The following is a 57,671-nucleotide window of genomic DNA, read 5'->3' on the forward strand; positions in this document are numbered from 1 at the left end:
GCGGCGGCGCTTCTGCGCGCGGCGCTCGGACACCTCGTCGACCAGCCGTTCCGCGAGACGCGGGCTGGGGCGGGCGGACAGGGAGTCGCCGATCGCCGGCGTTCCGGTGCCCGGCAGGTCCGCGAGGGCGGCCAGCATCGGTTCCATCCCGGCGAGCTCGTCGAGCTGCTGGGCGCACCACTCGCACCCGGCGAGGTGCATCTCGAAAGCGGTTGCCTCGGCGTCGTCGAGAATGCCGAGGGCGTAGGCGCCGACGGTCTCGTGTTCGCTCGGGCTCGGAGATCCCACTGACCCCTGCATGGGACCAGACATACCCGAACCACCTGCTCCGAATCCCCCGTAACTGCTCATCACGCCGTCACCCCCCGCTCTTCCAGAGCCAGCTTCATCGACCGCAGGGCGTAGAACACCCGTGAGCGCACGGTGCCACTCGGTATACCCAGCGTCTCGGCCGCCTCGTTGACGGTACGCCCCTTGAAGTACGTCTCGACGAGCACCTCCCGGTGGGCCGGGGTCAGGTCGTCGAGCGCGTCGGACAGCGTCATCAGCCACAGCGCCTTGTCGATCTCGTCCTCCGCAGGAATGACCTCCAGCGGCGACGGGTCGACCTCCTGCGGCCGGGCCTGCCGGCTGCGGTGGCCGTCGATGACGATGCGGCGTGCGACCGTCACCAGCCAGGGGCGTACAGATCCGGTCGCTCGATTGAGCTGGCCGGCGTTCTTCCAGGCACGGATGAGCGTCTCCTGCACGACGTCCTCGGCACGCTGCCGATCTCCGGCAACCAGGCGCAGGACATACGCAAGCAGGGGTCCGGCATGCTCCCGATACAGAGCACGCATCAGCTCCTCGTCAGGTTCCGAGGGCTGGGACATGCGATGTCGGGCCCTCGATCCACGTTCATTGGCCACGGCCGCATCCTTGCGCACGCCCACCTCCGGTGTCCGGGGGATCCCCCAGTCGGTCGCTCGACGACGGGTACGCAAGCGGAGTGTGGAGTGTTCAAAACAAGGGGACACTTTTCTTCCGGGTGTCATGACGAGGGGGACATGGGGGCACATTCCCCCCTCGTTTTCTTTGCATTTCCGCCACAGCGACAAGATCGCGGCGACTGCCCGTCGACCGACGCGGGTAAACGGCATGTAATCGAAATCACTTCGACAGTTACGCCCTCGCGCCGCACGAAAGCCGCATACCCGGCAGGGGGTTGTGCGCCCGGCGCACCGTCAACTGCGCGCGAGCGCCGCCCGCCTGCGGTGCCTCGCGACCCGCTCGCGGTTCCCGCAGACCTCGCTGGAACACCAGCGCCGGCGCCGCCCCCGGGACATGTCGACGTAGACGAGGGGGCAGTTGTCCCCCGCGCACTGCCGGAGCCCCGCCCGGGCCACCGGATCGGTGAGCAGCTCCACCGTGTCCCGGGCCACCGCGGCCAGCAGCGCGGCGCATCCCGGCGGCCCGTCCAACGCCCGCACGAGCGAACCGTCTTCGCCGCGCACGGCACGCGGGGTGGGGGGCGCGGACCGGGCCGTCTCGTTCACCCGGGCCAGCGCGCCGTCGTGGGCCGCGCCGCCGTCGTACGGCACGGAGCCGCCCTGGGCGAGCCGGCCGTGGACCAACTGCGCGACGTCGCGGCGCAGTTCCCGGAAGGCCACCGGCCAGGCGGCGTCCGCCCGGGTGAGCGGGGTGTCCGGCGGGACGAGCCCGCAGCCGTGGATCCACGCGCACAACGACCCGACCGAGTCGAGCCGTTCGAAGGGGTGCGCGGTCGCGAGCAGGTCGAGACAGATCCGTCCGGCATCGAACCGCAGCTCGTCCATGCGCGCGTCACCGCCAGCCGAGAAGCACTCCTGAGGAAACCGTTCCTCCCACAGTGCCCGGCCGCGGGCGCGACCGGAACCCCCCGGACTTCCCCGCACGGGCCCATACGGCACGGCCCGCCCCGGCCACCCGCCCCGGGCACCGGGCGTCGGGCGTCGGGCACTGGGCGTCGGGCGCGGGCGTCGGGCACCGGGCGTCGGGCGCGGGCACCGGGCGTCGGGCGCGGGCACCGGGCGTCGGGCACCGGGCGTCGGGCACCGGGCGTCGGGCACCGGGCACCGGGCACCGGGCACCGGGCACCGGGCATCGGGCATCGGGCACCGGGCATCGGGCACCGGGCACCGGGCATCGGGCACCGGGCGTCGGGCACCGGGCGTCGGGCACCGGGCGCGGGCACCGGGCATCGGGCACCGGGCGTCGGGCGTCGGGCGCGGGCATCGGGCGTCGGGCGCGGGCGTCGGGCGCGGGCGTCGGGCGTTGGGCGCGGGCACCGGGCATCGGGCACCGGGCGTCGGGCGTCGGGCGTCGGGCGCGGGCATCGGGCGTCGGGCGCGGGCGTCGGGCGCGGGCGTCGGGCGTTGGGCGTCGGGCGCGGGCGTCGGGCGCGGGCGTCGGGCGTTGGGCGCGGGCGTCGGGCGTTGGGCGCGGGCGTCGGGCGCGGGCGTCGGGCGTTGGGCCTACGCGCCTACGCGCCTACGCGCCTACGCGCCTACGCGTCGGCGTACTTCGCGTCCGAGGCCGGGTCCAGCGCCAGCCGGTAGCCCCGCTTGACCACCGTCTGGATCAGCTTCGGCGCGCCGAGGGCCGTCCGCAGCCGGGCCATCGCCGTCTCCACCGCGTGCTCGTCGCGGCCCGAACCCGGCAGCGCCCGCAGCAGATCCGACCGCGGCACCACCCAGCCCGGCCGCCGGGACAACGCCCGCAGCAACGACATCCCGGCCGGCGGCACCGGCCTCAGACACCCGTCCACCAGCACCGCGTGTCCCCGGATCTCCACCCGGTGCCCGGCCACCGGCAGCGTCCGGGCCCGCCCCGGCAGCTCCTGGCACAGCAGTTGCACGAGCGGTCCGAGCCGGAACCGCTCCGGCTGGACGGTTTCCACGCCCCGCGCCTGCAGCGGCAGCGCGGTGACCGGGCCGACGCAGGCCGGCAGCACGTCATGGTGCAGGGCGCGGACCAGCTCGGACAGCAGCCCGCGTTCCTCCGCCCGCGAGAGCAGGGAGACCGCGGCGGGCGCGCTGGTGAAGGTGATCGCGTCCAGTACGCGCGAGACCGCGGCGTCCAGGAGCCGGTCGAGCGGCGCGATGTCCTCCGGCGGCATCCACCGGTAGACGGGCACCCCCACGACCTCCGCGCCCGCGACCCGCAGCGACTCCACGAACCCGGGCAGCGGCTCGCCGTGCAGCTGGACGGCGACCCGGCGGCCCTCGACGCCCTCCTCCAGGAGCCGGTCGAGGACCTCGGCCATGGACTCGCTGGACGGCGACCACTCCTCCGTCAGCCCCGCGGCCCGCACCGCGCCCTTGACCTTGGGCCCGCGGGCCAGCAGCTCGACGCCGCCGAGCCGGGCGAGCAGCTGTTCGCCGAGCCCCCAGCCGTCGGCGGCCTCGATCCAGCCACGGAACCCGATGGCCGTGGTGGCGACCACGACGTCCGGCGGCTGGTCGATGAGGTCCTTGGTGGCGGCGAGGAGTTCGCCGTCGTCGGCGAGCGGCACGATCCGCAGGGCGGGCGCGTGCAGCACCGCCGCACCGCGCCGCTGGAGCAGCGCCCCGAGCTCCTCGGCCCGGCGTGCGGCCGTCACGCCCACGGTGAAGCCCGCGAGGGGTCCGTGTTCTACGGCGCTCCGGGGGCCGGTGGCCGGTTGCTGCTGTTCCTCGTACATGGCTCTCGTCCCGCTAGATTCGCGTTCCCACCTACATGCCGACGAGCCTGTCAACGGCGCGTGACAGGCTCGGTTCGGCTTCATGTCGCCAGTGTTACGTCACACCTCGGCGTAGCTGAGCTGCGGCTTCGCCTCGGACGCCGTGCTGGACGCGGTAACCCTGCCCGCCGGGCGGCGAAGGTATACGGCCCAGGTGACGACGAAGCAGGCCGCGTAGAAGGCGAGGAAGGCGACGAACGCGCCGGTGCCGGAGCCGTAGGAGAGGAACGACTGACGGAACGCCAGGTTGATGCCGACTCCGCCGAGCGCGCCGACCGCGCCGATCAGTCCCATGGAGGCGCCGGACAGCCGGCGTCCGTAGGCGGCGGCCTCGTCGCCCTCCAGGCCCCTGGCGACGGCCTTCGCCTGGAAGATGCCCGGGATCATCTTGTACGTCGACCCGTTGCCGAGTCCGCTGAGCACGAACAGCACCACGAAGGCGGCCACGAAGAGGGGCAGCGACTTCTGCATGCTGGCGAAGACCAGGACGGCGGTGGCCGCGGCCATGCCGACGTAGTTGTACAGGGTGATCTTCGCGCCGCCGTACCTGTCGGCCAGCCAGCCGCCCACCGGACGGATCAGCGAGCCGAGCAGCGGGCCGATGAAGGTGAGGTAGGCCGCCTGGAGGGGCGTCCGGCCGAACTGGTTGGTCAGGACCTGCCCGAAGGCGAAGCTGTAGCCGATGAACGAACCGAAGGTGCCGACGTAGAGGAAGGACATGATCCAGGTGTGCGCGTCCTTCGCAGAGTCGATCGCGGCGCCGGTGTCGTTCTTCAGGGTCGCCAGGTTGTCCATGTACAGCGCGGCGAGCGTCGCGGCGATGACGATCAGCGGGATGTAGATGCCGAGCAGCACCCGCGGTCCGCCGCTCGCGCCGATGACGGCGAGGGCGATCAGCTGGATGACCGGCACGCCGATGTTGCCGCCGCCCGCGTTGAGCCCCAGGGCCCACCCCTTCTTACGGAGGGGGAAGAAGGCGTTGATGTTGGTCATGGAGGAGGCGAAGTTGCCGCCGCCGATGCCCGCGACCAGGCCGACCAGCAGGAACGTGGTGAAGGAGGTTCCCGGCTTCATCACCGCGAACGCGGCGACGCTGGGGATCAGCAGCAGCCCGGCGGAGATGATCGTCCAGTTCCGCCCGCCGAAGAGCGCGACGGCGAAGGTGTACGGCACCCGCACGACCGCCCCGACCAGCGTCACCATGGACGTCAGCAGGAACTTGTCGGCGGGGGTGAGGCCGTACTCCGGGCCCATGAAGAGCACCAGCACCGACCACATGGTCCAGATCGAGAACCCGATGTGCTCGGAGAGGACCGAGAAGAGGAGGTTGCGGCGGGCGACCTTCTCGCCCTTCTCGTTCCAGAACGTCTCGTTCTCCGGGTCCCACTCCTCGATCCAGCGGCTCCCCTTCCTCGCGGGGGACGGGGGTGCGGGGGCTGTACTCGGGGCTGTCATGACGCCTCCACGTGCTCCGGGCTCGGGTGGTTCGGGGGGATGAGCGGTGATGAGTCCCGAAGGTAGGGAGGGCGCGTTTCCGTGCTGTGGCTGTGGGTGACCGGAAAGGAACGTTGCTCTCACCTTGCGCGTGGGCCCGGTGAGAGGTCACGGCGAGCACTCAGCCGCGGGGCGGCTGCCCGTAGGGGTGGGGAGGCTGCGGCGGGTACGGGGCCGGGGGCTGCTGGGGGTGGGCCTGGGGGTACGGCTGAGGCTGGGGCTGCGCGTGCTGCTGGGGATACGGCTGCTGCCCGTAGGGCGCGGGCTGTGCGTACGGCGCGGGCTGCTGCTGGGGGTACGGCTGAGGCTGCCCGTACGGCGCGGGCTGCGGCTGGGCGTACGGCGCGGGCTGCTGCTGGGGGTACGGCTGGGGCTGCCCGTAGCCGTCCGGGCCGGTGGGTGCGCCGCCGTACGGGCCGTGGGGGCCGTAGGGGCCGGGGGCCCGGGGCGGGAGACCGGCGCCGTACGGGTTCTGGCCCTGTCCGGCCGCCATGGCCGGCGTCAGATACCGCACCTGCCGGTTCGCGTCGGTCACCGGGACGAACCCGGCGGCCCGCAGCCGGGCGGCGGCCCTGGCGTTGCGGCGGCGGTTCACGGCGAAGCCGATGCCGCAGACGAGCATCAGGACGGCCCAGATGACGCCGGCGACGACGAAGTCGGTGTCCGCGGCGCCGAGCCGCACCCCGAGGATCGCGCAGCCCGCGGTGGCGCCCAGCGCGCCGTACCCCATGCGCCTCTCCGCGTTCTTGCCGGTGAGGTCGAAGGTGATGCGGGTCTTGAGGAGCTCGAAGGCGTCCGGGGCCGCCGGCGGCAGGGAGACGCCGTCATGGGCGTTCGGGTACCGCGCCCAGTTCTGGGCGGCCCGCGCCCGTGCCTGCGGGCCGGGATCGGGGACGATCAGCATCTTCAGCGTGCTGTTGCGCGACCCGCCGTGCCGGACGTCCACGTACTCGTAGCCGAACTCCTGGGCCACGCACGCGAGTCGGGCCAGCTTCCTCACCGAGGCCATCGGGCTGGTGAGCTCGACGGGCTGACCTCCCGCCATCGACCGCAGCATGTTCCGCACCTGCCGCTTGCTCACCGGCACTCATCTCCCCCACCGGGCGGACCCTCGGACCGCCGGACCGCTGTTCACTTGCGCAACGCCGGGCAGTCTTCCATACGCCCGCGGCCCGCACCGGAGGCGGCCGACCCCGTTCGACCTGGCCTGACGCCCGGAGAGCCCACGGGGGCGCGGCCGTTCGGCCGCGCCCCCGTGGGGCAGCCCGTCTCAGGCGCGGTGCGTGCCCGTCCGGCCGTCCGGCCACAGGCGGGGCCTGCGGCGGGCCGCAAGGTCCTCGACCCAGCCGAAGCAGACGACGCAGACCGCGGTCAGCAGCCAGACGGCCGGCAGTTGCGGCCACGGACTCTGCAGGATCCAGGGAGCGTCCGCTTCCAGCCACGGCACGTCCCACAGGCGGTCCCACAGCCCCTCCACGACCGTGATGCACACGTTGTGCCACAGATAGATCGTGACGGCACGGGAGTTGAGCAGCGTGATCAGCCGGTCCCATCGGCGCAGCCGGGCCGGCCACTCGCTCCAGGAGGGGCTGATGTGCAGAAGCAGCAGCACGGCCGCGAAGGACCACAGGGACTGGCCGAACGGCATGTCGTCGAGGTCGTGGCCCTCGTGCAGGTCGTGGCTCAGCGCGTACCAGAGGCCGAGGGCGGCCACCGCCGGGGCCAGCGAGGGAACGACGTAGCGGGGCAGTCTGCGCAGGACGCCTTCCTGACGCGCCATGCCCAGCAGCCAGCACGCGCCGAACGTCCCGAAGTCGCTGAGATTCGACTCCAGTCGCCAGCTGGGCACCGTCAGCGCGCCGAACTCCAGGGCCGCGCACAGCGCGATCGGCGCGAGGATCGTCGGCCAGGGCACCCGGCGCAGGGCGCGCAGGAGCAGCGGGGAGAGCAGGACGAACCAGAGGTAGGCACGGATGTACCAGAGGGGAACGCCCAGGTCGGAGGACCAGCCGTCGCCGATCAGCCCCTGGATCCCGGTCAGGCCGTCGGCGTACGGCGGGTCGCTCACCGGCAGGATCCAGAAGGTGAGGTGGAGCCACCACCAGCCGGGGTGCCCCTCGGCGTCCGGGCCCCAGCCTCCCGCCAGCATCCCCGTCACCCCGACCGCGCCCAGCAGCCACAGCGGAGGCAGCAGCCGGCGCAGCCGTCCCCGCGCGACCTCCAGCGCGGGCCGTCTGCCCAGCGAGCGGGCCATGAGGTCGCCGGCGAGCGCGAACATCACGCCCATGGACGGGAAGACGATGGGCAGCCAGGCCCAGCCCATCAGGTGGTAGAGGACGACGCGGAAGAGGGCGACGGCACGCAGGAGGTCGAAGTAGCGGTCGCGTCCGCCGCCCTTCTTCTTCCCGCCCGCCTCCCCCGCCGCGTCCTCGCGCGGAGCCGCGACGGTGTTCGGCGTCGGAGTCGGCGGTCCGGGCAGCTCGGGCAGTTCGGGCAGTTCGGCCGTGGTCTCGGTCGGGTGGGTCGGGTGGGTCGGGCGGGTGCTCACAGGGCCGTTCCTCCGTCCGGGCTCGCGGCCGGCGCGCCGGGCGGCGCGGCCACCTGTCCCTTGCGGCGCAGCTTCTGCCAGCGCAGCCGGCCGCCGGTGAGGGCGGTGATCCAGGACTGGAGCAGGACGATGTACATCAGCTGGCGGTACAGCATCTGCTGGAGCGGCAGGGAGATCAGCGGGGTGAGCCGCTCCTTGTCGAGCACGAAGGCGTAGGCGGCGCAGCCGGCCTGGACGGCGAGGACGCCGAACCAGGCGACGACGGTCCTGCCGGTCGGGCCGAAGAGCAGGCCGTAGACGAGGAACAGGTCGATGAGCGGGGCGAGCAGCGGGGCGACGACCATGAAGAGGGAGACGAGGGGCAGGCCGACCCGGCCGAAGCGGCCCGACGCGCCCCCTTCCACGAGGGCCCGGCGGTGCTTCCAGATGGCCTGCATGGTGCCGTAGCACCACCGGTAGCGCTGCGACCACAACTGCTGCACGGACTCGGGAGCTTCGGTCCAGGCGCGCGCCTTCTCCGCGTACACGACGTGCCAGCCGTCCCGGTGGACGGCCATGGTGATGTCGGTGTCCTCGGCGAGGGTGTCGTCGCTCATCCCGCCGACGCGGTCCAGCGCGCTGCGGCGGAACGCCCCGACGGCGCCCGGGATGGTGGGCATGCAGCGCAGGACGTCGTACATGCGGCGGTCGAGGTTGAAGCCCATCACGTACTCGATGTGCTGCCAGGCGCCGATGAGGGTGTCTTTGTTCCCGACCTTGGCGTTGCCGGCGACCGCGCCGACCTTGGGGTCGGCGAAGGGCTGCACGAGCTCGCGGACCGTGGCGGGCTCGAAGACGGTGTCGCCGTCCATCATGACGATGAGGTCGTGCCGGGCGTTGGCGATGCCCCGGTTGAGGGCGGCGGGCTTGCCCGCGTTGAGCTGGCGGACGACGCGGACGCCGGGGAGCTGCAGGTCCTCGACGATGCGGGCCGTGCCGTCGCTGGAGCCGTCGTCGATGACGAGGATCTCGATCGGGTGCTCGCTCCTCATCAGCGAACGCACCGTGTTCTCGATGCACTTGGCCTCGTTGTAGGCCGGGACGAGCACGGACGCCGGTTCGGTGACGGGCGCGTCGGGCCCCCAGACGAACCCCTTGCGCCGGGTCCGGCGGGTGTGGATCGCGGACAGCAGCAGCATCAGGCCGAAGCGGGCGAAGACGAGGACGCCGATGACGGCGAGGCCGACGACCAGGACGCCGGTGATGTCGTCGGAGGCCGCGACCAGGAAGACCCAGGCCTTGCCCTTCCACAGGTCGAGCCCGGTCACCGGGGTGTGCGCGCTGGGGGCGTGCAGGGCCTCGGTGAGGTTCTCGAACCGGTATCCCTTGCCCTGGAGTTCGGGCAGGTAGGTGTCGAGGGCCTGCACGGTCTGGTGGCGGTCGCCGCCGGAGTCGTGCATGAGGACGATGGCGCCCTTGCCGCCCCGCGGGGTGGCGTTGCGGATGATCTGGCGCACGCCGGGCCGCTGCCAGTCCTCGCTGTCGGCGGTGGTGAAGACGGTGAGGTAGCCGCGGGTGCCGACGTACTCGGTGACCGGCCAGGACGCGTTGTCGAGGGCGTCCGCGGTGGAGGAGTAGGGCGGCCGGAAGAGGGAGGACCGGATGCCCGCCGCGCCCGCCAGGGCCAGCTGGTTCTGGGTGAGCTCCCAGTCGATGCGCTGCTTCGACTGGTAGGAGAGGTCGGGGTGGTTGAAGGTGTGCAGGCCGATCTCGTGGCCCTCGTCGACCATCCGCCGGACCAGGTCGGGGTAGCGGGAGGCCATGGTGCCGGTGATGAAGAAGACGGCGTGGACGTGGTGCTTCTTCAGGACGTCGAGAACCTGGGGGGTCCACTTCGGGTCGGGGCCGTCGTCGAAGGTGAGCACGATCCGGTGGGCCGGGACGTCCAGGCCGGTCTGCCGTCCGCCGCGGGTGTCGACGACCGGGCCGCCGTCGAGGATCTTCTGCGGCACCTTGTCGGAGGCGGCCTCGGGGTGGATGCGGTAGTCGGCGAGGATCTCGCTGTGCACATAGCCGCGCAGCATCAGCATCGCCATCATCGCGAAGAGCACGAGCAGCGGCAGCAGATGGCGCAGCCGCAGGGGCACCAGCCGCCTGCGCGCGGCAGCCGGCTCGGAACCCTGGGGGACGCCGCCGGCTGCGTGTCCCGCGGCCCGTCCGCGCGTCTGTCGCGAGCCGGACCGCCGGCCGGCCCGCCGCCCGCCGGGCGGCTCACCCCCGGAGGGTCCCCCCGGCGGCGAGGAGGTGGGCGCGGCCTGGCCGCCGGTCGCGTGCGCGGGCTGCCCGACGGGGGATCGTCGGGCCGAACGCCGGCTGGTACGTGGTGCCATGAGAGGTGGTTCTCCGGGGACGAGAGGACGGACGGACGGACCGCACCGGGACTGTGCGGCGGGGTCGGGTGGTGAGGTCGGGTGGTGAGGTGCGGAAAGTGAGGGCCGGGGCCCGGGGGCCGGGCTCTGGGGCGGGCGCGCGGGCGCGGTCCGGGGGCGGCGCCCCGGCGGCCGCGCCGGCCCGGCGGAGCCCGGTGCCTGGACGGGGTGATGGAAGCCCGACGCGGGAGTCGGACACGGGGGTCGGACACGGGAGTCGGCCGACGCGGACCGGGTCACGGTCGGACGGCTGGGTTCCGGTCACCGGGGGCGAGCGGGGAGGCGGGCCGCGGGGTTCGGGCGGCCCGGCCGGCATCGAACCGCCGGTCGCGGCGGCGCTACCGGCTGGGCGCCGGGACTCGGGACCGTCGGCTCGCGCTCGTGCGCGCCGGACGGCCGCGTGCCCGGGACGCCGGTGCCTTGTCCCGGACGCCGGTGCGTTGTCCCGGACGCCGGTGCCGTGTCCCGGAGCGGCGCGCTGTTCGGCGGCCGTCAGACCGCCGGACGGACTCCGGGAGCGGCCGTGCCCCGGGCCTTGCGTCGGCTCGGGCACGCCCCCCTCGGTCCGCCGGCGGCCCGGCGGAGTGGACTCAGGCTGCCGGGCTGGAGGCCGCCGGGGCCGGTTCCGGCGGGCCGCCGGCGACGGTGGTGGAGGCCCCTCCGGCCGGGGACGGCGAGGAGCTCGCCGACGGCGACGCGGCCGGTGAGGACGCGGGCGGCGGCGTGGACGGCGTCGGCGCGAGCACCGGGCTGCTGGGCTTGGGGGCCGCGGAGGCCGAGGCCGTCGGGCCGGCGCTCGGGCGGGCGGACCCGCTCGCGGCCGGCCGCGTCGCGGCGGACGCACCGGACGACGGAACCGCGCTGCCCGAGACCGCCGGCGCCGCACTCGCCCCCGGCTTGCCGGAGGCCGCTCCCGGTGCGGAGGCGGTGGCCCCCGCGCCGTCCGGCAGGCCGGACCCGGGCCGTCCGGGTCGCGGAGTTCCGGAGCCGTCGGGCGCCGGCGTGCTGTCGACCTTGCCGGCCGCCGGCTTGTCGTCGCCCTGGCCCGGCACGGGGAGCGGCAGCCAGGGTGCGCCGGCGTTGCCCGACAGCAGGGCGGCCACGATGACCACGGCGTAGGCCCCGCACGCGGTGCCCACGAGGATGCCGATGCGGCGGAACGTGCGGCTGCGCCGTCCCGATTCGTCGACGAACACCGGGACGTCGGACGCGGCGTCCGCGCCGCCGGCCCGCCCCTGCAGAGGGTCGAGCTGGACCGTCACCTCGCCCGCGTCGCGGTCCTCGCCGTCCGTGCCGCCGGGAAGCTCTCCCCAGGGATCCCGGAGATCGCTCGACCGTTCGTTTTCGGAAAGGCTGTTCGAGGTTTCCGCGGTCGCCCGCGGGCCGCTTCCACGCGGTAAGTCCATCAAAGACCGGTATCTTCCACCCTCCCCGGGCGCGGACATCAGAGGTTGCCCTCCCACCCCGGAAAAGCTCTGGGATGCTGCCCCCACGACCGGCACGTCCCGGGTCGGCGGGGCCGCTTCGGGCCACTTCGGTTGGGCGTCTTCTCGCCAGTTCTTCACTTGCGCACTTCCCCCCACGGAACAGTTCCGGGTGCGCCACGACCCTGAGCAAAGCCGACGAAACCAGGCCCCCACCCGGCTCTCGCGCCCCATTTACCCCATTGCGCTCAGGTCGACGAATCTAGCGCAGGCATGGGCCCCGTGTGCGCGATGTGTCATTTATGGTCAGAAGTCATGTTCATGCTTATGTCTGAAAATCACTCCTTCCAGGGCCGCCGAACCCGGGCTTCAGAGCCCTCGGCCCGGCAGGCGAGCCCCCGCGGCACACGGCGAGCCGAGGGACCAGCCTCTTTCGGCGCGCGGGTGACACAGGGGACAAAGGGGCCGGATCGCCGGGACCGGAGGCCGTCGATCCAGGCTGGCCGGAAAGCTCCCTACCGCGAGAAGCAGAATGCCCGTTTCCTCCGGAATCAGAAGAACAGTTGCGCACGGGCGCCCTCCCCCGCCGGCCGGCGTCCGCGCCTCGGGAGACCGGCAACCCCTCAGGAGCCCAGGGCCGTGGGCTCAGGGCCGGGGGCTGGGCTCAGGGCCGGGGGCCACACAACACAGAAGACCCCGCCCCCTGAGGGGGCGAGGTCTTCATGTCACATGGGATGAGTGGAGATGGCGGGAATCGAACCCGCGTCCAACGGTGCAGAATCAGGGCTTCTCCGTGTGCAGTTCGCTGTGATTTTCTCGGCCCCGGCGATCACGCGAACAAGTCGCCGACGGGCCCAGCCACTGTTTGATTTCCCATCGAGCCCCGTGACCGGGCCCGATGGTTTAGTTCCCTAGATTATGCCAGGATCCGGGTCGGGAACACTCCCGGGCTGACACCCTTTTAGGGTCCTACATCACTGCTTATTAGGCAGCGAGGGCGTAGGACTGGGAATCGCTCTTGGTATTGGCGATTATTTTTTGCGACATATGGTTTACGAGATCATTGCCGCTTCCTCGACACGCTTCCCCTGCTTCGACAGCCGCTGTCGAAACCGATCATCCCCATGTTGTTTTTTCAATCCCTCCGAGGAGGGCCCGTGCCCACTGCGGGGCACACAGGCCATCGTACGTGACCGACGCCCGTCGATGCCACTGCATTCACGGCGGCCGCGTTCCCCGCGGCCGTGCCCGCCCGGCTACGCGTGCCGCTGCTTGCGCTTGGCCGCCGCGATCACCCGGTCCGTCTCCCGGCGGTCCTGCTTCTCGCGCAGGGTCTGCCGCTTGTCGTACTCCTTCTTGCCCCGGGCCAGCGCGATCTCGGCCTTGGCCCGGCCGTCCTTGAAGTAGAGGGCGAGCGGCACGATCGTGTGGCCCGTCTCCTCGGACTTCACCGCGAGCTTGTCGATCTCCTCGCGGTGCAGCAGCAGCTTGCGCTTGCGGCGCGCCGAATGGTTCGTCCAACTGCCCTGGCTGTACTCGGGGATGTGGGCGGCGTGCAGCCACGCCTCGTTCCCCTCGATCTGGACGAAGCCGTCGGTCAGCGAGGCGCGGCCCTGGCGCAGCGACTTCACCTCGGTGCCGGTGAGGACGAGGCCCGCCTCGTAGACGTCGATGATCGCGTAGTCGTGGCGGGCCTTCTTGTTCTGCGCGACGATCTTGCGCTTGCCGTCCTTGACCTTGCCGGTCGGGGCCGCCGCGCCCTGCTTCGGCTGGGATTCCTTCGGTACGTACATTCCCTTGCTCATAGTCCCGCCATTTTCGCATCCGGAGGCGGTCCGAGGGAAAGCCGATTACGCAGCCGTCCACGGGAACGCTCAGGACGCGCCGCCCAGTCCGCTCAGCACGGTCTCCGCCCGCTTCAGCGCACCGTCGTCCGCCTCCAGATCGGGCGTGATGCCCCGGCCGTCGACGGCGTGGCCGGAAGGGGTGCGGTAGTGCCCCACGGTCAGCTCGGCGACCGAGCCGTCGGGCAGCCGGCGCGGCATCTGCACCGAGCCCTTGCCGAGGGTGCGCGAGCCCACCACGACGGCGCGGCCCCGGTCCTGCAGCGCCCCGGTCAGCAGCTCGGCCGCGCTCATCGTGCCGCCGTCGACGAGCGCGACCAGCGGGCGGCCGGTGTCGCCGCCGGCCTCGGCGTGCAGGGCGCGCTGGTCGCCGTCGACGTCATAGGTGGCGACGAGGCCGCCGTCGAGGAAGGCGGACGCGGCCGCGACGGCCTCGGTGACCAGTCCGCCGGAGTTGCCGCGCAGGTCCAGCACGATCCCGGCGCCGGGCGGGGCGTGCTCGACGGCGCTGCGGACGCTGTCGCCGACGCCCCTGGTGAACGCGGCGACGGTGATGACGGTGATGCCGCCGGAGAGCTCGTGGACGGTGACGGAGTCCGTGGACAGCAGCGCCCGGCGCAGGGTCTCGGTCCACGCGCGCGTGCCGCGCTCCAGGCCGAGACGGACGGCGGTGCCGGCGGGCGCGTCCTTCATGTCACCGCGCAGTAAGGAGACGACGTCGGTGACCGGGAGGCCGTCCACGGGCCGTCCGTCGACGCTGCGCAGCCGGTCGCCCGCGTGGACCCCCGCGTCGGCCGCGGGCGACCCGGACTGCACCTTGGTCACCTCGATCCGGCCGTCCCGCTCGCGCCGCGCCTCCAGGCCGACGCCGGTGTACCGGCCGTCGAGGGAGTCCTGGAACTCCTGGTACTCGCCCTCGGAGTAGACCGCCGCCCAGCGGTCGCCGCTGCGGCTGACGGCGCGCTCGGCGGCCTCCATCGGGGACTTGCCGTCCGCTGCGGCCTCCTCGGCCGCCCGCGTCACGTCCTCGGCGTGTCCGGCGGAGGCGGTGGAGCGCGCCGGGCCCGGGGAGCCCGCGTGTCCCTCGCCCCACTGCTGCGGCAGCGACCCCGTCGCCGCCCCGGCGACCAGGACGCTCGCGAACACCAAGGTCAGGGCGGCCCCGCGGCCGAAACGGCGGGGCTGACAGAACAGGTCACGGCCTGACATGGCGGTGAGTCTAGGGGAACGCGAAGGGCCGTACGGTCGGTTGACCGTACGGCCCAGCGGGGCGTGCGTCACACTCCGGGGCGCGTGCGTCACACCTTCAGGTACTTGCGCAGCGCGAAGAACGCGGCAAGTGCGGGCATCAGCAGGCTGGTCGCGAGGATGAGCGGGAGCTTCGTCAACACGGCGTCCCAGCCGATGAAGTTGATCAAATTCAGCTTCTCGGACAGGGCCAGACCGTGGTCGATGATGAAGTACCGCGCGATCACCAGGAATCCGCAGGCGACCGTGCCGCCGATGAGCCCGGCCACCGCGGCCTCGGCGATGAACGGCGCCTGGATGTAGAACCCGGAGGCGCCGACGAGCCGCATGATGCCCGTCTCGCGCCGCCGGCTGAACGCCGAGACGCGCACGGTGTTGACGATCAGCATCAGGGCCACCACGAGCATCAGCGCCATGACCGCCCGCGCGGCCCAGTTCATGCCGTTGAGGAGCCCGAAGAGGTTGTCCAGGATGCCCTTCTGGTCCTGCACCGACTGCACGCCGTCGCGCCCGTCGAAGGCGGTCGCGATGACCTGGTACTTCTCCGGGTCCTTCAGCTTGATGCGGTACGACTCCTGCATCTGGTCCGGCGTGAGGGAGCTGGCCAGCGGGGAGTCGCCGAACTGCTCCTTGTAGTGCTTGTACGCGTCGTCCTGCGACTCGTACGTCACCTTCTCGACGACGCCCATCTTGTCGAGGTCGGACTTGATCTGCTTCTTCTGGTCCGCGGTGACCGCGCCCTTGGCGCAGTTGGCGTCCGACTCGGCGTCGCTCTTGTTGCAGAGGAAAATCGAGACGTTGACCTTGTCGTACCAGTAGCCCTTCATCGTGTTGACCTGATCGCTCATCAGGAGCGATCCGCCGAAGAGCGCCAGGGACAGGGCGACGGAGACGATGACGGCGAAGGTCATCGTCAGGTTGCGGCGGAGACCTACGCCGATCTCCGACAGTACGAACTGGGCGCGCATGGCGTGTTGTTCAGGCCTTTCCGGGGACGTCCGCCGGGGCGGGCGCGATGGCGGGAGCGGTCAGTGCTGGTAGCCGTAGACGCCGCGCGCCTGGTCACGGACGAGGCGGCCCTGCTCCAGCTCGATGACGCGCTTGCGCATCTGGTCCACGATGTTCTGGTCGTGCGTGGCCATCAGCACGGTCGTGCCCGTCCGGTTGATCCGGTCGAGCAGCTTCATGATGCCGACGGAGGTCTGCGGGTCGAGGTTGCCGGTGGGCTCGTCCGCGATCAGCAGCTTGGGCCGGTTCACGAAGGCGCGCGCGATGGCCACGCGCTGCTGCTCGCCGCCGGACAGCTCGCCCGGCATCCGGTCCTCCTTGCCGCCGAGTCCGACGAGATCGAGCACCTGCGGCACGGACTTGCGGATCTCGCCCTTGGACTTGCCGATGACCTCCTGCGCGAAGGCGACGTTCTCCGCCACCGTCTTGTTCGGCAGCAGCCGGAAGTCCTGGAAGACCGTTCCCAGCTGGCGGCGCATCTGCGGCACCTTCCAGTTGGAGAGACGGGCGAGGTCCTTGCCCAGGACGTGCACCTGGCCGTGGCTGGTCCGCTCCTCACGGAGGACCAGCCGCAGGAAAGTGGACTTTCCGGAGCCGGAGGACCCGACGAGGAAGACGAACTCGCCCTTCTCCACTTCGAGGGAGACATCCCTGAGTGCGGGGCGGGTCTGCTTGGGGTAGACCTTGGAGACGTTGTCGAATCGGATCACGGATGCACCACGGGTCGCCGGGGGTAGATGAGCGTGACCATACGCGAACCGGGGAGGGCGGCGCAGGCGTCGGGAGGGGTTGGGTGGGGCTTGTGCGTTTTTGTGCGGGACTTTGTACGCCCTCCGCTCTTCGGGTGAGCCGCGCGGCCCCCGGAGGAACCTGGCAGAGTGGAGGGGGAACGTTCCCGTACCCCGAAGCGTTGTCTCCATGGAACCGGTGCAAGGAGGGCGAGGCGCATGACGTACGACCGGCTGGTGTGCGCTAACTGCGCTGCGCCCGTGAGCGAGGGCCGGTGCCCCGTGTGCCGCGCGAACCGCGAGCGGCTGCAGCAACAGGAGAACTTCCTCGCGAATCTGAACCCCATGGCGCTGATCGCCCTGCTGGCGGTGCTGGTCGCGGCGGTGGCGCTGCTCGCCCACCAGACCGCCTAGTCCCGCACTGCATCGCGCGAAGGGCCCGGAGCTGATCGCTCCGGGCCCTTCGCGCGTACGTCACGTACGGGTACCGCTACCCAGCGTCAGGCAGCGGCCCCGCCGCGGCCTGCCGCGAGGCGCGGCAGCACGCGGAAGCCGACGCCGCCGGCGATCATGGTGGCGGCGCCGACGATCAGGAACGTGGTCTGGCCTGCGCCGGTCTCGGCGAGCTCCTTGCCGCCGCCCTGCGCGGTGTTGTCGGCGGCCACGGCCGAGGTGTCGGTCAGCGCGGAGCTGCCGACCTCCTGGGTCGAGGTGCCGTCGGCGCCGGTACCTCCGGTGGTGGAGCCGCCGATACCGCCCGTGGTGGAACCACCGGTGGAGCCCGACCCCGAACCGCCGGTGGAGTCGTCGCCGCCGGTGGAGCCCGAACCGCCGGTGGAGCCCGAACCGCCGGTCGTGGAACCGCCGGTCGTGGAACCGCCGGTGGTGGAGCCGCCCGTGGTGGAGCCGCCGCCCGTCGTGCTGGAACCGCCCGTGGTCGAGCCGCCCGTGGTGGAGCTGCCGCCCGTCGTGGTCGAACCGCCGGTGGTCGTGCTGCCGCCCGTCGTGCTGGAACCGCCCGTGGTCGAGCTGCCGCCGGTCGTGGTGGAGCCGCCCGTGCCGGAGTCGCCGCCGGTGCTGGACGTTCCGCCGATGGAGACCGACCCGCCGACGGATGCCGCGCCACCGGCGGAGGAGTCGCCGCCGGTGGAGGAGTCGCCGCCCGTGGACGAGCTGCCACCGGTCGAGGAGTCGCCGCCGGTGGAGGAGTCGCCGCCGGTCGAGGAGTCACCGCCCGAGGAGTTCGTGCCGCCGACGGTGCAGATCCCGATCGGGCAGGGGTCCTCGCCCGTCTGCGGAGTGACTTCGTCCCCGCCGGACGTCGACACAAGGCCGCTGAGACCGCCCTCGTCACCGGCGGCCGAGGCGACCCCGGCGACCGTCAGCGAGGCGCCCGCGGCGATCACGGCACCGGCGGCTATGCGCGCGACCCGGATCCGTGTCTTCTTCGTCATATGGTTGCTACCCCCAGTAGCTGAATCGTCGATGAGGCCGCGCTCGGGGCTGTGATCGACGGAGGTAGCTGAGATGTAGCTGAAGCCCCCCGGTTCACATGCGCCCCGAAGATACGCATGCCACACTGCACCTTCCCCATTTTTCAAAGCATCGTCAAGGTCGTTGCGCACGCAATGTCCAAGTCGGGGGGCTTTGCGCGATGTCGGTGCTGTGAATGTGACCTAAAAAGGCAACCGCCCCTACCTGAGGGGCGGTTGCCTTGTCGACAAACCTATTTCTCCTGCTGCTTGCGCCAGCGAATTCCCGCTTCCAGGAACCCGTCGATCTCACCGTTGAACACGGCTTCGGGGTTGCCGACCTCGAACTCGGTGCGCAGGTCCTTGACCATCTGGTACGGGTGCAGGACGTACGAACGCATCTGGTTGCCCCAGGAACTGCCGCCGTCCTTCAGGGCGTCCATCCTCGCCCGCTCCTCTTGGCGCTGACGCTCCAGCAGCTTGGCCTGGAGGACGTTCATCGCGGTCGCCTTGTTCTGGATCTGCGACCGCTCGTTCTGGCAGGAGACGACGATGCCGGTGGGGAGGTGGGTCAGACGCACCGCGGAGTCGGTGGTGTTGACGCCCTGGCCGCCGGGACCGGAGGAGCGGTACACGTCCACGCGCAGTTCGGACTCGTCGATCTCGATGTGGTCGGTCTGCTCGACCACCGGGAGGATCTCCACGCCCGCGAAGGAGGTCTGGCGACGGCCCTGGTTGTCGAACGGCGAGATCCGCACGAGACGGTGCGTGCCCTGCTCGACGGAGAGCGTGCCGTAGGCGTACGGGACCTGCACGGCGAAGGTGGTCGACTTGATGCCGGCCTCTTCGGCGTACGACGTCTCGTAGACCTCGGTCTTGTAGCCCTTCTGCTCCGCCCACCGCAGGTACATGCGCTGCAGCTTCTCGGCGAAGTCGGCCGCGTCGACGCCGCCGGCCTCGGCGCGGATGTTGACGAGCGCCTCACGGGCGTCGTACTCCCCGCTGAGCAGCGTGCGCACTTCCATCTCGTCGAGCGCCTTCTTGACGGAAATGAGCTCGGACTCGGCCTCCGCGAGGGTGTCCGGGTCGTCCTCCTCCTGGGCCATCTCGAACAGCACGGCGAGATCGTCGATCCGGCCGCGCAGCGTGTCCGCCTTCCTGACCTCGGCCTGCAGGTGGGACAGCTTGCTGGTGATCTTCTGCGCCTCGTCCGGGTTGTCCCACAGGGACGGCGCGGCCGCCTGCTCCTCGAGCACGGCGATGTCTGCCCTCAGCTTGTCGAGGTCCAGAACGGCCTCGATCGACTCCATGGTCGAGGAGAGGGACTTGAGCTCTTCGGATACATCGACGACTGCCACGCCTCCCAGCGTAACGGCTCCGCCAACCGGGGAGTGCCGGGAGCCTGCCCGCGGACCCGGACGGGCCGGGGCCGCGGGCAGGCGCCGGTCGTGGCCAGGGGGCCGGTCAGGGCGTCGTCGGCGCCGAGTTCTTCGTGTCCTGGGGGGTCGCGCCCGCGTCGTCGCCGGAGGTGGCCGCCCAGGTGCCGACCCCGACCGCCGCCGCCAGCGCCGCCGCCGCCACGCCGAGCGTGATCCGGCGCCGTCGTGTGGCGGAACGGTTCCGTGCCGACCCCGGCCGCGGCGCGCCCGCGGCCCTGGGCACCCGGGCCGTGCCGTGCGCCCCGCCGGCCAGCTCGTCCGGCGCGGGCACCCGCATCGACGTGTGGGTGTCCCGGTTGGAGTCGGGCTTCGCGTTCGGCACCAGCGGGACCGAGCCCCGCCGCGCCCGGCCGGTGGCCGCCTCGGCGGCCGGCACGGAGGGAGCGGCCTCGGCGGGCTCGCCCTCCTCCGGCTCGGTGTCGGGCTCGTCGACGTCCAGCGAGGGCATCCCGGCCAGCGTCGGCAGCTGCTCGCGCAGCCGCGCCGCCAGCTCGGAGGCCCGCAGCCGGGAGGCCGGCGCCTTGGCCAGGCACTGCACGATCAGCTGCCACAGCTCGTCCGGGATGCCGGGCAGGGGGGCGACGGACTCCGTGACGTGGCGGCGCAGCACCGCGCCCGGGTGGCCGCCGCCGAACGGGGTGAAGCCCGCGAGGAGCTCGTACAGGACGGTCGCCAGGGCGTAGATGTCCACCGAGGCGCGCGGCGGCAGGCCCTCGACGATCTCCGGGGCCAGGTAGTCCGGTGTGCCGATGATCTTCGTGGCGCGGGTCCGTTTGGGGGTGTCGATCAGTTTCGCGACGCCGAAGTCGGTCAGCAGCGCGCGGTGCGAGCCGCCCGGGCCGAGCGGTCCCTGCATGTCGAGCAGGATGTTCTCGGGCTTGACGTCGCGGTGCACGATCCCGGCCGCGTGTGCGGCGGCCAGTCCCTCGGCGACGTCCGCGACGATCGCCACGGCGGCCTCGGGCGCGAGGCGCCGGTCCCGTTCGAGGCGGGTGCGCAGGTCCGTGCCCCGGACCAGGTCCATGACCAGCGCCAGGTCGTTGCCGTCGACGACCAGATCCCGCACCGAGACGACGTGCGGGTGATCCAGGCCGAGCAGCGCCGTGCGCTCCTGCACGAAGCGGCCCACGAGCTCCTCGTCGGAGGCGAGGTCCTCGCGCAGCAGCTTGACGGCGACGGGCCCCTCCGGTCCCTCGCCCAGCCACACCGTGCCGGCGCTGCCCCGTCCCAGGATCTGGTGGGCGGTGTACCGGCTGCCGATCTTCCGTGCCAAGGCTGCTCCTACAGACGCGTGTTGCCCCTCAAAGTACGCGTCCTGGGAGCCAACCTTCACCGCGGAGACGGAAATCACCCGCCGGATGTCGACAAGTACACAAACTCGAGGTCAGCGGCGGAGTTCCCGGTCCGGCGCTCAGTTCTGGGAGCCGCCGGCCGAGTCCGCCAGATCGCTGATCCAGCCGGTGACGTCGCCGACCCAGCCGCTGATCAGCTGCCAGTAGCTCTTGCCCGTGCCGATCCAGTCCTGCAGCGGGCTCAGGTCCCAGATCAGCCATCCGGCCACGAACAGGATGACGATCGTGAACAGGCAGCCCTTCAGACAGCCCAGGCCGGGGATCCGCATCGGGTTGGCGCTGCGCTGGCGGGGCTCGCGCGGCTGCCGGGGCTCCGGCGCGGGCCGCTGCCGGGGCTGCTGCTGGGGCGGCGGCGCGTACCGCTGCTGCTGGGGCTGCTGCGGTTGCGGAGTCGCGTACTGCTGCTGGTGCTGCTGCTGACCGGGGTACCCGTAGCCGGGCTGCTGCTGCGGCCGCTGCTGCGGCTGCTGCCGGTAGGGCTGCTGGGGTTGCTGCGGCGGCTGCTGGGGGCGGGAGACCTGCCGCTGGGGGCGTCGGCGCAGCGGGTCGTCGCCGGGGTCGAGGTACTGCTGGACCTGGGTCTGCTCGTTGCGGTCGCGGGCGCCCTGCATCTGGGACTGCCAGGGGTGCGGCTGCTCCGGCGGCTGCGCCGGCCCGCCGTACTGGCCGGGCGGCACCGGCGGCAGGACGGCCGTCGGGTCGGCGGCCCCCTGCGGACCGCCCGTGCGGGGCAGGACGGCGGTGGGGTCGGCGGCGCCCGCCGGGCCCGCCGTGTGCGGCAGGACGCTGGTCGCGGCGTTCGGGTCGTAGGCGCCGCCCGGCACGGTGGCGGGCGCCGGGTCGGGCGCGAGCAGGTGGCCGACGCCGTCGGCGGCCGCGATCTGCATCGAGTTGGCGTGCACCCCGATGCCCTCGGCGACGATCCGCAGCCCGCGCGCGAGGTTCTCGGCGCTCGGCCGGTGGTCGGGGTTCTTGCTCAGACAGCGCTCGATGACCGTCCAGAGCGGGTCGGGGACCGTGGAGGGGCGGCGCGGCTCGGCGCTCAGGTGCTGGTGCAGGACCTCGAGGGCGGAGCCGCCGGAGAACGGCGGCCGGCCGGTGACCAGCTCGTACATCAGGATGCCGGCGCCGTAGATGTCCACGGCCGAGGTCTGCGGGCGGCCCTCGGCGGACTCGGGGGCCACGTACGCGGGCGTGCCGACGAACTCGCTGGTCCGGGTCAGGCCCGGGGAGTCGGCGAGGCGCGCGATGCCGAAGTCGGTGAGCAGCGGATGCATCTGGCCGCCGTCCTGCTTGAGCAGGACGTTGGCCGGCTTCAGGTCGCGGTGCACGACGCCGTCGGCGTGGCTGGCGGCGAGGGCGTCGGCGATCTGGGCGGTCAGCAGGGCCGCGGCGACCGGTGTGAAGGGGCCGTTCTCGCGCAGGTAGCGGTGCAGGTCGGGGCCCTCGACGAGGTCCATGACCAGAGCCAGCAGGTCGCCCTCGACGACCAGGTCGCGGACCCGGACGATGTTGGGGTGGGTCAGGCGCAGCAGGACGGAGCGCTCGCGCAGGAAGCGCATCACGACGTCGGGGTCGTTCGCGAGCTCCTCCTTGAGGACCTTGATCGCGACGGTCTCCCCGGGCTGCCCCGCCACGGCCGCCTCGGCGCCCGCGGTCTCACGCTGGCGGGCTCGCCAGACGGTGCCCGTGGCGCCGCGTCCGAGCGGCTCCTCGAGCAGGTACTTGCTGCCTACCGGCCGCACGTCATGCGCTCCCTGCTGCTTGCTCGCCAGACTCGCCGGCCCTTCGGCCCCGCTCGTCTGTCCCGCCAGTGTTCCGACCCATGTTCCGACCCACTGTAGTGCCGGGGTGCGGACACCGGGCGGTCGTCGCGGTCGTCCGTGTTCCGGGGAAAGACGCTTCAACCGGTCTTCCTGGTTGCCGCCGGAGCCGGACGTGACCGATCTCAACTGATCGTCGGTGACGCACCCGGCAGGCACTTTTGCGGGCAGAGCCGACCAATCAAGATCACTTGTCCTCCGGTGAGGGGCGCGTTGTCAGTGACAGGTGCGAGGATGCCTTCAGTACTGGCCGCTGTGCTCGTGTGGGGTGGGGGGAAGCCCGCGCCCGTGCAGAAGGGACCGCTGACGGCGATGCAGATCCGGCTGACCGTCATAGACCCGGCGGGCGCGCCCGCCGATTCCCGGCCCCGCGCCGCGAGCTGCGACGTGCTGGTCACGGCGCCCGCCGGCACGGCCCTGGCGGCGGTGTCGTCCGCGCTGGCAGCGGCGGTCTGCGGAGAGGGCGCCGCGCCGTCCTCGTCCGCGGCGGCGGTCGTGCTCTACGCGGGCGTGGAGCGGCTCGACGCCCAGCGCTGCACCCTGGGCGAGCCCCCGCTGACCGACGGCGCGGTGCTGTCCCTGGGCGGCCCCGCCGATCCCGAGCCGCATCCCGAGGTCGACGACGCCCCGGCCCGTCTGCACGTGGTGGCCGGACCGGACGCGGGCGGGGTCCATCTGCTGCACGGCGGGCAGGTCCGCGTGGGTCGTTCGGCCGACGCCGACGTGCCTCTCGACGACCCGGACGTCTCGCGTCTGCACTGCGCGGTGACGCTCTCGCCCGAGGGCAGGGTCACGGTGGCCGACCTGGGCTCCACCAACGGCACCACGCTGGACGGCGCGCCGGTGCAGGAGCGGCCCGTCCGTCTCGCGCCGGGCGCCCTGCTGCGCGTGGGCGAGTCGGCCCTGCGTCTGGCGCCGCCCGGCGGGCCGGGCCCCCGGGTGCCGACCACGCCGGACGGCGAGGGCCATGTGCGCGTGCCCTGCGGGGGGACGGCGGAGCAGAGCGCGGACACGGCACGCGCGCGCGTGAACGGCGGCGGCGCGCCGGACGGCGGTGGCACGGGCGGCGCGGGCGCGGCCCGCCCGCAGGGCGCGGACGGCCGTGCCGGCTCCTCCGGCCCGGCGGGACCGACCGCGCACGCCTACGGCACGGTCGACTGGAGCGGCGGGGACGCGCCCCGGGGCGCGTCGCCGGAACCGCGTCGGCACGGTTCCGCGGACACGCCCCTCGCGCCGCCCGTGGTCCCGGGCCAGGGCGCGGCGCCGCGCATCGAGAACCGCCGCGGCGGCGAGGCGCGCGCATCCGGCCCCGCTCGCCCGGCCGCGCCGCGAGCGGCCTCCGCCGGTGGGCCGTCCGCGGCGGGCGACGCCTCGCGGGCGACCCACGGGGGCCGCGCGGGGCTCGGCTCGTTCACGACCGGCGACGACGACGTCCGCGGACCGCACGGCGCGCTCGACGACACCGCCGTCCACGTCCGCCCCTCCCCCGCCGGCGGCTCCTACGACGGCAGCTCCTACGACGGCCGGGTCGAGGGCGGCGGCCACGACGGCTTCGAGGGCGGGGATCACGGCGACGACGGTCTGCGCGGTTCCGGCCTCCGCAAGGGCACCCCGCTGCGCGGCACCGACGTGCCCCCGGGCGTGCGCAGGCGCGGGGGCGGCCTCTCCGCGTGGGCGAGGCGGCTGGCCGGCGGCCGCGGCGCCGCGGCGGACCGGCCGGACACCGGGGCCGACGAGGAGCCGGCCGCCGGAGTTGAGGCGCGGCCGCCCGCCGCGCCGACGGCCGCACCCGAGACCTGGCCGGACCCGTCGGCGCTGCTGCTGACGGCGCTGGGCCCGGGCCCCCGGCTGTGGGAGCGCGCGCCCGGGCACCCGGAGGCGCTCGCGGTGCGGCTCGGCACGGCGGACCGGCCCGCGCCGGACGGCTCGGGTCTGCTGCCCGCCGTCCCGGTGACGGCCGGTCTGCGCGAGGTCGGCGCGCTCGGGCTGGCCGGGCCGCGGCCGCGGCTGTCCGGGCTGGCGCGCGCCGTGCTGGCCCAGCTCGCCGCGCTGCACTCCCCCGAGACCCTGGAAGTCGTCCTGATCAGCACGGACCGCGGGCGGTCCGAGGAGGAGCGCATCGCCGAGTGGTCCTGGCTCGGCTGGCTGCCCCATCTGCGCCCGGGCCACGGCCAGGACTGCCGCCTCCTCCTCGCCTACGACCGCGACCAGGCCACGGCCCGCGCGGACGAGCTGCTGCGCCGGCTGGAGGACTGCCTCTCGGACAGCACTGCGGGCGGCGCCCAGGCGCCCCCGCTGAGCGGCGCCGCCCACCGGCCCTCCTGGGCCGTGGCGGACGACTCGGCCGACGCCGGATTCCCCGGCCCGTACACGGTGGTCGTCGTGGACGGCGACCCGGGCGGCGCGGACCTGCGCGAGGCGGTGGCACGGCTCGCGGTGGCCGGTCCGCGCGCCGGCATCCATGTCGTCTGTCTGGCGGAGACGCCTGCCGCCTCCCCCTCCTCACCGGTGACGGAGACCTACGAGGCGGCCTGCGCTGCGGCGCCCACGTTCCGCGCGTGCGGGGCGGTCGCCCTGCTCAGCGGGGACGTGGCGACGGCGCTGCGGCTGCTGCGCGTCGCGCCGGCCGGGGCGCGCACGGAGCGGCCCGGCCCCGTGGGTCCGGGCACGGTCGGCGCGGTGGACGCGGTCTCCCTCGCCTGGGCCGAGCGCTTCGCGCGGGCCCTCGCACCACTGCGCCCGGACGGCGCGGGCGGCGGTGAGCGGCACCCGCGGGTGTCGGCGCCGCTGCCCCCGTCCGCCCGTCTGCTCGACGAACTGGGCCTCGCCCGGGCCACGCCCGCCTCCCTGATGGCCCGTTGGGCGGACGCCGCGGACGACGCCGACGCGCTCGGCGGCCGGGCGTGGGCCGTGCTGGGCGCCGGTCCGCGCGGCCCGGTGGGCGTGGACCTCGCGGCCGAGGGCCCTCATCTGCTGGTCGAGGGCCCGGCGGGCAGCGGGCGCACGGAACTGCTGCGCGCGGTGGTCGCCTCGCTGGCCGCCGCCGAGCGGCCGGACCGGCTGAGCGTCATCCTGCTGGACGGCCGCGACACCGTCGGAAAGGGCGGCGGCGGACCGGGCGACGGACTGCGGGTCTGCACGGATCTGCCGCACGTCACCGCTCATCTCACCGCCAACGACCCGGTCCGCATGCGGGAGTTCGCGCAGTCGCTGAGCGCGGAGCTGAAGCGGCGGGCCGAGTTGCTGGGCCGCTCCGACTTCGCGGAGTGGCACACGCACCGCGCGGTCTCCGGCCGCATCGTGCCGCAGCGCACCCCGAAGCCGCAGCGTGCCGCGGGCACGTCGCACGCCCCGGCCCCGGGAGCCGGGAGCGGCGCCGCCGACCTCGACGCCCCGCCCAGCTCCACCCTGCGGCTGCGTCCGGGGGCGGCCGCCCGCCAGGAGACGGAGGCGCCGGCGCCGCTGCCCCGCCTGGTCGTGGTGGTCGACGATCTGGACGCGCTGGTCTCCCCCGCCCTCGGCTCCCCGGGGCGGCCCGCCGCCGGTTCGGTGATGCGCGCACTGGAGGCGGTGGCCCGCGAGGGCGAGCGGCTCGGCGTGCACCTGGTGGCGGCGACCGGCCCGGGGGGCCGTACGGCGGAGTCGGAGCCGGCCCGCCGCTCCACCGTCCGGATCACGCTCGAAGCTCCGGCTTCCGGACCGGACGAACCGGCGCCGGGCCGCGGCCGCCTCAGGGGCGCGGACGGCCGTCTCACCCCGTTCCAGGCCGGCCGTGTCACGGGGCGTATCCCCCGTACGGCGACCCTGCGCCCCACGGTGGTCCCCCTGGAGTGGGCCCGGATGGGCGATCCGCCGACCCGCAGACCGGTACGGGAACTGGGCAACGGGCCCACGGACCTGGCCCTGCTGGCCAGCGCCCTGGAACGGGCGGCACGGCACCCCAGCCCGTCCGGCGTCCACTGAGCGCGGCACGCCACGGCACTGATCACGACGCGGTCACGATCCCCCGCTCGACGGGGCGGGCGCTCTTGCCGACCCCAGGCACCCGGCGTAGACCAGTGCCACGGGACAGCGCTCAACGTTCGACGAGGAACGAAGAACGGGGCAGTGATGCGCAGCACGAGCAGCACCATCCGCACACGCAGGACCGTGAAGGCGGCCGCCACGCTGGCGGCGGGAGCCCTCGCGCTCTCGCTCACCGCATGCGGCGGCGACGGCAAGAGCAACGGCACCGACGGGGGCACCGGGACCAAGGAGTCCGACAGCAGCCTCGCCCTCCCCAAGCTGAACGGCACCACGCTCGAGGTGGCCGCCGTCTGGACCGGCACGGAACAGGCGAACTTCAAGAAGGTGCTCGCCGAGTTCGAGAAGCGCACCGGCGCGAAGATCACCTTCGTGCCCGCGCAGGACCCGATCATCAACTTCCTGGGCTCGAAGATCGCGGGCGGCTCGCCGCCGGACGTGGCGATGCTGCCGCAGCCCGGCGCCGTCAAGCAGGCCGCCGACAAGGGCTGGGCCAAGCCGCTGGGGGCCGAGGCCCTGGCGCAGCTCGCGAAGAACTACTCCCAGGGCTGGCAGGACATCGGCAAGGTGGGCGGCAAGCAGTACGGCGTCTACTACAAGGCCGCCAACAAGTCGCTGATCTGGTACAACGCCAAGGTCTTAGCGAACGCGGGCGCGTCCGAGCCCAAGACGTGGAAGGACCTGCTGGCCACCGCGCAGACGGTGTCCGACTCCGGCGTCACCCCCTTCTCGGTCGGCGGCGCCGACGGCTGGACGCTCACCGACTGGTTCGAGAACGTCTACCTCTCGCAGGCGGGTCCGGAGAAGTACGACCAGCTGGCCCAGCACAAGATCAAGTGGACGGACCCCTCCGTCAAGGAGGCGCTGACCACCCTCGCCCAGGTCTGGGGCAAGAAGGACTGGATCGCGGGCGGCGCGAGCGGCGCGCTGCAGACGGAGTTCCCCGCCTCGGTGACACAGACGTTCACCGGCGGCGACCAGCCGAAGGCGGCCATGGTCTACGAGGGCGACTTCGTGCAGGTCAACATCGCCGACACCAAGGCGAAGGTGGGCACGGACGCCAAGGTGTTCCCGTTCCCGGCGGTCGGCGGCACCGCGCCGGTGGTCTCGGGCGGCGACGCGGCGGTCGTCCTGAAGGACTCCAAGGGAGCCCAGGCGCTGGCGACCTTCCTGGCCTCGCCGGACGCGGCCCAGATCCAGGCCAAGCTCGGCGGCTACCTCTCGCCGAACAAGAACGTCGACGTCTCCGTGTACCCCAACGACGTCCAGCGCACGATCGCCAAGGCGCTGGTCGCGGCAGGCGACGACTTCCGCTTCGACATGTCCGACCAGGCGCCGCAGGCCTTCGGCGGCACGCCCGGCAAGGGCGAGTGGAAGGACCTGCAGGACTTCCTGAAGAACCCGTCGGACGTGGCCGGCATCCAGGCGAAACTGGAGTCGGACGCGGCGGCCGCGTACGGGAACTGACCCGGCGATGGCGACGCCCAAGGCGGTGGGGGCTCCCGGGGCCCCCGCCCCTCCTCGCTCGCGCAGGAGCGTGACCGGCACGCGCAGGACGGTGGCAGCGCTGTTCCTGCTGCCGGCTCTGGTGCTGCTCGGCGCGCTCGTGGTCTACCCGATCGGCTACTCGGTCGTGCGCAGTTTCTACGACCGGTCCGGCGGCGGTTTCGCCGGAGTCGACAACTACAAGGCCCTCTTCACGGACGACGGCATCCGCACCGCCCTGAAGAACAACGTGATCTGGGTGGTGTTCGCGCCGACGGTCGCCACCGCGCTCGGTCTGATCTTCGCGGTCCTCACCGAACGGGTGCGCTGGGGCACCGCGTTCAAGCTGGTCGTCTTCATGCCGATGGCGATCTCCATGCTCGCCGCCGGCATCATCTTCCGGCTGGTCTACGACCAGGACCCGGACAAGGGCGTCGCCAACGCGGTCTGGGTGGGCGTGCACGACACGTTCGCCCAGGCGTCCGCGTTCCCCAAGGCGCACCCGGGCCGGGATTCGCCGCTCGAGGCCGACGGCGGCGGCTTCATCACCAAGGAACCCGTCCGGGCCGGCGTCCCGGTCTCCCTGCCCCTGGTGGGCGTCGCCCCCGACCAGATGCCCGGCAGCGCGGGGAAGGCCGTGAAGGCACGGCCCGAACAGGGTGCGGTCACCGGCACGACCTGGCAGGACTTCACCCGCGGGAAGGGCGTCGGCACCCTCGGCGTGCCCGACCCGACCGAACTGGGCTACGCCGGGATGAGGATCGAGGCGGTGAAGGACGGCAAGGTCGTGGCGTCGGCGAAGGCGGCCGACGACGGCACCTTCACGCTCCCCGCCGCGGCGGACGGGGCGCGGCTGAGGCTGCCCGCCGCCAACTTCAAGGAGGCGTACAACGGTCTGGACTGGCTCGGCCCGTCGCTGGTCACCCCGTCGATCATCGGCTCCTACATCTGGATGTGGGCGGGCTTCGCGATGGTGCTGATCGCGGCCGGTCTGGCCGGCGTCCCCCGGGAACTGCTGGAGGCCGCGCGCGTCGACGGCGCGACCGAGTGGCAGGTGTTCCGCAGGGTCACCGTGCCGCTCCTCGCGCCGGTCCTCGCGGTGGTCGCCGTCACGCTGATGATCAACGTGCTGAAGGTGTTCGACCTGGTGTTCATCATCGCGCCGGGCTCCTCGCAGGACGACGCCAACGTGCTCGCCCTGGAGCTGTACCGCAAGGGCTTCTCCGAGGACCAGCCGGGCATCGCCAGCGCCATCGCGGTGTTCCTGCTGCTCCTGGTGATCCCGGTGATGTGGTTCAACGTACGCAGGCTGCGGCGGGAGGTGCGGCGGTGACCGGGCGGCTCGAATGGGTCATGGACAAGCTCAACGGGGGGCTGGTCCGCGTCTTCCTGATCGTCGTGGGCCTGTTCTGGCTGGTGCCGACCGTCGGGCTGCTCATCTCCTCGCTCCGCGCTCCCGAGGACATGAGCGCGAGCGGCTGGTGGGAGGTGTTCTCCAAGCCCTCCCAACTCACCTTCGACAGCTACCAGAAGCTCCTGGAGAACGGCGACATCACCGGCTCCCTGGTCAACACCGTGCTGATCACGGTGCCGGCGACGGTGCTGGTCGTCGTCATCGGCTCGCTCGCCGGCTACGCGTTCGCGTGGATGGAGTTCCCCGGCCGGGACTGGTGGTTCCTGGGCGTCGTCGGGCTGCTGGTCGTGCCCGTGCAGGTGGCGCTGATCCCGATCGCCGAACTCTTCGGCAAGATCGGCCTGTTCGGGAACATCCTGGGCGTGGTCCTGTTCCACGTCGGGTTCGGGCTGCCCTTCGCGGTGTTCCTGCTGCGCAACTTCTTCGCGGAGATCCCGCGCGAGCTGCTGGAGGCCGGGCGCCTGGACGGAGCCGGTGAACTGCGGCTGTTCGCACGGGTCGTGATGCCGCTGGGCGCTCCGGCCATCGCGTCGCTGGCCATCTTCCAGTTCCTGTGGGTGTGGAACGACATGCTGGTGGCGCTGGTGTTCACCAACGCCGACAGCCAGCCGATCACGGTCGCCCTGCAGACGCAGGTGAGGCAGTTCGGCAACAACATCGACGTGCTGGCGCCCGGCGCGTTCATCTCGATGGTGATCCCGCTGGCCGTGTTCTTCGCGTTCCAGCGGCAGTTCGTGTCCGGCGTGATGGCGGGCGCGGTCAAGTAGCGGGGAACAGCCCGGAAGACGGGGGCGGGCCGGGTCATCGGCCCGCCCCTGTCCGTTCACCCGCAATCCCCCGGATGCCGCAGAAACCGTAACCAAGTCACTCCATCGGCCGTTTTCGGGCAAGGCCCTGTCTACCGCCCGCGCCGACCCATGGATGTCCCTTGCCCAGGTTCAGTGTCATCGTCCCCGCGTACAAGGTTCAGGCGTATCTGCACGAGTGCCTCGAATCGGTGCTGTCCCAGTCGTACGCCGATCTCGAACTGATCGCCGTCGACGACAGGTCGCCGGACGCCTGCGGCGAGATCATCGACGAGTTCGCGGCCCGGGACACGCGGGTGCGGGCCGTGCACCTGCCGGAGAACGTCGGGCTGGGGCGGGCCCGCAACGCCGGCCTGGAGCGGGCCACCGGCGACTACCTGCTGTTCCTCGACTCCGACGACGCCCTCACCCCGGACGCGCTGCGCGCGATCGCCGACCGGCTGAAGGAGACGGGCGAACCCGACGTCCTGGTCTACGACTACGCGAGCACCTACTGGACGGGCGAGGCCGTCCGCAACAGGTTCGCGGAGCAGCTCAGCGAGGAGGGCCCGGCGCCCTTCCGGCTCCAGGACCGTCCGGGACTGCTCAGGGTGCTGATGGTGGCCTGGAACAAGGCCTACCGGCGGGAGTTCGTGGAGAGCACGGGCCTGCGCTTCCCGCCCGGCTACTACGAGGACGCGCCGTGGACGTACCCGGCGCTGATGGCGGCGCGCACGCTGGCGACGCTGGACCGGGTCTGCGTGCACTACCGCCAGCGCCGCCGGGGCAGCATCCTGTCCACCACGAGCCGGGAGCACTTCGACGTCTTCGCACAGTACGACCGGGTCTTCGCGTTCGTGGAGCAGCGTCCCGAACTGGCCTGCTGGCGGCCGGTGCTGTTCCGCCGCATGGTCGACCACCTGTCGACGGTGTTCACCAAACGGGACCGTCTGCCGCGCGGCTCGCGCGCCGAGTTCCTGCGCAAGGCCCGTGCGCACTACCGCCGTTACCGCACGCCGGGCGCGCCGGTGTCGCTGCGCTGCCGGCTGCGCCACACCCTGGTCCACTTCGGCGTGCACCGCACCTACCGGGCGCTGGAGGCGTCCATGACCCTGCGCAGACGCACCCACAAGGCGGCCTCGAAACTCGCCCGCGCCCTGCGGGCGGCCCTGCTGCAGGCCCACTACCGCATCCAGCTGCGGCTGCCGCTGCGCGCCGACCGCGCCGTGTTCGCCGCGTACTGGGGCCGTGGGCACAGCTGCAACCCGGGTGCGCTGGAGGCCGCGTTCCGGGCCCTCGCGCCGCAGGTGCGCACCGCCTGGATCGCCCGTCCCGAGCACCAGGACGCCGTCCCGCCGGGCCCGCGCCGGGTGCGTCCGGGCACGGCCGCCTACTGGACGGCGCTGGCCCGCTCCAAGTACCTGGTGAACAACGTCAACTTCGACCGGCGGCTGGTCAAGCGCCCCGGGCAGGTCTTCGTCCAGACCCAGCACGGCACCCCCCTCAAGCACATGGGCCTCGACCTCCAGGAGCGTCCGGCGGCCGCCCGCGGCATGGACTTCGACGAGCTGCTGAGGGGGGTCGACAAGTGGGACTACGTCCTGTCCGCCAACCGCCACACCAGCCTCACCTGGGAGCGCGTCTACCCGGGCGGCTACGAGACCCTCGAGTACGGCTACCCCCGCAACGACGTGTTCCAGCAGGCGACGGCGCAGGACGTGGCCCGGCTGCGCGAGTCCCTCGGCATCCCCCGCGACGCCATCGCCGTCCTGTACGCGCCCACCCACCGCGACTACAGCCGCGCCCAGCGCTGCCCTCTCGACCTGGAGCGGGTCCTGCGCCGGCTGGGCCCGCGCTTCGTGATCCTGGCCCGCGCCCACTACGGGCAGGGCCCGCTCGTCGACCGCCCGGCGCCCGGCGTCGTCGACGTCAGCGGCCACCCGAGCGTGGAGGACCTCTGCCTGGCCTCGGACGTCCTGGTCACCGACTACTCGTCGCTGATGTTCGACTACGCCAACCTGGACCGTCCGATCGTGGTGCACGCCGACGACTGGGAGGCCTACGAGGCGGCCCGCGGCACCTACTTCGACCTGCGTTCCTTCCCGCCGGGCGCGGTCGCGCGCAGCGAGGACGAGCTGATCGACATCTTCGCCACCGGTCACTGGCACGGCTCCCGCTCGGCCCAGCTGCGCGCCGCGTTCCGTGAGCGGTTCTGCCCGCACGACGACGGCCGCGCCGCCGAGCGCGTCGTGCGGCGGGTGGTGCTGGGCGAGCCGGAGCCGCCCCCGGTGACGCCGCTCGCCGAGCGCCGGCCCGCACCGTCGGCGGCGGCGGCCGTCCCACCGTCGGCTCCGGCTCCGGCTCCTGTTCCGGCTCAGGGGGCTTCGGCCGTCGAGCCGGCTGCCGGGTCCGCCGTCGAGCCGGGGACGTCGCCGGAGCGCCCGCCGCTCGCCGTCGTGCCCCAGCCCGCAGGCCCGCGTCGCGTCGTCGACCGCCGCTGATCCGCCGTTCGCCCCACGGGAGTCGCATGCCCACCGGTTCGTCGCGGCCCACCCCGACCCGGCCGTCCACCTGGCGTCCGACCGGACGCCCCGGCCGCGGTCGTCCGGCCTGAGCACCAGGCACCGCACCCAGAAGACACAGAAAGAGCAGCATGCCCCGCTTCAGCATCATCGTCCCGTCCTACGGGGACGGGGGTCCCCCCGGCCGTGTGGACACGAGAGTGGGGGAGGGCCGGCTGTCCCTGGCGCTGGACTCCGTCCTCGCCCAGTCCTACGACGACTTCGAGGTCATCCCGGTCGCCGACGCGTCCGACTCGGTGGCCGCCGCCGTCGCCGCCCGCCATGCGCGGCGCGACTCCCGGGTGACGCCCGTGCGGTCACTGGCGTCGCAGGGCCGCGCCGGGGCGGGCAACGCCGGAATGCGGGCGGCGACCGGGGCGTACCTGCTGTTCCTCGACGGCGACGACACGCTCGCCCCGGGCGCCCTGGCGGCGCTGGACGCCCGCCTCGCCGAGACCGGCGACGTGGACGTCCTGTACGCCGAGCACGAGCGCGTCCCCTGGTGGGAGGGCGAGGCGGCCAACCCGGCCGCGCCGCTGCTGGCGAAGGCGCCGACGGACGCCTTCTCACCCGTCGAGGCCCCGCACGTGACCGGGGTGCGGCTGCCGGTGTGGGGCACGCTCTACCGCAGGTCGTTCCTCACCGAGCACGAACTCGTCCTCCCCGAGGGACACTTCACCGACATCGGCTTCGGCGGCCTGGTCAGCGTGCACGCCGGGCGGATCGCGGTGCTGCGGTCGGTCGTCGTACGGCATCTGCTGCGGCGGCAGGGCGACCCGCTGAACCAGCCGGGCGCGCACCACATGGAACTGCTGGAGCGGGTCGAGCAGGTGCTGTCGCGGGCGGCCGGCGCCGGGCTGTCCGAGGACCGGTCGGGCCCGCTGTTCGAGCAGCTCTTCGCGGCGGTCCTGAAGACCGCGGCGCACCCCGCCCGGCTGGCCGGGCGCCGCCGGGCCTTCTTCCGGCGGGCGGGCAGGCTGTACCGGCGGCACCGCCCGGCCGGATACCGCCGTCCCGCCGGCAGCCTCGGCGTGCAGCACCGACTGCTGGCGGCCGGCGCGTACACGGCGTTCCGGGCGCTGGGCGGCGCCAACCGGAGGGCGGCGGCGGTCGCCCGGCGCGTGCCCCGCGCCCGGGCGCTGCGCACCCGTCTGTACTACCGGAGCCAGCTGCTCCGCCGCATCGACCCCGAGCTGGCCGTGTACTGCGCCTACTGGGGCCGCGGCTACGCCTGCAACCCGGCCGCGATCCACGCCAAGGCCGCCGAACTCGCCCCGCACATCCGCTCGGTGTTCCTCGTCGAGGCCGGTCAGGCGCACACCCTCCCGGAGGGCGTGGACCACGCCGTCATCGGCAGCCGCCGCTACTGGCAGCTGCTGGCCCGCGCCAAGTACCTCGTCAACAACGCCAACTTCGAGGGAGCCGTCGTCAAACGCCGCGGCAGCGTGCACCTGTCGACGCAGCACGGCACCCCGCTGAAGAAGATGGGCATCGAGCAGGCCGACCACCCGGTGGTCGCCGCCGCCACCGGAAGCTTCGACCGGCTGCTCGACCGGATCGACCGCTGGGACTACAACCTCAGCTCGAACCGGCTGTCCACCGAGGTCTGGGAGCGGTCCTTCCCGTCGTCGTACGAGATGCTCGAGTACGGCTATCCGCGCAACGACGTCTACTACACCGCGTCGGCGGACGACGTGCGCCGTGCGCGCCGGAGCCTCGGCGTGCCCGAGGGGCGTACCGCGCTCCTGTACGCGCCCACCCATCGCGACCACGACGCGGGATCCGACACCCGGCTCGACCTCGGGGCGCTGTGCGACGCCCTGGGCGACGGCTTCGTCGTCCTGCTGCGCGCCCACTACTTCTACGACGACGACCGTGCCCGCCCGCGCGACGAGCGGATCATCGACGTCACCGGGCATCTCTCGTCGGAGGACGTCTGCCTGGCGGCGGACGCCCTCGTCACCGACTACTCGTCGATCGTGTTCGACTACGCCAACCTCGACCGGCCGGTCGTCGTGTACGCCGACGACTGGGACGTGTACCGCGAGACGCGCGGGGTGACCTTCGACTTCCTGGGCTCCCCGCCCGGCCCGGTCGCCCGCACCCCCGAGGAACTGGCCGACGTCTTCCGCTCCGGCCGCTGGGCCGGTCCCGAGGCGGACGGGCTGCGCGCCCGGTTCCGCGCCCGGTTCTGCGAGTTCGACGACGGCCGCGCCGCCGAGCGGGTCGTACGCCGGGTGCTGCTCGGGGAGCCGGCCGAGCGCATCGAGCCCGCCGTTCCGCTCCCCCGGCGTACGCCCGCGCCCGCCGCCGTGCCGACCTCTTCGAGGAGCTGACCTTCGTGCCCCGCTTCAGTGTCATCGTCCCCGTCTTCAAGGTGCAGGGATTCCTGCGGCCGTGCCTCGACTCCGTGCTCGGCCAGTCGTTCGACGACCTCGAGGTGATCGCCGTCGACGACTGCTCGCCCGACGGCTGCGGAGCGATCCTCGACGAGTACGCGGCGCGCGACCCGCGGCTGAAGGCCGTCCACCTGCCGGAGAACGTCGGTCTGGGCCGTGCCCGCAACGCCGGTCTGCCGCACGCCACCGGCGACTACGTCCTGTTCCTCGACAGCGACGACCGCTACACGCCCGGCCTGCTGCGGGCGGTGGCCGACCGGCTGGACGCGACCGGCGATCCCGACATCCTGGTCTTCGACCACGTGCGCACCCACTGGTGGGGCCGCGCGGGCCGCAGCGACGCGGCGGGCCTCCTCGAACAGGCCGGCGCCGGCGCCTTCGCCATCCGTGAGCACCCGGAGTACCTGCGGCTGTTCCTGGTCGCCTGGAACAAGGCCTACCGGCGGGACTTCTTCGTCGGGCAGGGCTTCGCGTACCGGCCGGGGCTGTACGAGGACGCGCCCGTCACCTACCAGACGATGGTCACGGCCGAGCGGATCGCCTGTCTGGACCGGGTGGGCGTCGAGTACCGGCAGCGACGGCAGGGCGCGATCACCCGCACCCCCGGACGCCGGCACTTCGACATCTTCGAGCAGTACGAGGGACTGTTCGCGTTCCTCGCCGAGCGGCCCGGCCTCGGCTGGGCGCGACCGCTGCTGTTCGAACGGGCGCTGGACCACATGCTGTTCACGGTGGCCCGCCCGGAACGGGTGCTGCGCGGCGACCGCAAGGAGTTCTACCGCCGTATCCGGGCCTTCTACCGCAGGCATGTGCCGCCGGGCTTCGTGCCGCCGCCGGACAGCCGCCGCACGGAGATCCGGCTGCTGGCGCTCGCCCCCCACCACCGGGCCCACCTCTGTCTGGGACTGTGGCGGCGCGGCGCCAACGCGGCGGGGCGCAAGGCGGCCCGGCTGCGGGAGCTGTTCGCCCGGCAGGCCAAGCGGAGCTGGTACCGGCTGCAGCTGCGGCGGCGTCTCGACCCGGCGCTCGCCGTGTACTCCGCCGGGCACAGCCGTGCCGTGAACGGCGACCCGCTGGCGATCCACGCCCGGGCCGCCGAACTCGCGCCGCAGGTGCGGGGCGTGTGGGTCGTCCAGCCCGACGCCGTGGACCAGGTGCCGCCGGGGACCGACTTCGTGACGACGGGCTCCTGGCGCTACTACCGGGTGATGGCCCGTGCCAAGCACTGGTTCAACGACTGCAACTGGGCCGGCGACCTGGTGAAACGCCCCGGTTCGGTGCACGTCCAGACGCACCGGGGCACGCCGTTGAAGTACATGGCCCTCGACCTCCTCGACCGGCCGGGCGCCCGGCACGGCACGAACGTCCGCGGGATGCTCCGGCGCAGCGACCGCTGGGACGTCAGCCTGGTCGCCAACCGGCACTCCGAGGAGGTCTGGCAGCGGGCCTACCCCTGTCATTTCGCCTCGCTGCGCAGCGGGAGTCCCCGCAACGACGTCCTGGTGCGGGGCCGGGGCGAGCGCGGGGCCGAGCTGCGGGCGCGGCTGGGCATCGGGGCGTCCGAGACGGTCGTGCTGTACGCGCCGACGCCGCGCGACTACCGCAGGGGCCGCCATGTCTGGCGGGTCGACCTGGAGAACCTGGCCGCCTCGCTCGCTCCGGCGCACCGGCTCCTGGTGCGTCTGCACCCCAGCCTGGCCCGCCATCACGAACGGGCGCTGGTGCTGCGCGACCTGCACCGGCGCGGCGCGCTGACCGACGTCACGGACGAGCGGCACGTGGAGGACGTGCTGCTCGCCGCGGACGCCCTGATCACCGACTACTCGGCGCTGATGTTCGACTACGCCCTCCTGGACCGGCCGATCGTGGTGCACGCCGACGACTGGGCCGCCTACCGTGCGACCCGGGGCGCCTACTTCGACGTCACCGCCGAGCCGCCGGGGCATGTGACGCGCTCGGACGAGGAGCTGGTGAAGGCGTTCGCCTCCGGCGCCTGGCGCGACGCCGAGTCGGCCCGGCTGCGGGCGGCGTTCCGGGAACGGTTCTGCGAGTACGACGACGGGCGGGCCGCGGAACGCGTCGTCCGGCGCGTCCTGCTGGGCGAGGCGCCCGGCGGTGACGACGGCGAGGCTGTCGTCAGGATCCCGGGGGCCGTCGACCGTTCGGCGCGGACGCCGGAGTACAGCTGAGCGTCGGTCAGCGGGAGGCCGGCGCCGGGACGCGCCGGTCCGCGCGCGGGGGCGGGGCCAGGTCCCGCCCCCGCGCGGCGCTCCGGCGCACATGGCTCTCGATCAGGAGCGGGATCCCGCACACGGGCAGCAGCATCGCCATCACCATCAGCCGGGGCCCGACGGACATCTCGGGGTGTCCGGCCTGGTTCGCCAGGCCCGCGAGGGCGACGCCGGCGAGCAGGCAGGCGAACGGCCGGTGGTGGCGGAAGGCGCCCCACGCCCCGCAGCCGAGCAGCAGCAGCACCAGGGGCTGTGCGAGCGCGTCGCGCAGCCATTCCCGCCAGAAGGCGAGGCTGAGGCGCCAGAACTCGGCCCCGGGGTCGCCGACCGGGCTCCTGGTGTAGTGGACGGAGAGCAGTTCCTGGAGGCTGGCCTTCGTGCTCGGCAGCCCGTAGGCGAGGACGACGACCTGGATCGCGACCGCGAGCGCCGCCGTCGTCAGGAGGATCACCCGCTCCGGGCGCACCGGGCGGTCCCGCCGCAGCCGGCGCACGCACAGGAGCACCGCGGTCATGACGGCGATCCCGGCGACGGCGAGCAGGGTCTGCGCGTATTTGACGACCGCCGCGCCGGCGAACGCGAGGACGGCGATCGCCGTCCCCGACACGACACGTCCCCGGAGCACACGGACGCAGCCGAGGACGGCGGCGAGGAGCAGGCACAGCAGCAGTCCCTCGCACTGGGGCAGCATGGACTCCTTCCCCGTCGGCAGCGCGTAGTAGAGCACCTGCCCGGACAGGGCGAGCGGCACGCAGACCCCCAGCGTCCGCAGGACGAGCACGACCAGACCGCTGGCCGCGACGGTCGCCACGAGCGCGGCCAGCCACAGGCCGACGACCGGCCCGAAGCCGCGCACGAAGGGCACGGTGTACAGGGGGTAGCCGGGCCTGGTGGCGAAGATCTCGGACATCCGCGGGTCGCTGAACAGCGCCATGTACCCGCGGACGTCGGTGCGCCCGGCGTTGCGCGTGACGCGCTCCCCCATCGTGCGTCTGCACTCGCGCTCGGCGGTCCGGCCGTCGTCGTGCTCGCGGTAGTGGGCGAGGTCCGCGCTGTCCCGCTGCGCCGACCTGACCCGCACGCTGTCGCAGAAGTAGTCCAGCGCCCGCCGGGAGGCCTCCTCCCGGCCGAGCCCCTGCAGCATGTAGCTGTGCGCCAGGTACTGACGGGTGTCCATGACCGCGCGGCCCTGCGTCTGGGCCGACTGGGCGCCGGCGAACAGCAGGGCGAACACGAAGAACCAGAAGAGGAGGACGCGTCGGTCGTTCGGCGGGGAGGGCGGTCGACGGAGCCGGTCAGTTCTCCACATGGTCACCTGGCCTATCATGCGTTTCAGCACGATATCGACCGGTATGAACCGCGTCGTGGTCACGACCGTCGGGATCCACCGTGCGGCCTAGCGGCCGGGAACACGGCCCCGGGAGAAGGGATGCGCGAGGAATGCGCCCCACCGTCCGCGCCCTCCGCCATGCGACGCCGTACCGGTTCCCCGGCGCCCTGCTCTGGCTCGCGATGTCGCTCGCGTACTGGCGCGAGCCGCTGAGCCGCGCGGCCGTGGCCGGGCCGGTCGGCCTGCTGGTGCTGATGACCGGGACGGGCCGCTTCACCCGCATGCTGACGGACCGCCCGTGGGCGCCGGTTCTCGGCCTGTTCGCCGTGGCGTGGCTGTGGGGCGGCCACCTCACGGGCGCGTCGGCGGGCGGACCGGCGGTCGGGGCGACGGGGGGCGGCCTCGCTCATCCGTCGGCGTTCGCCGTCGGACTGGCCTTCTGGGCCTGGGCGGCGACGGGTTCGCGGGCGGGGGCGGCGCGCTGCCGCGTCCGTTTCGTCGGCCCCGCCGGCCGGCGGAGCCCCTGGGGGTACGCCTGGCTCGGCGCGCTGTACGCCCTGATCGCGCTGGTGGACCCGGTCACGTTCGCCGTGGCGGCGGTCGGGGCGGTGGCGCTGGTCGCGGGGTGGGAGCGCGAGGGGCGGGCGGTGGCGGGCCGGTGGGCGCTGACGGCCGTGGCGCCCGCGACCGCCCTGTGCTTCCGGCGCTCCGTCGACGTCCTCGCCCCGGCCGGCGACCCCGGCGCCGACCTGCTGCGCGAGCCGCTGCGGCAAGGGGCGACCGGGCATGTGTGGCTGGTGCTGATCGGCCTGCCGGCGCTGCTCCTGGCGGCCTGGCGCTCGAAACGGGCGCTGGGCCAGCGCTGACGCACGCTCCAAACGGGCGCTGCGTCAGCGTGACGCGCCCCGCCGCGCGTACCCCCGTCGGGCGCATCCCCGCCGTGCGTACCCCCGTCGGGCGCATCCCCGCCGTGCGTACCCCCGTCGGGCGCATCCCCGCCGTGCGTACCGCCGCCGGGACGCACGAAGCCGGGGGGAGCGGGTCCGCTCCCCCCGGCCATCGCCCGACGACTACTCGATGACGAGGTCGACCGGGATGTTGCCGCGGGTGGCGTTGGAGTAGGGGCAGACCTGGTGGGCCTGCTCGACGAGCTTGCGGCCGGTCGCCTCGTCCACCGTCTCGGGCAGCTCGACGCGCAGGGTCACCTTCAGCGCGAAGCCCTCACCCTGCTGGCCTATGCCGACCTCGGCGGTCACCGCGGCGTCGCTGACGTCCACCTTCGCCTGCCGGCCGACGAGGCCCAGGGCGCTGCCGAAACAGGCGGCGTAACCGGCGGCGAACAGCTGCTCCGGGTTGGTGCCCTGCCCGTTGCCGCCCAGCTCCGCGGGCATGGCCAGCGCCAGGTCGATCTTGCCGTCGGAGGAGACGGCGCGGCCCTCACGGCCGTGGGTGGCGGTGGCGACAGCGGTGTAGAGCGCGTCCATGGAAAACCATCCCTCTCAGGTCGTTTCGACGGCCCGGTCCGGCCGCCTCACGGGGATAAGTAGAGCACACAATTAAATTGGGCACAACCAAATAGCGCGTCAGGGTTACCCTGGAGACATGACCGCCCCACTGCCCTTCATCGGCCAGGAGAACGCCACGAGCGCCACGAGCCCGACAGACACCGCGGACGCCACGGACGCCACGAGCCCGACGGACGCCACGGGCGCCGCCGAGAACTGGCTGCGCCTGGACCGCCAGATCTGCTTCTCCCTGCATGCCGCCTCGCGCGCCTTCAACGGCGTCTACCGCGTGATCCTCAAGGACCTCGGGCTGACTTATCCGCAGTACCTGGTGATGCTGGTCCTGTGGGAGCAGGGCCCCCTGCCCGTGAAGCGGCTGGGCGAGCACCTGCGCCTGGACTCCGGCACGCTCTCCCCGCTGCTCAAACGGCTCGAGGCGGCCGGTCTGGTGCGCCGCGAGCGCAGCGCCCGCGACGAGCGCTCGGTCGAGGTCCGACCGACCGAGGCGGGCGCGGACCTGCGCGAGCGGGCCCTGGAGGTGCCCCGCAGGATCGTCGCCGCCACCGGCTTCGAACTCGCCGAGATCGGCGCGCTGCGCGAGCGTCTGGACGTGCTCACCTCGGCGCTGGACGCGGCGACCGCGCAGGAGGAGCCAGGGAGGCCGTAGCGGGGCGGCGGACGTAGAGACGCAGGGTCACGCCGTCGCGTTCGCCCTCCCAGCGGGGGACGAACCGTTCCTCCACCTCCACGAGCTTGAGGCGCTCGGTGGGCTCGCCGGGAAACCAGCGGGAACGCAGGACGTACGGCTCGGCGAAGACCCAGAGCCGGTTCACCGAGGCGAGCCTGCGCTGCAGCTCGCGGGGACCGACCTCGCGCCCGTACAGCGTGCCCGACTCGGGCCCGGTCGCCTTCAGCGCCAGATCACGCACCCCACGGAAGCCGTTCGGGTACGCGAGCGCCGTGCGCCGGCCGAGGGACGGCAGGAACAACACCGGGTCACCGGGGCGGACTTCGCGGCCGGCCAGGGCGGAGACGGCGGCGAGGTCGTCCGGCCGGTGGGCCAGGGTGCGGTACTCGCGGTGCAGCGGGAGCAGATGGAGGAAGACCAGGGCGACGGCCGGCACGCCCGCCGCGGTGACCGCCCACGAGCGCGGCCGGCTGCCCGCGAGTCCGGCCAGCCGGTCGGCGCCGGCCGCGATCAGCAGCGGCGCCCCCGCCAGGGCGTAGAGCACATAGCGGTCGTGGTAGAGCGGCTTGACCTGCGAGAGCAGCATCAGGAAGGCCGGCGGAACGATCATCAGCGGCGCCGCGAAGGCCGCCGTGCGCCCCGCCGTCAGACCCACCGCCATCAGGGCCAGGCAGCCCCAGAAGACGGCTCCGCGCGGGCCCGCGGCGAAGTTCCGCAGCAGCCTTTCCGCGCTCTCCCAGTCCGGCACGGGCAGCCACGCCACCTGCTGGGACTGTCCCCGCGAGACCAGCACGAGCGGCAGCAGGACGAGGACCGCGGCTCCGGCGGCCCGCGCCCAGGCCGCCCACACCTGCCGGGGCGCGCGCAGCAGCGCGAGGGTGAGCGCGTGCGCGCAGAGCACGAACACCGCCAGCTCGTGCAGCAGGCAGGTCACGGCGACGACACTCCCGTAGGCCCACCAGGTACGCCCGGACGGCCCCGCCGTCGCCGTCCGCGCCGACGGCCCGGCGTCCGTGCGCTCGTCCAGCGCCCGCGCCAGCAGCAGCGTCGCGCCGGCCGCGCCCGCCGCGACCAGCGCGTAGGAGCGGCCCTCCTGCGCGTAGTGGCCGGCCAGCGGGGTCACCGCATACAGCAGGCCCGCCCACAGGCCGACCCGGGGGCGGGCCAGCCGCACCCCGAGGGCCGCGACCAGAGCGGCGGTGGCGGTGGCCCCGCAGACCGAGGGCAGGCGCAGGACGACCTCGCCCGGGTGGACGGTGAGGACGACGTGCATGAAGAGGTAGTAGAGGCCGTGCACCGCGTCCACCCCGTGCAGCAGCCGCCAGATCTGCGGGACCGTGCGCCGTGCGACCTGGAAGGTGACGGCCTCGTCACGCCATATGCCGCCGCGGTCGAGACCCCACAGCCCGACGGCGGACATGACGGCCGCGGGGACGGCGACGGCCAGGACTTCGGTACGGGATGTCTTCTGCGAGCGTCCACACACCACGACGCCGATTCTGCTGCGCAGACCCACCCATCACAGCGATTGACGACGCATTAGGTATGTAATGGAGCAAAAGAGACATTCATCATGCTTACCATCCGCCTTGATGGACACCACGAAGCAACGTCGCCTCCTGCCCCTCGCGCTCGCATGGCTCGCCACCCGCGCCCTGATGCTGTGGCTGCTCGCCCACAGCGCCTCGCCGCAGCTGGGCGGCGGCCGGGTGGCCCGCGAGGTGTGGGGCCTCTACCACCGCTGGTACGGCGTCCTCGTCCACGGCGGCCTTCCCGCGCACGACCCGCTGTGGCAGTACCCGCCGGGCGCCGGCCCGGTCCTGCTGGCGCCCGCGCTGCTGCCGGGCCTGACGTACTTCCAGGCGTTCGTCGCCCTCACCGTCGCCGCCGACGCCGTGACCGTCCTCACGCTGGCCCGCGCGGGCGCCCGGCCCGGCCGTTCCCTGCTCGGAGCCGCCCTGTGGACGGGCGGACTCCCCCTGCTGCTGCACATCCCCCTCGTGCGCTACGACGTGCAGGTCACAGCCCTCGCCGTCCTCTCCCTGGTGACGCTGTCCCGCTCCCCGCGCGCGGGCGGCGCGTTCGCCGCCCTCGGAGCACTGGTGAAGGTATGGCCGGCGTTGGTCCTGCTGGGGACGCCCAGAGGGCGCGAGGGCGGGCCGGCGTGGCGGTCGGCGGCGGTGACGGGAGCCTCCTCGCTCGCGCTCCTCGCCCTGGCGTTCCGCGACCCCCTGTCCTTTCTGCTCCAACAGGGCGCGCGGGGCGTGCAGATCGAGTCCCTGGGCGGCACGGCGCTCTCGCTCGCCTCGCACGCCGGGTGGCCGGGCGCGGCCCGCTACCGGTACGGCGCGATGGAGTTCGTCGGCCCGTACGTCTCCTCCGTCGCCCACGCCTCGCTGGCGCTCACCGCCGTGGCCTTCGGTCTTCTGGTGCTGTGGCGGGTCCGGGCCCGCCGACGGACCCAGGCCACGCCGTACGACGCGGCCCTGAGCGCCGTCCTGCTGTTCACCGTCACCAGCAGGGTGATCAGCCCGCAGTACATGATCTGGCTGCTCGGCCTGGCCGCCGTCTGTCTGACCTCACGGCACACCTCCCAGCGCCCGGTGGCCGTGCTGCTGCTGGCGGCGACCACGGTCAGCACCGTGATCTACCCCCTGCACTACTGGGAGGTCATCAGCTGCTCCTGGACCGGCACGACGCTGATGGTCGTGCGCAACGGCCTGCTGGCCTGGGCCGCCGGGCTGTCCTACCTGCGGCTGTGGCGCTCCGGGACGGCCCCCGTCGAGGCCGGCGCGAGAAGTTGCCCACAGGCCCGGCACGAGAGCCGCACCCCCGCTTCACTGTGAGACGACGCACACACGCGCACCCTCACCCCGCGGTGATGTTTGTCACATCGACCCGCGGGCCGACTCGCGCCCCCAGCGCCGAGAGCGCCACAGCGCCGACGCGCCGACAGCGCCTACAGCGCCTTGATCGCCGCGGTGGTCGCCCGGGCCAGCGCGCCCAGATACCCCTTGGGCAGCTTCGGGCTGCGGATCACCACCGAACGCCAGTACAGCGGGCCGGAGATCAGGTCGAGCGCCAGTTCCTCGTTCAGTCCGGCACGGATCTCGCCGCGCCGCTCGGCCGCCGCCACGATCTTCAGGGCGACCCCCTCCTGCCCCTCCTTGAGCGCCTTCTGCAGCGCGTCGGCGATCTCGGGATTGCGGGCCGCCTCCGCCTGGAGGTCGGGGATGATCTGCGAGGCCACCGGGTGGCGCAGCGCCCGCGAGGTCACCTCGTAGAGCATGCGCAGATCGCCCTCCAGACTGCCCGTCTCGGGGGCCGGCAGGCCCTGCACGGCGATCACCGAGACGATGTCGAGGACCAGGTGCAGCTTGGAGCGCCAGCGCCGGTACACCGCGGTCTTGCCGACTCCGGCGCGACGGGCGATGCCCTCGATGGACATCCGCGCATAGCCGACGGTCGCGAGCTCCCCGAACACGGCGGCCCGGATGGCTTCCGTCACATCCTCTCGGAGCACGGCCGCGCCCGCGGGAGCCCGACGGCGCGGGCGCACCTGGGGTCCGTCGGTGTTCGTCGCGTCAGTCGTCATGCGAACCAGCATAGGGCGTTACGACGAAACGGTTGCGTCCCGACGTCAATTCGGCCTACTCTCACGTTGCGACGATACGGACCCGTCCTGACGTGAGAAAACGTGAAGAGATGCGTGAGAAAATGTCGGACGACTACGGAACCACCGCACGCACCCCCCTCCCCCGAGTGAAAGCAGCGGATGTGAGTCAGGTCCTCCACACACCGCCCAAGACACCGGCCCACGGCCACGGCGACCTCGCGGCCCTGGCCGAGAGGTACGGCCTCACGGTCAGCGGCGCCCGTCCTCCCCTGCCGGAGTACGTCCGCCAGCTCTGGGCGCGCCGCCACTTCATCACCGCGTTCGCCACGGCCAAGCTCACCGCCCAGTACAGCCAGGCGAAGCTGGGCCAGGTCTGGCAGGTGATGACCCCCCTGCTGAACGCGGCGGTGTACTACTTCATCTTCGGTGTCCTGCTGGGGACCAAGCAAGGCGTGTCGGACTTCATCCCGTTCCTCGTCACGGGCGTGTTCGTTTGGACGTTCACGCAGAGCTCGATCATGGCGGGCACCCGGGCCATCGCCGGCAACCTCGGCCTGGTGCGGGCCCTGCACTTCCCCCGGGCCGCGCTGCCCATCTCGTTCTGTCTGCAGCAGCTGCAGCAGCTGCTGTTCTCCATGGCCGCCCTGCTGATCATCCTCTTCGCGGTGGGCGTCCCGCCGGCCCCGTCCTGGATCCTCGTCCTCCCGGCGCTGACGCTGCAGTTCATCTTCAACGCGGGTCTGTCGATGATCCTGGCCCGGCTCGGCGCGAAGACGCCGGACATCGCCCAGCTGATGCCGTTCATCCTGCGCACCTGGATGTACATCTCGGGCGTCATGTGGAGCATCGACAACCTGATCAGCAAGCACCACGGACTGCCGTCCTGGGCCGCCGACCTGCTGCGGGCCAACCCCGCCGCCGTCTACATCGACCTGATGCGCTTCGCGCTGATCGACAGCTTCCACGCCAGCAAGCTGCCGCCCCACGTGTGGGTCCTGGCGGTCGGCTGGGCGCTGGTCGCCGGCGTCGGTGGCTTCATCTACTTCTGGAAAGCCGAGGAGACGTACGGCCGTGGCTGACAACACAGACAGCGCAACGCGCACCGCTCTCACCGAGCTCATGGACGAGAAGATCCCCACCGTCATCGCGGACAGCGTCGACATCATCTACCGGATCCACGGCACCGGAAGCGGCCGGGGCAGCGCGACCGCCGCCCTCAACCGCATCCTGCGTCCCAAGCAGGCCGAGAAGGCCTCGGGCATTCGCACGGTGCACGCCGTCAAGAAGGTCTCCTTCGTCGCCTACAAGGGCGAGGCGATCGGTCTGATCGGCACCAACGGATCCGGCAAGTCGACCCTGCTCAAGGCCATCGCCGGCCTGCAGCCGGTCGAGAACGGCAAGATCTACACCGACGGCCAGCCCTCCCTCCTCGGCGTCAACGCGGCCCTGATGGGCGACCTGACCGGCGAGCGCAACGTCTACCTCGGCGGCCTGGCCATGGGCATGTCGCGCGAGCAGATCAAGGAGCGCTACCAGGACATCGTCGACTTCTCCGGCATCAACGAGAAGGGCGACTTCATCTCCCTGCCCATGCGCACCTACTCCTCCGGCATGGGCTCCCGGCTGCGCTTCTCCATCGCCGCCGCCAAGGACCACGACGTGCTCCTCATCGACGAGGCGCTGTCCACCGGTGACGCGCGGTTCCAGGCGCGGTCGGCGGAACGCATCCAGGAGATGCGTCAGCACGCCGGCACCGTCTTCCTCGTGAGCCACAGCAACTCCGCGATCCGCGAGACCTGCGAGCGGGCGCTGTGGCTGGAGCGCGGCGAACTGCGCATGGACGGCCCCACGGAAGAGGTCCTCGAAGCCTACGAGGAGTTCACCTCGGGCAAGGGCAAGAAGAAGTAGCCCGACCGTTCGGCACGCTCAGCGTATTCAGCGCACTCGGCGCACTCGGCGCACGAGAAGGGCGCTCCCCCGGTGACCTGGGGGAGCGCCCTTCTCGTGCGTCCGGGTGAGGACGCGTGTTCGTCCGGGTGGGGACGCGTACGGATGCGTACGCGTCCCCCGCCGCCTACGAGTGCGTCCGCAGCAGTGTGCGCATGGTCCGCATGGCCACCGACAGGTTGGCCAGGTCGAACGTCTCCGACGTCTGGATCTCCTCCAGCGTGGTGCGCGCCCGGCCCAGGATCGCCGCGTTCTTCTCCTCCCACGCCTTGAAGCGCTGCTCGGGCGTCGAGGTCCCGTTGCCGACCGCCAGGACGTCGGCCGTCAGCGCCGCGTGCGCCGCGTACAGGTCCTCGCGGATGGAGGCGCGGGCCATCGACTGCCAGCGGTCGGCGCGCGGCAGCTCGATGATGCGGTCCATCAGCTGGGTGATGCGCAGCCGGTCGGCGAGGTCGTAGTAGACCTCGGCGACGTCCAGCGGGTCCTTGCCCATGCGGTCGGCCACCGAGACGATGTCCAGCGCCGGGAACGCCGAGGAGAACCCCGCCACCCGGGTGGCCAGTTCGTCCGGGACGCCCGCGGCGGTCAGCTCGTCGTAGATGCGCTGCCACCACTCCAGGTCCGCGCCCCGCATCAGCTTCGTCAACTGCGACCACACCAGCTCGACGCGCTCGGCGAAGAACCCGACCGTCTCCGCCAGCTGCAGCGGCTGCGGCCGGTTGTTGAGCAGCCACCGCGTGCCGCGCTCGACGAGCCGCCGCGAATGCAGCCGGATCCGGGTCTGCACGTCGGCCTCGACCTGGTTGTCGAGGTCCTCCACCGCGTCCCACACCGGCGCCGCGCGGAAGATAGCCCGGGCCGCGGTCTGCGCCCGCACGATCTCTTCCAGCGAGGCGCCCGTCTCCTCGCGCAGCCGGTGCAGATACGTCGTTCCGCCCGTGTTGACGGTGTCGTTGACCAGGACGGTCGTGGTGATCTCACGGCGCAGCGGGTGGCTGTCGATGCCCTCGGGGAACCGCTCGCGCAGCGCCGTCGGGAAGTACGTGTGCAGCAGACCGCGCAGATAGTCGTCGTCGGGCAGCGAGGTGTGCAGCAGTTCGTCCGACACCGTGATCTTCGTGTACGCCAGCAGGACGGCCGTCTCCGGGCCGGTCAGGCCATGCCCCGCGCCCAGCCGCTCACGGATCTGCCGGTCGGTGGGCAGGAACTCCAGGGCGCGGTCCAGGTGTCCTTCCCGGACCAGGTGGCGCATGAAGCGCTGCTGGGCGTGGAGCATGTCCTTGGACTGGGCGAGGGCGTTGGCGATCGCGGTGTTCTGCGCGTAGTTGTTGCGCAGGACGAGCGCGCCGACCTCGTCGGTCATCTCCGCGAGCAGCTTGTTGCGCTGCTTGACGGTCATGTCGCCCTCGGTCACCAGGCCGTTGAGCAGGATCTTGATGTTCACCTCGTGGTCGGAGGTGTCCACGCCCGCGCTGTTGTCGATGGCGTCGGTGTTGATCCGGCCGCCGAGCCGGGCGAACTCGATCCGGCCGAGCTGGGTCAGGCCCAGGTTGCCGCCCTCGCCGACGACCTTGACGCGCAGATCGGCGCCGTCCACCCGGATCGGGTCGTTGGCCTTGTCGCCGACGTCCGCGTTCGACTCCACGGAGGACTTCACGTACGTGCCGATGCCGCCGTTCCACAGCAGGTCCACCGGCGCCCGCAGGATCGCCTTCATCAGGTCGGCCGGGGTCAGCTTGGCGACGCCCGACTCGATGCCGAGGGCCGCGCGGATGTGCGCGTTGACGGGGATCGCCTTGGCGGTGCGGGGGAAGATCCCGCCGCCGGACGACAGCAGCGCGGTGTCGTAGTCGGCCCAGCTGGAGCGGGGCAGCTCGAACAGCCGGCGGCGCTCGGCGTAGGAGGTCGCCGCGTCCGGCTCGGGATCGATGAAGATGTGCCGGTGGTCGAAGGCGGCGACCAGCCGGATGTGCTCGCTGAGCAGCATGCCGTTGCCGAACACGTCACCGGACATGTCACCGATGCCGACGACCGTGAAGTCCTCGGTCTGGGTGTTCACGCCCAGCTCCTTGAAGTGGCGCTTCACCGACTCCCAGGCGCCGCGGGCGGTGATCCCCATGCCCTTGTGGTCGTAGCCGGCCGAGCCGCCGGAGGCGAAGGCGTCCCCGAGCCAGAAGTCGTAGGACTGGGCCACCTCGTTGGCGATGTCGGAGAACGTCGCGGTGCCCTTGTCGGCGGCGACCACCAGGTAGGTGTCGTCCTCGTCGTGCCGCACGACGTCGGCCGGCGGCACGACCTCCCCGCCGACCATGTTGTCCGTGATGTCGAGCAGCGCCGAGATGAACGTCCGGTAGCTGGAGATGCCCTCGGCGAGCCACGCGTCGCGGTCCACCGCCGGGTCGGGCAGCTGCTTGGCGACGAAGCCGCCCTTGGCGCCGACCGGCACGATGACGGTGTTCTTCACCATCTGCGCCTTGACCAGGCCGAGGACCTCGGTGCGGAAGTCCTCACGCCGGTCGGACCAGCGCAGACCGCCGCGCGCGACCTTCCCGAACCGCAGGTGCACGCCCTCCACCTGCGGCGAGTACACCCAGATCTCGAACGCGGGCCGGGGCGCCGGCAGGTCCGGGATGGCCTGCGGGTCGAACTTCATCGACACGTAGTCGTGCGGCCGGCCGTCCGCGCGCCGCTGGAAGAAGTTCGTGCGCAGGGTCGCCTTGATGACCGTGAGGAACGAGCGCAGGATCCGGTCCTCGTCGAGCGAGGCCACCTGGTCGAGCGCGGCTTCGAGCTCCTCCAGCAGGGCGTCGACGATCTCGAGCCCGGCGCGCTGCCGGTCGGGCGACATCCGCGCCTCGAACAACGACACGAGCAGCCGCGTGGTGTGGACGTTCGTGCGGAGAGTGTCCTCCATGTAGTCCTGGCTGAACGTGGACCCGGCCTGCCGCAGGTACTTGGCGTACGCGCGCAGCACCGTCGCCTGCCGCCAGTCGAGCCCGGCGCCCAGCACCAGCGCGTTGAACCCGTCGTTCTCCGCCTTGCCGGTCCAGGTCGCGGAGAACGCCTCCTGGAACCGCTCGCGCCCGTCGTCGCCGAGGAAGTCGCCGCCGGGACCGGCCAGCGCCTTGGGGATGCGCAGGCCGAAGTCGTAGATCCAGGCGTGGGTGCGGTCCGCGCAGCGCAGTTCGTAGGGCCGCTCGTCGATCACCTCGACGCCGAGGCGGTTCAGCACCGGCAGCACCGCCGACAGGGAGATCGCGTCGCCCTTGCGGTAGATCTTGAAGCGGCGCTCGTCGGGAGCGGCGCCCACCGGCTCGTACAGGCTGAGCGAGAAGCTCTGCTCCTCGCTGAGCCGCTCCAGGTGGACCAGGTCGGAGACGGCGGCACGCGGGGTGTGGTCCGCCTTGTACCCCTCGGGGAAGGCGCTGCCGTAGCGGCGCGACAGCTCCGCCGCCCGCTCCTCGCCGAGTTCGGCGTTGAGCGCCTCGGAGAACGCGTCCGCCCAGGACCGCGCCGCCTCCACCAGCCGCGCCTCGATGCGCTCCTTGTCGGCGTCGGACAGCTCCGGCAGCTCGGTGCCCTGCGGGACGCGGACCACGAAGTGCAGCCGCGACAGGATCGACTCGGTGTTCCAGGCGGTGAAGTCGACGCTCGTCCCGCCGAGCTCCTCCTTGAGGATGTCGATGATCCGCAGCCGCACGCCCGTGGTGTAGCGGTCGCGGGGCAGGTAGACGAGCGCGGAGTAGTAGCGGCCGTACTCGTCCTGCCGCAGGTAGAGCCGCAGCCGCCGCCGCTCCTGCAGGTACAGCACGCTGGTGACGATGGCGCGCAGTTCGTCCACCGGCGTCTGGAAGAGCTCGTCGCGCGGATACGTCTCCATGATCTGGAGCAGGTCGCGCCCGTCGTGGCTGTTGGGCGAGAACCCGGCGCCCTTCAGCACGGCCTGGACCTTGCGCCGCACCACCGGCACCCGCGACACGGACTCGGTGTAGGCGGCCGAGGAGAAGAGCCCCAGGAACCGCCGCTCGCCGACGACGTTCCCCTCTGCGTCGAACTTTTTGACCCCGACGTAGTCGAGGTAGGAGGGCCGGTGCACGGTGGCCCGGCTGTTCGCCTTGGTCAGCACCAGCAGCTTGTGCTCACGCGCCTTGGCGCGGGCGTCGGCCGGAAGCCGCTCGAAGGAGGGGCTGACGGGGTGGGCGTCGCCGTCGGCGTGGTGCGGGTCGGAACGCAGGATGCCGAGCCCGGTGCCGGGGACGGCGGCAAGGGAGTCGTCCCCGCGCAGCTGGTACTCCCGGTAGCCGAGGAAGGTGAAGTGGTCGGCGGCCAGCCAGCGCAGCAGCTCGCGGGCCTCGTCGACGTCGGGCCGGTCCAGATCGCCGGGGACGGGCTCCGCCGGGAGCTCGTCGGCGACCCGCAGCGCGGTGTCCCGCATCTTCTCCCAGTCCTCGACGGCCTCACGGACGTCGGACAGGACGCGCAGCAGGTCGGCGGTGATCTGCTTCAGGTCGGCCCGGTCGGTCTCCCGGTCGATCTCGACGTGGATCCAGGACTCGACGTGCCCGTCGTGCGGCAGGTCCCCGGCCACGGGCGGGACGCTGAGCACCTCGATCAGCCGGCCCGCCACATCGCGCCGCACGACGACCTGCGGGTGGATGACGACGTGGATGCCCCGGCCCTGCCGGGTGAGCTCGTTGGTGACCGAGTCGACGAGGAACGGCATGTCGTCGGTGACCACCTCGACGACGGAGTGGCTGCACGTCCACCCGTTCTCCTCGACGGTGGGCGTGTGGACCCGCACGTTGGCGGTGCCCTGCGGGCGGCTCTCGGCCAGCCGGTAGTGCGAGAGCGCGGCTCCGAAGACGTCGACCGGGTCGCGGCCGCTCAGGTCCTCCGGCGCGGTGTGCAGGTAGTAGCGGTGGAGGAACGCGAGGAGGGCGGCGTGGTCCGGGGTCCCCGGAGTGCCCTCGCCCGTCGCCCCAGTCGGTAGGTGCCCCCCGACCGGGCTGTTCTCAGCGACCCGCGCCGCCCTCTCGAGCAGCTCGGCCTTGGCTTCGTCCAGCTTGGTCTGCATTGTCCTCTGACTCCTGTCGCGCGCCGTTGCGTGACGTAGAAGGAAGTGCGGGCTCTTCCCCTGCGACTCGACGCCACGGCCCGGGATCTCCGGACTGCTCCGACGCTATGCCGCAAGGTGAGACGAGCGGGGGGTTATCAGCCATTCTCGGCACCACTCCGGGGTGTGACGCTGCTCTCCGCGTCGCCTGCGTCCGGGGTGTGCGCGCCGCCCCGGGGTCCCTTGCGACCCCGTCCCGCCCGCGCCGATCAGCGACCGCCGCCCGGTCGCGGAGATGGTCCGCACACACCGGGCGCAGGGCAGGGGCGACAGTGCCCCCGCGAGATATCGCGCTGATCACGCCACAAGGCTATCGCTCCTCACCGGGCCGCCGTCACGAGCCGTATGTGTACAAAAGGCGGGCCGGAACTTTGACGTTATGCACAGCTCGCGCAGCCGGCCGGACAGCTAAGGGGATCCGTGGGGCGACCGGGGCGCGGGCGGGCGGACGACGCCCGGGGCGACTCACGGGACGACGGTGATCCACGGGGCGCGAGCGGCGGGCAGCCGCGCTGCCGGGGAGGACGAATCCGGCGGGGGAGGACGAAGCCACCCGGAGGCCGGGACGGACGACGGAACGGGAACGGACGGCGGGCACGACGGGACCAGGGAGGCACCGGGGAGAGAGCGGGGAGGGAGCGGGGAGAGACCGGGGAGAGAGCGGCCGGGAAAAGTCGACGGCGGCCCCGGCCCGCGGGAGGCTGGGAACGCCCCCTCTTGGCAGACCCACCCGCCGGAGGCACGTTGTCCATGACAGCGCCCGCCCGAGAGGAGCCGTCCACCATGACCGAGAAGATCCTCATCGTCACCGGCGACGCGGCGGAATCCCTGGAAGTCCTCTACCCCTACCAACGCCTCCGCGAGGAGGGCTACGAGGTCCACATCGCCGCGCCCGCCCGCAAGAAGCTCCGGTTCGTCGTCCACGACTTCGAACCCGGCTTCGACACCTACACCGAGAAACCCGGTTACACCTGGCCCGCCGACCTCGCCTTCTCCGAGGTCGACCCCGGCGCGTACGCGGCCGTCGTCATCCCCGGCGGCCGCGCGCCCGAGTACCTGCGCAACGACCCCGAGCTCCGCAAGATCCTCAAGTCGTTCTTCGACGCCGACAAACCCGTCGCCCAGATCTGCCACGGCCCCCTGCTCACCGCGGCCGCCGACGCCCTGCGCGGCCGGCGCGTCACCGCCTATCCGGCGCTGGAGATCGACATGCAGACGGCCGGGGCCACCTTCCAGGACGTCGAGGCGGTGGTCGACGGCGCCCTCGTGTCCGCGCGCGCCTGGCCCGACCATCCGGCCTGGATGCGCGAGTTCCTGACGGTACTGCGCGCGAAGGCCCCGGCGACCTGAGCCGGCCATGCCGGGCCGGACCGCCGGACACCGGACAGCCGGACAGCCGGACAGCCGGACAGCCGGACAGCCGGACACCGTACAGCCGGACCCGGGCCGGGTTGTCCGGCCGGGCCGGCCGGAGCCGCTCGACGCGTCCTACGCGGCCGTGGCCAGACGGCCCGCGACCTGCACGGCCTCGGCCAGCGTGTCCACCACCGGCACCCCGACGCCCTCCAGGCTGGCCCGGCTGTGCGACCCGCCGGTGTAGAGCACGGCCCGCGCCCCGACGTGCAACGCGGCCACGGCGTCGTCGGCGGCGTCCCCGATCACGACGGTGCGCGCCGGCTCGACCCCGGTCAGCTCCCGCAGGTGCCGCACCATGTGCTCGGCCTTGCTGCCCCCGGAGGGCCCGGTCCGCCCGTCCACCCGGACGAAGTGCGGCTCGATCCCGAACCCGCGCACCAGCGGGACGAGTTCATCGTGCCCGTACATGCTCAGCAGGGACTGGCTGTGCCCCGCCGAGCGCCATCCCGCAAGCAGTTCCACCGCGCCCTCGGTCAGCCCGCACCGCACCCGGTGCTCGGCGTAGTACCGGTGGAAGACCCCGTCCATGAGCTCCCACTCGGCGTCGGTGGGCAGCCTTCCCATCAGCCGCTCGTAGAACTTCGGCACCGGCACGCAGTACAGCGCCCGGTACTGCTCCAGTGTGATCGGCGCCAGTCCCAGCTCGACGAACGCCGCGTTCGTGGCCCCGACGATCGCGTCGTTGTCGTGGAACAGCGTCCCGTTCCAGTCCCAGACGATGTGCGCCGCTTCGTGCTTCCCCATACCCGCAAACGTACCCGCCCCCACCGACAGTCAAGTGGACGACCGTGGAGGCGGCGTCCTCAGCCGCCCGAGCCCACCAGGTTCGGGATCTCCTGCGGGGCGAACCAGAGCAGTTCGTGGTCCTCGGCCCCGTCCACGACGAACTGCGCGTCGTCGTCCCCGCCGTCCGCCGCCGCGAGGGCCTGCGCGGCCGCGGTGACGTCCGCCTCCGCGTCCCCGGCGTCCACGTGCACCGCGGCCGCCTTGGCCAGCCGCACGGCGCCCGTCACCCGCACCTCGCCCAGCGCCACCGGGTCGAGTCCTCGGTCGGGGTCGACGGCGGCCGCGCGGTCGGCGACGTCCACGGCGACCACGACGCGACGCCGCGGGGCGCCCGGATCCGCGGCCAGCAGCCGCAGGGAGGCCAGGGCGGCCCTGCTGAGCGCCGCGTACTCCAGCTCCTCGATGTCGTCGGAGAGGTACCACTCGCGCAGCGCGGGCGTGACGGCGTACGCCACGATCGGCTCGGCCCCCAGCTCACCCGTCTTGTGCGCCTCGGCGAGACCGGGGAGGGTCAGGGGGACGTAGACGCGCATGGCGGGCCGCTCATTTCGTGGTCGGTGGCTCGGACTGGTGCTCCCGAGGGGACGGTCGCGCGCCTCCCCGGGAGCCTTCAGGATACGTGCGGGCGTCCCCTTTCGGACCCCGCCCACACCCGCGCGGACGTCAACCCGACGCCCCGGAACTCACCCGGGCCACCCCCGTGAAACCGGGCTCCGGGCACCCCGGGCCGCCCCTGATGAGTGAACTTCGCGGACCCTCGACACGGGCGCACCGCCTGCTTGCCGTCGCGGACCGGAACCCCGTACAAGATCCACAACGGCAAGTTACCGCCCGGTATAAGCCGGGCTCACCGAACGGGGACCCCATGGACAAGGTCATGACCAGGACGCAGCACCACCCCGGCGCCCGCCCGACCGGCACCCGTCCGACCGGCACCCGCCCCGGAGGCGCCCGTCCGCCCGGCCGTCGTGACACCCGCCGCCCCGCCGGCGCACCTCCGCGCACTCCCGACGGCGGCTCCCCGCGAACCGCTGCCGCCGACGGCCGCCCGCCCGGTCCGCCCGGCGCCGGACCCTCCACCCGCCCCGCCGACGGCCGCCCCGCGACCGCCCAGGCCTCCGGCCGCCCGCTCTCCCAGCCCCGCCCCACCGACCTCTTCGCCGACCGGCTCCTCGCGGTCCTGAGCGGCCGGCGCCCCGTCCACTTCATGCTGCGCCACACCCTCGGCGCCGCCTACGACGACCTGGCACACCTCGCCGAACGCGGACCCCTGCGCACCGCCCACGGCGCGCAACCCGTCGTCCGCGACATCGGCTACTACGTCCCCCGCCCCGGCGCCATCGAGGCCTTCGCCCGGATCGGCACCGGCGACCGTCTGCGCGCCATGGCCTTCCGCCTGGAGCTCGGCAGGGACCGTCGCTGGCGCTGCACCGCCGTCGAACTCGACGGCCACCGCCGGCCCCCGGCCCAGGACGACTGAACGGCACGAGCGGACTGAGCGGCCCGAGCGGGCTGCTCGGCCTGGGCGGACTGGGCGGCACGAGCAGGCTGAGCGGCACGAGCGGCACGAGCGGACTGGGTGGGCTGGGCGGACTGGGCGGCATGAGCGGCCTCAGCCGGCTGGGCGGCCTGAGCGGCCTGAGCGGGCTCAGCAGCCCGAGCCCGCTGAGCGGCCCGGCCATCGCCCGGGACGACCGAGCGGCCCCGCACACGCCGAAGGGCCGGGCCACCCCAGGTGACCCGGCCCCTCAAGCCGCTGCGCGACGCCTCACACACCGCCCGGCGACAACGCCCCGGGCGGGCACTCCACGGCTACTTCTTGCGACGCCGCCCAGCCTTCGCCTGCTTACGACGCTCCGCGCGCGTGAGACCGTCGGCCTCCGAACGCACCGGCTCCTCGTCGTCCTCGAAGTCGCCCTCGATCGTGCCGCCCTCGCCGTCCACCGTCGGCGCCGAGAAGTGCAGCTGACGACGCTGCGGAGCGTCCAGCCCCTTCGCCCGGATCTCCGGACGCGAACCCGCCTGCGCCGGCACCACGTCCTGCTTGTCCATGTCGACCGGCTCGGCGTCCTGGACCTCGACCTCCTCGACCTGCTGCTCGACCTGGACCTCCAGGTTGAACAGATAGCCGACGGACTCCTCCTTGATCCCGTCCATCATCGCGGAGAACATGTCGAAGCCCTCACGCTGGTACTCCACCAGCGGGTCCTTCTGCGCCATCGCGCGCAGACCGATGCCCTCCTGGAGGTAGTCCATCTCGTAGAGGTGCTCGCGCCACTTGCGGTCCAGCACCGACAGCACGACCCGGCGCTCCAGCTCACGCATGATCTCGGAACCGAGCTGCGACTCCCGCGACTCGTACTGCTCGCGGATGTCGTCCTTGATGGACTCGGAGATGAACTCGGCCGTCAGCCCCGCACGGTCGCCCGCCGTCTCCTCCAGCTCCTCCACGGTGACCTTCACCGGGTAGAGCTGCTTGAAAGCGCCCCACAGCCGGTCCAGGTCCCAGTCCTCGGGGAAGCCCTCGGCGGTCTCCGCGCCGACGTACGCGTCGATCGTGTCGTCCATGAAGTGGTGGATCTGCTCCTGCAGGTCCTCACCCTCCAGGACGCGACGGCGCTCGCCGTAGATGACCTCACGCTGCCGGTTCAGGACCTCGTCGTACTTCAGGACGTTCTTACGCGTCTCGAAGTTCTGCTGCTCCACCTGCGACTGCGCGGACGCGATCGCCCGCGTGACCATCTTGTTCTCGATCGGCACGTCGTCCGGCACGTTCGCCATCGACATCACGCGCTCGACCATCTGCGCCTTGAACAAGCGCATCAGGTCGTCACCCAGCGACAGATAGAACCGGGACTCACCCGGGTCGCCCTGACGGCCGGAACGACCACGCAGCTGGTTGTCGATACGACGGGACTCGTGCCGCTCGGTGCCGAGGACGTACAGACCGCCGAGCTCCTTGACCTCTTCGAACTCGGCCTTGACCGCCTGCTCGGCCTTCACCAGGGCGGCGGGCAGAGCCTGCGCCCACTCCTCGATGTGCTCCTCGGGGTCCAGACCCCGCTGACGCAGCTCCGCCTCGGCGAGGTCGTCCGGGTTGCCGCCGAGCTTGATGTCCGTACCGCGACCGGCCATGTTGGTGGCAACCGTCACCGCGCCCTTGCGGCCCGCCTGGGCGACGATCGACGCCTCACGCTCGTGGTGCTTGGCGTTCAGCACCTCGTGCTGGATGCCCCGCTTGGACAGCTGCTGCGACAGGTACTCGGACTTCTCGACCGACGTCGTGCCGACGAGGATCGGCTGGCCCTTCTCGTGCTTCTCGGCGATGTCGTCGACGACCGCCTCGAACTTCGCGACCTCGGTGCGGTAGATCAGGTCCGACTGGTCCTTGCGGACCATCGGCCGGTTCGTCGGGATCGGCACCACGCCGAGCTTGTAGATCTGGTGGAACTCCGCGGCCTCGGTCATGGCCGTACCGGTCATGCCGCAGAGGCCGGGCTGCTCCTTGCCGTCATGGTTGTGGCGCTTGTAGAGGCGGAAGAAGTTCTGCAGGGTGATCGTCGCGAGCGTCTGGTTCTCGTCCTTGATGTCCACCCCTTCCTTCGCCTCGATCGCCTGGTGCATGCCCTCGTTGTAACGGCGGCCGGCGAGGATACGACCGGTGTGCTCGTCGACGATCATGACTTCGCCGTCCATGACGACGTAGTCCTTGTCCTTCTTGAAGAGCTCCTTCGCCTTGATGGCGTTGTTCAGGTAGCCCACCAGAGGGGTGTTCACCGACTCGTAGAGGTTGTCGATGCCCAGCCAGTCCTCGACCTTGCTGACACCCACCTCGTGAATGGCGA

At 72.5% G+C, this 57,671-nt stretch carries 40 protein-coding genes and 1 other RNA gene (2 of these 41 only partly in view); 15 read left to right on the top strand and 26 right to left on the bottom strand.

What is annotated here, in order from left to right:
* The 14 genes from Sri02f_RS04520 to ftsE form a co-directional block, all read right to left on the bottom strand.
* Nucleotides 1–300, bottom strand: the 5' end (the start) of a protein-coding gene (locus Sri02f_RS04520) for an anti-sigma factor family protein (protein ID WP_108999726.1). 483 nt of this gene lie to the left of the window's left edge; 300 of the gene's 783 nt are visible here — the first part of the coding sequence; its start codon is at nt 298–300; its stop codon lies off the left edge, out of view.
* Nucleotides 301–350: 50 nt separating this feature from the next.
* Nucleotides 351–872, bottom strand: coding sequence for a sigma-70 family RNA polymerase sigma factor (locus Sri02f_RS04525; protein ID WP_010039908.1), 522 nt, complete (start codon nt 870–872; stop codon nt 351–353).
* Nucleotides 873–1,223: 351 nt separating this feature from the next.
* Nucleotides 1,224–1,814, bottom strand: coding sequence for a CGNR zinc finger domain-containing protein (locus Sri02f_RS04530; protein ID WP_108999727.1), 591 nt, complete (start codon nt 1,812–1,814; stop codon nt 1,224–1,226).
* 710 nt (nt 1,815–2,524) lie between these two features.
* Complete coding sequence (locus Sri02f_RS04545; protein WP_108999728.1) at nt 2,525–3,700, bottom strand: uroporphyrinogen-III synthase; 1,176 nt, start codon at nt 3,698–3,700, stop codon at nt 2,525–2,527.
* A 99-nt stretch (nt 3,701–3,799) separates the two neighbouring features.
* Nucleotides 3,800–5,194: a nitrate/nitrite transporter gene (locus Sri02f_RS04550; RefSeq protein WP_108999729.1), complete on the bottom strand. Its 1,395-nt coding sequence runs from the start codon at nt 5,192–5,194 to the stop codon at nt 3,800–3,802.
* Nucleotides 5,195–5,354: 160 nt separating this feature from the next.
* Nucleotides 5,355–6,314, bottom strand: coding sequence for a hypothetical protein (locus Sri02f_RS04555; protein WP_108999730.1), 960 nt, complete (start codon nt 6,312–6,314; stop codon nt 5,355–5,357).
* 189 nt (nt 6,315–6,503) lie between these two features.
* Complete coding sequence (locus tag Sri02f_RS04560) at nt 6,504–7,781, bottom strand: acyltransferase family protein (protein WP_245970399.1); 1,278 nt, start codon at nt 7,779–7,781, stop codon at nt 6,504–6,506.
* On the bottom strand, nt 7,778–9,859 hold the full coding sequence (locus Sri02f_RS04565) for a bifunctional polysaccharide deacetylase/glycosyltransferase family 2 protein (RefSeq protein ID WP_307721025.1): 2,082 nt from the start codon (nt 9,857–9,859) through the stop codon (nt 7,778–7,780). The genes Sri02f_RS04560 and Sri02f_RS04565 overlap by 4 nt, the downstream gene beginning before the upstream one ends.
* A 920-nt stretch (nt 9,860–10,779) precedes the next feature.
* Entirely contained in the window at nt 10,780–11,595 is an 816-nt protein-coding gene (locus tag Sri02f_RS04570) for a hypothetical protein (RefSeq protein WP_108999731.1), read from the bottom strand.
* 754 nt (nt 11,596–12,349) lie between these two features.
* Nucleotides 12,350–12,737, bottom strand: a transfer-messenger RNA (tmRNA) gene (gene ssrA, locus Sri02f_RS04575).
* A 132-nt stretch (nt 12,738–12,869) separates the two neighbouring features.
* Nucleotides 12,870–13,418 (bottom strand): SsrA-binding protein SmpB, encoded by a 549-nt coding sequence (gene smpB / locus Sri02f_RS04580; RefSeq protein ID WP_108999732.1) that lies wholly within the window; start codon nt 13,416–13,418, stop codon nt 12,870–12,872.
* 69 nt (nt 13,419–13,487) lie between these two features.
* Nucleotides 13,488–14,666: a S41 family peptidase gene (locus tag Sri02f_RS04585; RefSeq protein WP_174855579.1), complete on the bottom strand. Its 1,179-nt coding sequence runs from the start codon at nt 14,664–14,666 to the stop codon at nt 13,488–13,490.
* An 89-nt stretch (nt 14,667–14,755) separates the two neighbouring features.
* Nucleotides 14,756–15,673, bottom strand: coding sequence for a permease-like cell division protein FtsX (gene ftsX / locus Sri02f_RS04590; RefSeq protein WP_069774016.1), 918 nt, complete (start codon nt 15,671–15,673; stop codon nt 14,756–14,758).
* Nucleotides 15,674–15,733: 60 nt separating this feature from the next.
* Nucleotides 15,734–16,423 carry a cell division ATP-binding protein FtsE gene (gene ftsE, locus Sri02f_RS04595; RefSeq protein ID WP_020132390.1) on the bottom strand — a complete coding sequence of 230 codons (690 nt, stop codon included), beginning with the start codon at nt 16,421–16,423 and terminating at the stop codon, nt 15,734–15,736.
* 237 nt (nt 16,424–16,660) lie between these two features.
* On the opposite strand from ftsE, the gene Sri02f_RS04600 reads away from it, so the two are divergent.
* Nucleotides 16,661–16,855, top strand: a complete 195-nt coding sequence (locus Sri02f_RS04600) for a hypothetical protein (protein ID WP_069774014.1) — start codon at nt 16,661–16,663, stop codon at nt 16,853–16,855.
* Between the two features lie 86 nt (nt 16,856–16,941).
* Here the strand turns inward: Sri02f_RS04600 and Sri02f_RS04605 are convergent, their stop codons facing one another.
* The 4 genes from Sri02f_RS04605 to Sri02f_RS04620 form a co-directional block, all read right to left on the bottom strand.
* Nucleotides 16,942–17,895 carry a hypothetical protein gene (locus Sri02f_RS04605; RefSeq protein ID WP_108999733.1) on the bottom strand — a complete coding sequence of 318 codons (954 nt, stop codon included), beginning with the start codon at nt 17,893–17,895 and terminating at the stop codon, nt 16,942–16,944.
* Nucleotides 17,896–18,167: 272 nt separating this feature from the next.
* Nucleotides 18,168–19,271: a peptide chain release factor 2 gene (gene prfB, locus Sri02f_RS04610; protein WP_108999734.1), complete on the bottom strand. Its 1,104-nt coding sequence runs from the start codon at nt 19,269–19,271 to the stop codon at nt 18,168–18,170.
* Nucleotides 19,272–19,377: 106 nt separating this feature from the next.
* Nucleotides 19,378–20,625: a serine/threonine-protein kinase gene (locus Sri02f_RS04615; protein ID WP_108999735.1), complete on the bottom strand. Its 1,248-nt coding sequence runs from the start codon at nt 20,623–20,625 to the stop codon at nt 19,378–19,380.
* Nucleotides 20,626–20,763: 138 nt separating this feature from the next.
* Nucleotides 20,764–22,449: a serine/threonine-protein kinase gene (locus tag Sri02f_RS04620; RefSeq protein ID WP_108999736.1), complete on the bottom strand. Its 1,686-nt coding sequence runs from the start codon at nt 22,447–22,449 to the stop codon at nt 20,764–20,766.
* Nucleotides 22,450–22,839: 390 nt separating this feature from the next.
* Here Sri02f_RS04620 and Sri02f_RS04625 point away from each other — a divergent pair, with 390 nt between their 5' ends.
* The 7 genes from Sri02f_RS04625 to Sri02f_RS04655 all read left to right on the top strand — a co-directional run bounded on the left by Sri02f_RS04625 (nt 22,840) and on the right by Sri02f_RS04655 (nt 37,383).
* Entirely contained in the window at nt 22,840–26,490 is a 3,651-nt protein-coding gene (locus Sri02f_RS04625; RefSeq protein ID WP_108999821.1) for an FHA domain-containing protein, read from the top strand.
* Nucleotides 26,491–26,637: 147 nt separating this feature from the next.
* On the top strand, nt 26,638–28,017 hold the full coding sequence (locus Sri02f_RS04630; protein WP_108999737.1) for an ABC transporter substrate-binding protein: 1,380 nt from the start codon (nt 26,638–26,640) through the stop codon (nt 28,015–28,017).
* A 70-nt stretch (nt 28,018–28,087) separates the two neighbouring features.
* Nucleotides 28,088–29,368, top strand: a complete 1,281-nt coding sequence (locus Sri02f_RS04635) for a carbohydrate ABC transporter permease (RefSeq protein ID WP_108999738.1) — start codon at nt 28,088–28,090, stop codon at nt 29,366–29,368.
* A 20-nt stretch (nt 29,369–29,388) separates the two neighbouring features.
* The gene (locus Sri02f_RS04640; RefSeq protein ID WP_245970427.1) at nt 29,389–30,216 is read left to right on the top strand and encodes a carbohydrate ABC transporter permease; all 828 of its coding nucleotides are present in this window, start codon (nt 29,389–29,391) and stop codon (nt 30,214–30,216) included.
* A 161-nt stretch (nt 30,217–30,377) separates the two neighbouring features.
* The gene (locus Sri02f_RS04645; RefSeq protein ID WP_108999740.1) at nt 30,378–32,735 is read left to right on the top strand and encodes a bifunctional glycosyltransferase/CDP-glycerol:glycerophosphate glycerophosphotransferase; all 2,358 of its coding nucleotides are present in this window, start codon (nt 30,378–30,380) and stop codon (nt 32,733–32,735) included.
* A gap of 152 nt (nt 32,736–32,887) precedes the next feature.
* The gene (locus tag Sri02f_RS04650) at nt 32,888–35,131 is read left to right on the top strand and encodes a bifunctional glycosyltransferase/CDP-glycerol:glycerophosphate glycerophosphotransferase (protein WP_108999741.1); all 2,244 of its coding nucleotides are present in this window, start codon (nt 32,888–32,890) and stop codon (nt 35,129–35,131) included.
* Nucleotides 35,132–35,136: 5 nt separating this feature from the next.
* Nucleotides 35,137–37,383: a bifunctional glycosyltransferase/CDP-glycerol:glycerophosphate glycerophosphotransferase gene (locus Sri02f_RS04655; protein ID WP_108999742.1), complete on the top strand. Its 2,247-nt coding sequence runs from the start codon at nt 35,137–35,139 to the stop codon at nt 37,381–37,383.
* Between the two features lie 7 nt (nt 37,384–37,390).
* On the opposite strand, the gene Sri02f_RS04660 is transcribed toward Sri02f_RS04655, so the two are convergent.
* Nucleotides 37,391–38,740, bottom strand: a complete 1,350-nt coding sequence (locus tag Sri02f_RS04660; protein ID WP_159106662.1) for a hypothetical protein — start codon at nt 38,738–38,740, stop codon at nt 37,391–37,393.
* 125 nt (nt 38,741–38,865) lie between these two features.
* Here Sri02f_RS04660 and Sri02f_RS04665 point away from each other — a divergent pair, with 125 nt between their 5' ends.
* On the top strand, nt 38,866–39,621 hold the full coding sequence (locus Sri02f_RS04665) for a hypothetical protein (protein WP_108999744.1): 756 nt from the start codon (nt 38,866–38,868) through the stop codon (nt 39,619–39,621).
* Between the two features lie 204 nt (nt 39,622–39,825).
* Here the strand turns inward: Sri02f_RS04665 and Sri02f_RS04670 are convergent, their stop codons facing one another.
* Nucleotides 39,826–40,239, bottom strand: coding sequence for an organic hydroperoxide resistance protein (locus Sri02f_RS04670; RefSeq protein WP_108999745.1), 414 nt, complete (start codon nt 40,237–40,239; stop codon nt 39,826–39,828).
* A 118-nt stretch (nt 40,240–40,357) separates the two neighbouring features.
* On the opposite strand from Sri02f_RS04670, the gene Sri02f_RS04675 reads away from it, so the two are divergent.
* Nucleotides 40,358–40,927, top strand: coding sequence for a MarR family winged helix-turn-helix transcriptional regulator (locus Sri02f_RS04675; protein WP_108999746.1), 570 nt, complete (start codon nt 40,358–40,360; stop codon nt 40,925–40,927).
* On the opposite strand, the gene Sri02f_RS04680 is transcribed toward Sri02f_RS04675, so the two are convergent.
* Nucleotides 40,875–42,368, bottom strand: a complete 1,494-nt coding sequence (locus tag Sri02f_RS04680) for a glycosyltransferase family protein (protein ID WP_108999822.1) — start codon at nt 42,366–42,368, stop codon at nt 40,875–40,877. The two genes, Sri02f_RS04675 and Sri02f_RS04680, sit on opposite strands and share 53 nt — an antisense overlap.
* Nucleotides 42,369–42,540: 172 nt before the next feature.
* Between Sri02f_RS04680 and Sri02f_RS04685 the strand changes: the two genes are divergently transcribed.
* Nucleotides 42,541–43,794: a glycosyltransferase 87 family protein gene (locus Sri02f_RS04685; protein ID WP_108999747.1), complete on the top strand. Its 1,254-nt coding sequence runs from the start codon at nt 42,541–42,543 to the stop codon at nt 43,792–43,794.
* 113 nt (nt 43,795–43,907) lie between these two features.
* Here Sri02f_RS04685 and Sri02f_RS04690 read toward each other — a convergent pair whose 3' ends face one another.
* Nucleotides 43,908–44,555 (bottom strand): TetR/AcrR family transcriptional regulator, encoded by a 648-nt coding sequence (locus Sri02f_RS04690; protein ID WP_108999748.1) that lies wholly within the window; start codon nt 44,553–44,555, stop codon nt 43,908–43,910.
* A gap of 170 nt (nt 44,556–44,725) precedes the next feature.
* Here Sri02f_RS04690 and Sri02f_RS04695 point away from each other — a divergent pair, with 170 nt between their 5' ends.
* Together Sri02f_RS04695 and Sri02f_RS04700 are read left to right on the top strand one after the other, a co-directional pair.
* Nucleotides 44,726–45,643 carry an ABC transporter permease gene (locus Sri02f_RS04695; protein ID WP_108999749.1) on the top strand — a complete coding sequence of 306 codons (918 nt, stop codon included), beginning with the start codon at nt 44,726–44,728 and terminating at the stop codon, nt 45,641–45,643.
* Nucleotides 45,644–45,683: 40 nt separating this feature from the next.
* The gene (locus tag Sri02f_RS04700) at nt 45,684–46,472 is read left to right on the top strand and encodes an ABC transporter ATP-binding protein (protein WP_108999823.1); all 789 of its coding nucleotides are present in this window, start codon (nt 45,684–45,686) and stop codon (nt 46,470–46,472) included.
* Between the two features lie 166 nt (nt 46,473–46,638).
* Here Sri02f_RS04700 and Sri02f_RS04705 read toward each other — a convergent pair whose 3' ends face one another.
* A complete protein-coding gene (locus Sri02f_RS04705; RefSeq protein ID WP_108999750.1) occupies nt 46,639–51,585 on the bottom strand; it encodes an NAD-glutamate dehydrogenase in 4,947 nt (1,648 codons plus the stop codon).
* An 822-nt stretch (nt 51,586–52,407) separates the two neighbouring features.
* Between Sri02f_RS04705 and Sri02f_RS04710 the strand changes: the two genes are divergently transcribed.
* A complete protein-coding gene (locus tag Sri02f_RS04710) occupies nt 52,408–52,974 on the top strand; it encodes a DJ-1/PfpI family protein (protein ID WP_108999751.1) in 567 nt (188 codons plus the stop codon).
* 138 nt (nt 52,975–53,112) lie between these two features.
* On the opposite strand, the gene Sri02f_RS04715 is transcribed toward Sri02f_RS04710, so the two are convergent.
* Together Sri02f_RS04715 and Sri02f_RS04720 are read right to left on the bottom strand one after the other, a co-directional pair.
* The gene (locus Sri02f_RS04715; protein ID WP_108999752.1) at nt 53,113–53,784 is read right to left on the bottom strand and encodes an HAD family hydrolase; all 672 of its coding nucleotides are present in this window, start codon (nt 53,782–53,784) and stop codon (nt 53,113–53,115) included.
* A 59-nt stretch (nt 53,785–53,843) separates the two neighbouring features.
* Nucleotides 53,844–54,359, bottom strand: coding sequence for a DUF6912 family protein (locus Sri02f_RS04720; RefSeq protein WP_108999753.1), 516 nt, complete (start codon nt 54,357–54,359; stop codon nt 53,844–53,846).
* A 332-nt stretch (nt 54,360–54,691) separates the two neighbouring features.
* On the opposite strand from Sri02f_RS04720, the gene Sri02f_RS04725 reads away from it, so the two are divergent.
* Nucleotides 54,692–55,306 (top strand): Rv3235 family protein, encoded by a 615-nt coding sequence (locus Sri02f_RS04725; RefSeq protein ID WP_108999754.1) that lies wholly within the window; start codon nt 54,692–54,694, stop codon nt 55,304–55,306.
* A 332-nt stretch (nt 55,307–55,638) separates the two neighbouring features.
* On the opposite strand, the gene secA is transcribed toward Sri02f_RS04725, so the two are convergent.
* A protein-coding gene (gene secA, locus Sri02f_RS04735; RefSeq protein ID WP_108999755.1) for a preprotein translocase subunit SecA crosses the window boundary here: on the bottom strand, nt 55,639–57,671 show its 3' portion. Its footprint extends 811 nt past the window's final position; 2,033 of the gene's 2,844 nt are visible here — the last part of the coding sequence; its start codon lies off the right edge, out of view; it ends in the stop codon at nt 55,639–55,641.

It is taken from the genome of Streptomyces rishiriensis, assembly GCF_003112535.1.
GTDB lineage: Bacteria > Actinomycetota > Actinomycetes > Streptomycetales > Streptomycetaceae > Streptomyces > Streptomyces rishiriensis.

Bases quoted from the DNA above. Each gene is read 5' to 3' on its own strand.
- Sri02f_RS04525 (WP_010039908.1), bottom strand. From the start codon at position 872: ATGTCCCAGCCCTCGGAACCTGACGAGGAGCTGATGCGTGCTCTGTAT.
- Sri02f_RS04530 (WP_108999727.1), bottom strand. From the start codon at position 1,814: ATGGACGAGCTGCGGTTCGATGCCGGACGGATCTGTCTCGACCTGCTC.
- Sri02f_RS04545 (WP_108999728.1), bottom strand. From the start codon at position 3,700: ATGTACGAGGAACAGCAGCAACCGGCCACCGGCCCCCGGAGCGCCGTA.
- Sri02f_RS04550 (WP_108999729.1), bottom strand. From the start codon at position 5,194: ATGACAGCCCCGAGTACAGCCCCCGCACCCCCGTCCCCCGCGAGGAAG.
- Sri02f_RS04565 (WP_307721025.1), bottom strand. From the start codon at position 9,859: ATGATGGCGATGCTGATGCTGCGCGGCTATGTGCACAGCGAGATCCTC.
- Sri02f_RS04570 (WP_108999731.1), bottom strand. From the start codon at position 11,595: ATGGACTTACCGCGTGGAAGCGGCCCGCGGGCGACCGCGGAAACCTCG.
- smpB (WP_108999732.1), bottom strand. From the start codon at position 13,418: ATGAGCAAGGGAATGTACGTACCGAAGGAATCCCAGCCGAAGCAGGGC.
- Sri02f_RS04585 (WP_174855579.1), bottom strand. From the start codon at position 14,666: ATGTCAGGCCGTGACCTGTTCTGTCAGCCCCGCCGTTTCGGCCGCGGG.
- ftsX (WP_069774016.1), bottom strand. From the start codon at position 15,673: ATGCGCGCCCAGTTCGTACTGTCGGAGATCGGCGTAGGTCTCCGCCGC.
- Sri02f_RS04600 (WP_069774014.1), top strand. From the start codon at position 16,661: ATGACGTACGACCGGCTGGTGTGCGCTAACTGCGCTGCGCCCGTGAGC.
- Sri02f_RS04605 (WP_108999733.1), bottom strand. From the start codon at position 17,895: ATGACGAAGAAGACACGGATCCGGGTCGCGCGCATAGCCGCCGGTGCC.
- Sri02f_RS04625 (WP_108999821.1), top strand. From the start codon at position 22,840: ATGCAGATCCGGCTGACCGTCATAGACCCGGCGGGCGCGCCCGCCGAT.
- Sri02f_RS04630 (WP_108999737.1), top strand. From the start codon at position 26,638: ATGCGCAGCACGAGCAGCACCATCCGCACACGCAGGACCGTGAAGGCG.
- Sri02f_RS04640 (WP_245970427.1), top strand. From the start codon at position 29,389: ATGGACAAGCTCAACGGGGGGCTGGTCCGCGTCTTCCTGATCGTCGTG.
- Sri02f_RS04650 (WP_108999741.1), top strand. From the start codon at position 32,888: ATGCCCCGCTTCAGCATCATCGTCCCGTCCTACGGGGACGGGGGTCCC.
- Sri02f_RS04665 (WP_108999744.1), top strand. From the start codon at position 38,866: ATGCGCCCCACCGTCCGCGCCCTCCGCCATGCGACGCCGTACCGGTTC.
- Sri02f_RS04670 (WP_108999745.1), bottom strand. From the start codon at position 40,239: ATGGACGCGCTCTACACCGCTGTCGCCACCGCCACCCACGGCCGTGAG.
- Sri02f_RS04675 (WP_108999746.1), top strand. From the start codon at position 40,358: ATGACCGCCCCACTGCCCTTCATCGGCCAGGAGAACGCCACGAGCGCC.
- Sri02f_RS04680 (WP_108999822.1), bottom strand. From the start codon at position 42,368: ATGTCCGCCGTCGGGCTGTGGGGTCTCGACCGCGGCGGCATATGGCGT.
- Sri02f_RS04685 (WP_108999747.1), top strand. From the start codon at position 42,541: ATGGACACCACGAAGCAACGTCGCCTCCTGCCCCTCGCGCTCGCATGG.
- Sri02f_RS04690 (WP_108999748.1), bottom strand. From the start codon at position 44,555: ATGCTGGTTCGCATGACGACTGACGCGACGAACACCGACGGACCCCAG.
- Sri02f_RS04700 (WP_108999823.1), top strand. From the start codon at position 45,684: ATGGACGAGAAGATCCCCACCGTCATCGCGGACAGCGTCGACATCATC.
- Sri02f_RS04705 (WP_108999750.1), bottom strand. From the start codon at position 51,585: ATGCAGACCAAGCTGGACGAAGCCAAGGCCGAGCTGCTCGAGAGGGCG.
- Sri02f_RS04710 (WP_108999751.1), top strand. From the start codon at position 52,408: ATGACCGAGAAGATCCTCATCGTCACCGGCGACGCGGCGGAATCCCTG.
- Sri02f_RS04715 (WP_108999752.1), bottom strand. From the start codon at position 53,784: ATGGGGAAGCACGAAGCGGCGCACATCGTCTGGGACTGGAACGGGACG.
- Sri02f_RS04720 (WP_108999753.1), bottom strand. From the start codon at position 54,359: ATGCGCGTCTACGTCCCCCTGACCCTCCCCGGTCTCGCCGAGGCGCAC.
- Sri02f_RS04725 (WP_108999754.1), top strand. From the start codon at position 54,692: ATGGACAAGGTCATGACCAGGACGCAGCACCACCCCGGCGCCCGCCCG.